Below are 46,829 nucleotides of genomic sequence, written 5' to 3'. Positions count from 1 at the left end.
TAAAGATGTAGGGTTTCGCCTTCCTTTTTATAAGAAGTAAGTTCAAAGTAGTCTACTATTATCTCGGGTAATAATAACTTAAGAAGGTCGATAAAAGAATCTTGCATTAGGGGGGAATTTTAAAATACAAATATCTAGATTTTAATATTTCCCCACAACAATATGTCTTGATCCTTAGCATCTAGCTTTTCTATTTTTACTTTTGAAAAAACAGAAAAGATAATTTTTTTTTATAATCTAATCGCATTTAAAATGGCAATACCTAATCCAAAAGACTTTATCTATATTGTTGCAAAAGATATTCAGGAAATATTATTCAGCTTAAGAAATTTGGAAGCCGATTATTCTGACATAGTTAAGGTTTTGGAGACACAACAACTTTATTATTTCCATGATATAAGTCACAACGATTTTTATTTTCACGTTGGTATTCCTGATAAAAAATCAAAAGGAGCGCCTACGCTGTTTCCTACATATTTTAAACCGGACAGGCTTGATTCTGAAAGTACATTTTCAGGAGAAGCAAATAAAAATCAAATCGTAGAATATTTCTACGAATGGATTAGTATTGTAGCAGATTATAATTCTATTAGTTTTAATGAAGAAGAAATTTTTTCAGATTTTGTAATTATTGATGATGATGCTGAAACAAAACCCTTTGATAACCATCAACAAATTATTCTATATACCTTTTTAGAGACTACAGTTAATCTTTTAGAAGAGAAACATCCGAATAATAATAATGTAGAAGAGATCATCCAGGAAGCAAATTCACTTAAAAATGAAATCCCATTATTGACAAAAAGAATCGCATTTAAACGATTTTCCAAAGTTCTAGCGAAACTTAGAAAATTCAATCCCATTACATACAGAGATGTTTATGATGTAGCCAAAAAAGAAGTAATAAAACATCTTTTATTAAAAGGAGTGGAAACTTTACCAAAATTAGTTAATTCGATTACTACTTTTCTTGGAAGCTAAATTACTTGACATTCTCATCAAAATCTTTATTCTTTTAGATATTGGCCTTTTGCCGAAATCGAAAATTAATCCCAATATTTTTCATTCCTTGTTCCCTCGGGATGAAAAACTAGAAACAAAAGAAACTACTAATATTCGATTAGAAAAATGCAATTATCAAAACAGAGAAAAACAGAAATCATAATCTTTATTATTTTGATAATAATGGGTCTTTCATTTTATGTCAACTATAAAAATCTACACGTCAAGTTCTACAATAAAACAGGAGAAGATATTGATTCCTTGATTATCGCTGGAACTTTAATTGGAAATCTGAAAAATGGCAATTCAACAGAATATATTGATTTTAGAGAATTTGCTTTTGATAGTGGAATCCCATATGAACAAATGACTGGAATTGTTAAAAATAAAAAAATGTATCAACTCGACTGGAGCGATTGCGGTACAGATAGATATGAAGAATCTAAAGGATCATATGTTTTTGACTTGAAAAAAGAAATTGATGATGAAGGCAATATCTATTTGTATTTAGTTGAGCACAATAAAAAAATCTTCTGGGAAGAATAGTCAATCAAAACCAATATAAAACCTCCAGTTAAAAACTGAAGGCTATTCAAATTATGTTCCTTTATTTAATTGAGCTTATATTTCTTATATGGTTTAAAAATTTTAGCTGTTTAACAACTCCAAAATCTTATCCACATTCACTTCACTATAATCATTAATATAAAAACTACAAGGTGGCAATTGTTCTTTTGTATGCGTACTCAAAACGCCAACCACTTTCATTCCTGCATTTAATCCAGCTGTAACGCCCGAAAAAGAATCTTCGAAAACAACACAATCCGATGGAGCAACGCCAACACGTCTGGCAGATTCTAAATACACTTCCGGATTGGGTTTATGAAATTTTACGTCTTCGCTGGACATCATAGAATCCATTTTTTCATCTAGTTTCAGAAAATTGGCGATCAAATCCAAGTTCGCACGGGGCGCCGATGTGGCAACGGCAGTTTTAAATCCACGAGATTTCAATTCGTTTAAAAAATTCAAATAATGCGGAATCGTATCAACTTTGTCTTTATAGATTTCACGAAACATTCCTTCTTTTTCATCTTCCAGTTTTAGAAGTTCCTCTCCGGTAATGGGACGCTTAAAGAAATGCGTCATGATATAACCGTTATGTTTTCCGTACATATGTTCTTCAAACTCTTGTTCTGAATGAGGAATTTCATATTTATCGAAAAATGCCTCAAAAGCCTTTGCATGATGTGGATTGGTGTGGCAGATTACACCGTCCATATCGAAAATTACACATTGCTGTTTCATTATATTTTTTTGTTTTTTAACGGTGGCAAGATAGGACAATAAAGCGTTATTCCGTAGAGATCCTAAGAGGTTTTTATGGAGATTTGCGAAGATTTTTTGAATTTTGAAAAGACGGAGTGTAATTTTTTTCCCCATAGATTAAAGTGATTAGAAGAATTTCGTTTCACTCAGATTTTAAAAATTTTTTAAGCAGATTTGGGTCTATCAATCATAAAAAATAAATCTGCACGATTTTTTTGGAAATCTTTTCGTTAAACAAGCTTCCTTTAGTCTAAAGTGTAAAATAAACAATTAATGTGCTTTTGTTAAAAAAGTATCAGTTAAATAAATAAATATCTTTTATATTCGTAAAAAAATATTTTATTTATTTATTTATTACTAATTACATTATTTGCAGTTTATGAATAATACATCTACAAAAGGCATTTGGAAAGTGATTTCGGCCTCTTCTATGGGAACTATGATTGAATGGTATGATTTCTACATTTTTGGAAGTTTAGCCGTTGTAATTTCGACAAAATTTTTCCCCAGCGACAATCCTACCGCAGCATTTTTATCGACATTAGCGACTTTTGCTGCAGGATTTGTAGTTCGCCCTTTCGGAGCTTTATTTTTCGGAAGACTAGGAGATATTATTGGTCGTAAATATACTTTTATGGCTACCTTATTATTAATGGGTGGTTCTACTTTTTTGATAGGCTGTATTCCGAGTTATGAAACTATCGGTTTTTTTGCACCTTTATTGGTTTTGATTTTACGTTTATTACAGGGTCTTGCATTAGGCGGAGAATATGGAGGAGCAGCAACATATGTTGCCGAACATGCTCCTGCAGGGCAGCGTGGTTACTGGACTTCCTGGATTCAGACAACGGCGACAGTAGGACTGTTTATTTCGTTAATGGTAATTTTAGCTACTAAAAACATTCTTTCGGCTGAAGATTTTGATGCCTGGGGATGGCGTGTACCATTTTGGGTTTCAATAATAATGGTTGGTGTTTCGTATTTGATTCGAAAAAATATGGATGAGTCTCCGGAATTTGCAAAAGCAAAAAAGGAGGGAACTACTAGTAAAAGTCCGTTAAAAGAAAGTTTTGGAAATCGTTACAATTTAAAATTTGTACTTCTTGCTTTATTTGGAGCAACGATGGGGCAGGGGGTTGTTTGGTATACCGGACAATTTTACGCCATGAGTTTCATGAAAACCGTAATGAACATAGATTCCTCTCAAGTTGATAGTTTATTGGGAATTGCGCTATTGATAGGGACTCCATTTTTTATTGTATTTGGATGGCTAAGCGATAAAATTGGCCGTAAATATATTATGATGGGCGGAATGCTACTTGCAATTTTGCTTTACAGACCCATTTACAAAGGAATGTATACCACCACTGACACCAGTCTTAAAACTGAAATTACAGAAAAGACAAAAACTACAGTTGAATTAAATACCGCCAAAGATGCTGTTTATACTACTCATAAAGAATTTACAGACGGTACAGTTTTAATTGAAAAAAAGACGCATTTTACCGCTAAAAAATACGATCAGGTTACTTCATTAGTCATTATTAATTCTAGTGACAAATGGAGTTTGATTTTCTTTGTATTCATTCAGGTATTGTTTGTTACGATGGTTTACGGGCCAATTGCAGCCTTTTTGGTTGAAATGTTTCCGGTTAAAATTCGATATACTTCAATGTCATTGCCTTATCATGTTGGAAACGGAATTTTTGGCGGTTTGCTTCCTGCTATTTCTACTTATTTTGTAACGCATGCCAAAAGCTCCGGAAAAACCGATTTTTATCTCGACGGACTTTGGTATCCAATTGTAATTGCTTCGGTTTGTTTTGTAATTGGAATGATTTATATTGATAATAAAAATAAAAATACTCATCTTTAATCAGAAAAAAATGAATCTAATTAAAAAAATATTAGGCGTAGTGTGGATTTTATTTGCAATTGCTGCAGCTTATTTCTGCATTTTTGAATTTGGGTTACCAAAATTTTTATCAGACCAACAAGAGGATTTAGTATTTGGAATTATCATTCTGTTTATCCTGACGCCATTAATTGTATTGGGTCTGGGAACTTTTGGGTATTTTTCTTTAACTGGGGAATATGATAAAGAGGATTAATAAAAAAACAATCTGTCATCCTCAATTCGATTATTAATTTTTGAAGCAGAAAGATTAAGTATTTTCAGCAAGCATCGTCCCGCTTTTCGTTACAATCTTTTATGCCGAACCCCGGCACAAAAGGATTTTCACTTCAATCGGGGCTAACAGGAAACATTTTGTTTTTTTATAAACATTCAAAAAAATATTTTTCCATGGTTTAGTAAGTGAGTTAATGTTATAAATAAAAGGGCTGTCTTGGTTTAAAGACAGCCCTTTCGCATTCTAACTAACCTACCAAAATATAAATAGTGTGATTATTCTTTAATAAGTTTCACTACTTGTATTTTCCCATTAGCTTCTAATGCTTTTACAATATATAAACCCGATTTTAAATCGCTTACACCAAATTGAAAATCAGGATTTTCATTCGTTGTAAAACTTTTTACTATTTGACCGGTAATGGCATAAACTTCAACTTTTGCAGCAGCAACATTTAATGTGAAATAGTTTGAAACCGGATTTGGATATAAACTCACTGAAGTTCCTTTTTCAAAATCTTCAATGGCCAAATTCGCTTGTTTGTTTCCGTAAATTCTGAATTCTCCAGCCGGAATACTCATCACAGCATTCACATCGGTAACATTTATGGTGGTGTTGTCCATCAAATTGTACCAGGTTCCCGGATATGAAAAGCCTGTTGCTAAGTTTTGTGTCGTTACATTAAAGTTGGCTAAAATCAATACATCTTTGAGTTGACTTGAATCTAAGCTGCTATTTGTAATTTTAATATTTGCATACAAAGAACTTGCATTTGCCATTGTTGCAGTTCCTGAAAAAACCGGTTCTTTGGTTTTTAATGTGATCATTTTTGCCCAGTCATAATAAATTTTATTTCTGCCTGAATTTGTCAGCCAGTTTCCTGCCCACTGTGGTTGTGGTTTTGTGTCTAATTTACAATCTCCAGAAATGGTTGCCGAGGCGTCATTTACGGTTCCGTTATTACAAGTAAAAATAGAAGAATCCCAGCCTAAATCGCCAAAATGCCAAATCATTTTTGGTCCCGGAATTAATAATGAAACTGCTCCAATAGCCGATATTCTGGACAAAGCCGTGCTTAATGATTTTACATTGTGAGATGCATTTGCCGAATTTCCGTACTGGATATTTTTATACATCAGACGTTCTTCGTCATGACTTTCTGCATAACCCATCAAACGGTTTGAAGTAAAACCGCGACTTGAACTCGTCATTCTCGAAATATTACCCGTATATCCCATAGACAACTCATTATAAGCAGCGTTCATATTACCCCACATCATAATTCCTTTGCTTGGAGATTCGGTGATTTTATAATTTGCCCATTGCTGTTCTTCCAAATCAGTGCCTAAATGTTCGAAGATTGTATAATGAGTAGGATCTAAATTCCAAGAATAATCAGCATATGCTTTTAATACATCTACGCGGTCCTGCTGATAAGCATTCGTACAGGTTTCATCTGAAGCCGTGCAATTTTGAGTAAATCCTTTGGTTAAATCCCAACGAAAACCGTCAATTTTATATTCTTCAACCCATTGTTTGATTACGCGTTTAACATAATTCTGAGTCCTTGCAGATTGATGATTAAAATCTTCGCCAACGCTATAACTATGCATTGCAACTGTATTGAAATATGGGTTTTCTGTAGTTGGAGATCCAAAACCGTCTCCGTCAGGATCGTTCATCCACATTCTTACCATTGGATTTCTTCCGAAAGCATGATTTAAGGCCACATCCAGAATAACTGCAATTCCGTTTTGATGACACAAATCGATCAGTTCTTTCAACTTATCCGAACTTCCGTAAAATTTATCCAAAGCCATATGGAAAGAAGTATTATATCCCCAACTTTCGTTGCCTTCAAACTCCATTACAGGCATTAATTCGATAGCATTTATTTTAAGATTTTTAAAATAATCGATTCTGTCAATTAAACTTTGGTAATTTCTGGAAGCATCAAAATCGCGAACCAAAACTTCATAAACAACTAATTTATCTTTTTCAGGTTTTGTAAAATTGTTAACCTGCCAATTGTAAGGAGTCTGACCCGTTTTTAAAACGGTTACTTCAAAATTTTGTCCTGTTGGATAAACCGGCATATTCGGATAAGAAGCCGACGGAATTCCAGCATCATCATAAGGTGACAAAACCAAAGTTGAATACGGATCTGCCGTTTTTACCAATGAAGGCGAATTTGCAAGTGGCGTAGCATCAACCACCCAATATTGATACGTATTATTCTCGCCAGCAATCAAGCCTGATATTTCTAACCAAAATTTTCCTGAAGCAGGATCTTTTTTCATGGCATAGGCCGAAGTTGGATTCCAGTTATTAAAACTTCCGGCAACGTAAACAAAATCTTTTAATGGCGCATCCAGAACCAAAGTCGCTTTTGAAACATCTGCCGAGTTATAATTAATTCCGTCAATCAAACCCTGTTGCATTGCTTCAGAAACCGTATTCGGATTTACAACAACTGAAAACTTTTTAACTATTGTTGTTTCAGCCTGAACTATCGTTAATTCATAACTTTGATTAACCGTTATATTGGTATGATTAAATGAATAACTGGCTGTACTTGTATTTGTATTAATTGTGTTACCATTTGATTTCAAAACATAACTGGCTGCACCATTTGTATTTGTGGCAGTTATATTAAAATTTGAACCTGAAGTTATAATTGTTGTGCTATTTTCGGACGGTGTAGTTAACGTTGCCTGAAAAGTGCCTACTTCGACTAAAATATCCTGTGATTTTTTATCTCCTGTTCCGTCTTTTGTTTTAATAAGAAACCCTATTCTTCCAATCCCGGTTGCATTATAATACGTTGTTGGTGTTATAGTTTTGGTATAGGTATCTGTTCCTGTATTATAGGTAAAAATACTTGCCGGGCTTGAAGCTGTCCAGAAACCGTTGTCCGGATTTCCTTTTGAAGTAGTGTCATTAGTATCAAACGCCCATGCCCATAAATACAATTCGTGAGTTGAGGCAATTCCCCAGGTTGCTTCATTAATACTGCTTCCGTTTATGGTAATGGTAATGGCGTTTGTTTCTTCAAAAGTTACGGGACTTACTGAGTAGGTGATATTTTGCTGCTGAGCAAAAACAGGTATTGACACAAAAACGAATAGTGATAGTATAATTTTTTTCATAATGTGGTTGGGTTAGTTAGTATGATAAAAAAAGGCTATCATTAAGATAGCCCTTTCAGTATGTCATTAAAAATTAATCTAATGTTATTTTTTTTGCAGCGTTATCAATTGTTAGAACTCTTGATCCAGTTGGTCCTGTATATCTAAAATTGTGATCACCATCTGCATTATCTACTAATTCTGAATCGATAGTATAACCCAATCCTGAATAATAAGTATAGTTATGACTTGAATCCCAGTTACCATCACTTGTAAAATTGTTTCCTAAAAACTCTCTAAAAGCTTCACCGCTCTTAAGAACAATAGTTACCTGATAAATATTTGTTTTTCCAATGATTAAAGGAAATTCAGTTTCTGCATCACCAGCCCATGTCCATCCTCCTGGAGTAGCAGCTCCAACTAACCAGTGAGAACTTGCTAACGGTATGTGATAAGGAGTAGCTTTAATCGTAAAAAAGTTAGAATATTGAGGAAGACCACTGGCTCCTACAACAGACTTAATACGAATATCAACATCATTTACTTCTTTTTCAACAAAACCACCATTCACCAGTGCAGAATTTAATTCTTGTACAGTTAATTCTTTTGAAACTGCAGTAGTACTAGATACAGTAATTGGGCTGGCAAAATTAGTTCCCGTTTTTGCAATTTGAATTGTATAGTTTACAATTGTTTGAATTCCGTTATAAGTTGCTTTTTCCCACGTTACTGTTGTAGCAACTTCTTTCTCTGTTTCTTTTGAAAGTACAATACTAAAACCAGCTTGTGGTGTTACTAATACAGGTGCTATTTCTGTCTCAATAACCGGTCTGTTTTCTACATCATCAGCATTACATGAAACCATCCATACTCCAATAAATGCGATTAAAATTTTATATATATTTTTCATTTTAATATTTTATAAGATATTAGTATAATGGATTCTGCTTTAATGTTGGATTTGCCTGAATATTTCTTGCAGGAATTGGCATTAAATCTCGGTATGACTCTGTAGCATTACCGTTTACAGAACCTCCTTTCCATTGCCAGATTTTTGATCCGCCTGTAAATTTTCCAAAACGAATCAAATCAGTTCTTCGGTGACATTCCCAAAACAATTCTCTTCCTCTTTCATCCAAAATAAAATCAAGTGTTAACTCAGGAAGTGTAATTGTTTGGGCATTTGCTCTGTTTCTGATTTGGTTTATATAACCTAAAGCTGTATTTAGATTTCCTGTACTAGCCCCTCTAAGAGTTGCTTCGGCATACATCAAATAAGCATCTGTTAATCTAAACATAGGGAAATCGATATCCGGAATATCGTTTCTTTGAGCTGCAGAACCATCTGCATTTTTATTAATGTATTTTGTTACAGCATATCCATCTGTAAAAGTCCCTACATTATTAATGTCTTTAGATTGACCATTCGTATAGAATGTACCTCTTTTGTCTCCAGTTGCAGTTTCGTCTGGGAAAAGGTTCACAAACTCTCTACGGGTTCTGATTCCCTGCCATCCACCATCCATACCTCTGGAAGCGGCATCCATACTGCCTCCAATAGAAGCATGCATAATAAAACTCATTCCTCCACCTGTTGCTCTAATCGCATTTCCGTCTCCAACGATTGGGAAAATAAATTCAGACTGAGCTCCATTTCTATTATTATCTGCAGAGAATAAATAACGGTAAGGAACATTTGCAAAAGTATATCCTGAATTAATAACTTCACTACATAATGTCGCTGCATCATTATTTCTTTCTACACCCGTATATACTTTAGAATTTAAATAAATCTGTGCTAATAAAAATTTAGCAGCCGTTTTATCAACTCTTCCATATTCATTTTGTTTTGAAGGCGCTAAGCTATTGTCTAAGTCTTTCAATTCAGATTCTATAAAAGCAAAAACTTCTGCTCTTGATTTTTGTACCGGATAAAAGAAGCCGACAGGGTCGTTCTCTGTAGTAATTGGCACATTTCCAAATAAATCCATTAAGTTATAGTATGAAAAAGCTCTTAAGAAACGGGCCTCAGCTCTAAACGTAGCAATTTCAGCTTTCAAATTTGCATCAACATCTCTTGCATCAAGTTTTTCATCAGTAGTTTGTCTTAAAAATTCATTGGCAACACTAATATGATAGAATGCTCTGGAGAATGTTCCTTCTAAAAATTCATTAGCAGGAGCCCAGGTTTGACTGTTTAATGTTGGCAAAGTACCATCTGCCCAGGCAATAATTGCTTCATCTGTAGAAAACTCCTGTGTAACAAAAAGTAACCTTAGGTAACTGCTAAAGTCACCTCCAAGTCCTGCAATATCAGGGTTTTTCCCTGGTTGTGAAGCATCACCATCACCATCATTTCCTCCTACATACAAACCAGCGTATAATTTAGCCAATACTTGTTTGTAAGATGCCGGGTCCTGAAAAAAAGTTTCAGATAAAAATTCATCATCGTCTTTTGGGGTCACGTTTAAATCGTCCGTACACGATGTAAGCGTCATACTTAATCCTAAAACGAATAGGAAAAAATAAGATATATATTTAAATGATATTTTCATTTTGTTTGTTTTTAAATTTTTGATTTCAGTCTCTTATTAGAAATTCGCATTTACTCCAAACAAGAATGTTCTTGCTCTTGGATATACATTATTATCAATTCCGTTGAATTTTTCAGGATCTAAACCGTCATATTTTGTAAGAATGAAAATATTTTGAACACCGGCTGTAAATCTTAAAGAAGCAGCTTTTATGATTGTTTTGTCAAAAGTGTATCCAAGTGTAACATTATCTAATTTGATAAAAGAAGCATCTTTTACAAAGTAATCAGATAAATAACGTGATGTTCCATTATCTTCAAAAGTAAATCCGGTATTATAGTAATCTGAACTTACGTTAGATAAATCTGTTTGTCTTCTTAATCCGGCATCAGAGTAGCCTAAATTAGAACTTACGTTATCAAAAATTTTGTTTCCTAGACTTGCTCTCCAGTTCATTGTAAAATCAAAATTTTTGTAGTTTAGAGTAGAAAACAAACCGAAAGTATAGTCTGGTGCCGTTTTGCCTGCTCTGTAACGGTCACCCGCATCAATTTTGCCATCTCCGTTTCTATCAGCATACGCTCCTGCAATTGGTTTCTTGTTCGCATCATATAATTGCTCATAAACAAAGAAAGAATTTGGTGCATATCCTACCGAATTGATCAGGATTTTATTTCCATTTCCACCAGCAATATTATCTCCGGCTAAGTAACCTTGAAAACCTGGAACTGTAATTCCTAATTCAGAAATATTTTGATCAATGTAAGTGGTATTAAAAGCTACATTCCAAGTCAGATTATCATTTTTAACAATGTCAGAAGCAATACTAAACTCAACCCCTTTTGTTCTGACACTACCAATATTAAAGAAGCCCTGATTTCTAAGGTTAGCACCATCAGGAACAGCAATATCTGCTAATAAATCTGTTGATTTTTTATCAAAATAATTAATAGATCCTGTAATTCTATTGTTGAAGAATCCGTAATCAACACCCACGTTCATCTCCGCCAATTCTTCCCATTTGATATTTTCATTATATCCTTCTGGTCTCGCAGTGGCATAAATTGTATTGCCAAAAACATACTGAGAATTTATTGTTCCTATAGTTACTCTTCGTAAATAATCGTATTGAGCAGAAATATCCTGCTGACCTGTTGTACCATACCCAACTCTTAATTTTAGTGTTGAAAAAGTAGCATTATCTTTTAAGAAATCTTCTTCAGATACATTCCATGCAAAGGCACCTCCTGCAAAATTCCCCCATCTGTTATCTTCAGAGAAACGCGAAGTTCCGTCTCTTCTATAATTTAAAGTCAATAAATATCTGCTGTCAAACCCTAAATTCAAACGTCCAAAGAAAGATTGTAAATTAACATCCGGATCTGTGGCTACATCCTCATTAGGATTTGGCTGTCTTGTTTCACCAGATGAATATTTTTCTTTTTGAAACAATTGGTAGTTATAACCTGCTGTTGCATCAATTTTAAGTTTTCCTAAATCTTTAGTATAATTAAAATAAGCATTTAAGTTTTTGTTTTGAAGCATATCTGTGTAGCTGGAATAATTTCCTAAATTCACATAATCAGGATCACTAAATGCTTTTGGCTGATATCCTAAAGCACTTTGAGTACTTACTTCTGTATATCCACTACTGTCAAATCTATCAATACCTGCTTCTACAACAGCTCTTAAATCTTCAAAGAAATGAAGTTTATAATCTACTCTAACATTCCCCCATTTTCTGGTTGAAGTTGCTCTTCTTTCATCTTGGTTTAATCTTGCAACAGGATTTCTTGCCGGCAATAGTGGCAAATTTCCGGTGGGTTCTAACCATTCGAAATAACCTCCGTAACGGGAGCCTGCTTCATAAACGGGCTGCGTTGGATCAAATCCGATAGCGCTTCCAATAACTGCACCTTCGTCCTGAAATTGGTTTTTACCAAAAGATAAGTTTCCGCTAATGTCAATTTTTAAATGGTTATCTAATAAAACAGGATTTAACGATAACGATGTCGTAGTTCTTTCAAAAGATGTGTTTCTTAGAATTCCTGGGTTATCAACATTTCCAACAGATAATCTTACAGGAAGCTTGTTAAATAATGAACCACTAACAGAGAGATTATTGTTTGTTGTCAAGGCTGTATGGAAAATTTCATCTTGCCAGTTTGTATTTGCATTACCTAATAATGCTTGTTGAGCTGCAGTACCTTTTGTGTTTACCAATTCACGAAACTGATCTGCACTCATTACATCAACTGTATTAGCTACTGTATTAATGCCAACCTGAGAGCTGAAATTAACTTTTACACCACCTTTTGTCCCTTTTTTAGTTGTAATAACAATAACACCATTTGCTGCTCTGGATCCGTAGATTGCAGCGGCAGAAGCATCTTTAAGAACCGTAAAAGATTCAATATCATTAGGGTCAATTGTAGACAAGATGCTTGTAGAGCCACTTGGAACCGCATTACTTAACGGAAGACCATCTAATACAATTAAAGGCTCATTAGAAGCATTTAACGAAGATCCTCCACGGATTCTGATATCTGCTTTTGCTCCCGGAGCTCCTCCTCCAGTTACATTAACACCCGAAATACGGCCGCTAATTAAAGATTCTGGCGTTACGTTAATTCCTTTATTGAATTCTTTTGAAGAGATTTGAGAAACAGATCCGGTAGCATCTTTTTTCTTAACGGTACCGTAACCTACCTGAACCACAACTTCTTTAAGCTGGTTCGTGTCTTCTTCTAATGAAACGTTTATTGTTTTTTGTCCGTTATAATCAACGGTTGCGGTTTTGTATCCAATAAAAGAAACATTAATTTTGTTTCCGTTTTTTACATTAGACAGTTCAAAATTACCGTCAAAACCGGTAGATGTTCCTCCCGGAGCACCTTGCACATTAATATTTACTCCCGGAATTGGTTGTCCTGTCGCTTTATCGACAACTGTACCTTTTAAAGTGCTCTGAGCAAGCATCGCAAACGGCAACAGCAGGAATAAAAATAACAACTTTTTCGAAATTGTTTTCATACTTTTTGTTTAAATTAGTTTGAGTTAGTGATTGTTAGTTAAGCTTTTAATTTTACTTCGAATTTCAAAATTAGGAATTAATTAACATGCTCAACACAAGACACTTTTAATTGGTTTACGAAAACGTGGTAGTGTTGACAACTTTATATTTTATGTCGGTTTTTTAAGGATAAATTATCATTTTATAAAATTAAACATACCTTTATTATTAATAACATTTTTTCTAAATTATCATCATGAAGCGAAAAGTAACCCTAAAACAGATTGCAAAAGAGCTGGATGTGTCTATTTCAACGGTCTCAAAATCATTGCGAAACAGCTCTGAAATTGGCGAAGAAACCAGATTAAAAGTGCAGGCATTCGCTAAATTTTACAACTACAAACCCAATAATATTGCACTTAGTCTAAAAAATCGAAAGACCAAAAGTATTGGTATTATCATTCCGGAAATTGTACATTATTTTTTCTCTACTGTAATTGACGGAATTGAACAGGTTGCCAATGAAAACGGTTATAGTGTTGTGATCTGTTTATCTGGGGACTCTTTTGACAAAGAAGTGCTGAATATGGAAATGTTAGCCAATGGAAGCATTGATGGGTTTATCATGTCCCTTTCTAAGGAAACCCAATTCAAAGGTGATTTTCATCATATTACCGAAGTTATCAATCAGGGAATGCCAGTAGTAATGTTTGACCGTGTAACCAATGATATTTTGTGTGATAAAGTAATTATTGACGATAAGGCTGCTGCTTATGAAGCTGTTCAGAGTTTAATTGATAATGGCCGAAAAAAAATCGCACTCGTAACAACAGTAGATTATGTAAGTGTTGGAAAACTACGAACAGACGGTTACGAAAAAGCCTTGTTAGATAACGGACTGCCTTTTAATGAAGATTTGATCATCAAAATTGAAGATGTAGATACGTGTGAAATTACAATTAGTGAATTACTGCATGACAGAGCTTTTGACGCCGTTTTTGCAGTAAATGAACTTTTTGCGGTAACTATTATCAAAACAGCAAACAAAATGGGACTTAAAGTTCCCGAAGATCTCGCAGTAATTGCTTTTACTGACGGTATTATCTCCAAATATTCTACACCAACCATTACAACAGTGAGTCAGAGCGGAAAAAAAATGGGCAATAAAGCAGCTAAAATGCTGATCGAAAGACTCGAAGCCGAACACGATGATGACGAAGAAGAAAACGAAAACTACACTACAGAAGTGATTGAAACACATCTCATAAAAAGAGAATCTACGGACTAATTTTCTTAAAATCAACCTATTCTGAAGCCGTAAATGATTTTTATGGCTTTTTTTTTAGCATATATCTAAAAATAAATATTACTTTTACGCCCGTCAAAGCTTTTACTTTTACTTCGAAAAAAACAGTAAGTTTTGATAAGCAAAGCGCTTATCGTCTAATTAATTTTTTAATTACGATAATGGAAAAGCGTAAATTAAGTTTCTGGGAAATTTGGAACATGAGTTTCGGTTTCTTGGGAATACAGATGGGATTTGCACTTCAGAATGCAAATGCCAGCAGAATTCTTCAAATTTTTGGTGCGGACATACATGAACTTTCATGGTTTTGGATTATTGCTCCCCTCATGGGATTAATAGTGCAGCCTGTTATTGGCCATTACAGTGATAAAACATGGGGACGATTCGGTAGAAGGAAACCCTTTTTTCTGGTTGGTGCAATCCTGGCTTCGGTAGGATTAATTTTAATGCCACAAGCCAATATTTTCATTTCAGTTTTACCCGCTTTATGGGTCGGAGCCGGAATGTTAATGATCATGGATGCCTCTTTCAACATTGCTATGGAACCATTTCGTGCTTTGGTTGGGGATAATTTAAGAACAGATCAGCGTACCGCAGGCTTCAGTATCCAGACTTCTTTAATTGGTTTTGGAGCTGTAATTGGTTCTGCCTTGCCTTACGTTTTAACAAATTGGTTTCATATTTCAAATAGTGCTGCTCCCGGAAGTGTCCCATTAAACCTGACTTTATCATTTATTATTGGAGCTGCAGTTTTAATTGGATCAATTCTGGTAACATTATTTACAACCAAAGAATATTCACCTGAAGAATTGACTAATTTTCAAGATCCTCAAAGTGAAGTCGATGTTCCATCTGAAGAAAAATCAAAACTTACCGATATTTTTACCGATTTTGCTAAAATGCCAACCACTATGCGTCAGTTGAGCTGGGTTCAATTTTTTTCATGGTTCGGATTATTTGGAATGTGGGTTTTTACAACCCCTGCCATCGCTCATCATATTTACGGGTTGCCTTTAAATGATACTTCAAGTCAGCAATATCAGGATGCGGGTGACTGGGTCGGAATTTTATTTGGTGTTTATAATTTAGTTTCTGCCATAATTGCATTATTCTTTCTGCCTTACATCGCAAAGAAAATCGGTAGAAAATCAACCCATTCCTTATCGTTGATTATCGGAGGAATTGGTTTAATTTCTATTTATTTTATGCCTGATGAAAATTGGGTCGTACTGCCAATGATTTTAATTGGAGTTGCCTGGGCCAGCATTTTAGCAATGCCATACGCCATTCTTGCAGGTTCAATTGCTCCTAAAAAAATGGGCGTTTATATGGGGATTTTCAACTTTTTTGTAGTTATCCCACAAATTGTAAACGCACTTATTGGAGGACCAATTGTAAAATACCTTTACAATGGCGATGCAATTTATGCCTTAATTACCAGCGGAGTCAGTTTTTTAATTGCTGCTGTTTTGGTCTACAAAGTAAAAGATGTAGACGACACTATTCAAAAATCATAAATAAGAATGTCCTTATAATGAAAAAAGCATTCATCTTCGACCTTGACGGAGTCATCGTTGATACAGCCAAATATCACTTTTTGGCCTGGCAGAAAATCGCACAGGCGCTAAACATAAATTTTACACACGAACACAACGAATTACTTAAAGGAGTAAGCCGCATACGTTCATTAGACATAATTCTTGAATTGGGAAATCTTCAGGCTTCGCAGGAAGACAAAGATAAATGGCTGATTCAAAAAAATGAAGATTACTTATCTTATTTAGTTGACATGGATGAAAGTGAGATTCTTCCCGGAGTTTTTAAAATTCTACAGCTATTAAAAGAAAAAAATCAGGGAATTGCGTTGGGTTCGGCGAGTAAAAATGCAAGACCAATTCTTGAAAAAACAGGAATTCTTTCGTATTTCGATGTTATTGTTGACGGAAATGATGTTACCAATGCCAAACCGGATCCAGAAGTTTTCTTAAAAGCGGCTCAATTAGTACATATTGATCCCAAAAATGCAATCGTATTTGAAGATTCTGTTGCCGGAATTCAGGCCGCAAACATAGCAGAAATGGTAAGTGTGGGAATTGGTGAGGAAACAATTTTACATGAAGCTGATTATATTTTTAAAGATTTTAACCAAATAAACACAGCGTTTATTGAGAAATTAATTGGTTAGTCCAGAATGTGGCAATGTGTCTATTTGATAATTAGAAAATGATATATTACCGCGTTTCAATAAATCAATTAGATAGTTTAAAAATATATAAAGTAACTAATTAAGAAAAGTAATAGTAAAAAAACAACGAGCAATTGACGGTAGGATCAAATTAGAAAGAGTCAAAAATAAGTAATTATCTCATTTTCTCATTGACATATTATCTAATTACCTAATTGCCACATTATCTAATTTAAGAAATGAATCAGGATTATATAAAACCAGACAACTGGTCGATCATAGAAGAAGGATTTGATGCAGAAAGCGTCAAATCTTCCGAAAGCCTTTTTAGCCTTGGAAATGGGGCTATGGGACAGCGTGCCAATTTTGAAGAAACCTACTCCGGAGAAACTTTTCAGGGGAGTTATATTGCCGGAATTTATTATCCGGACAAAACTAAAGTAGGGTGGTGGAAAAACGGCTATCCAAAATATTTTGCCAAAGTATTAAACGCTCCAAACTGGATAGGAATTGACATTGAAATCAACGAAGAAAATCTTGATTTAAATACTTGTGCCGAAGTCAGGAATTTTCGCAGAGAGTTAAATATGAAAGAAGGCTGGTATAACCGCTCTTTTGAGGTTACGCTGAAAAACGGAACTGAAATTGCCGTAAACGTACGCCGTTTTCTTTCTTTAGATTTGGATGAAATTGGAATCATCAAATATGATATTACTCCTTTAAACAAAGATGCAAAAATTGTTTACAAGCCGTATATTGACGCAGGTGTTACCAATGAAGATGCCAATTGGGATGAAAAATTCTGGAAACCATTAGAAGTAAAAAAATCAAGCAGTGAGGCTTTTCTAACGGCACAAACGTATAAAACGCATTTTAAAGTAACAACTTTTATGCACAATACGATTTTAGCCAACGGTGAAAACGTAAATATTTCGCCTTCTGCCATTGACTCGACTATTGACAAAGTACAATTTACATACGGAACCATTATCGCAAAAGGGCAAACCTCATCGATTCAGAAAATTGGAGGTTATACTGTTTCTTTAAACCATGAAAACACTTTAGCTGCTGCCGAAAAAGTAATCAAATCTGCCTTGGCGTTAGGATATGACACTTTGCTTCAAAATCAGATTGAAGCCTGGAGTAAGATCTGGGAAATGTCAGATATTACGATTGACGGCGATGTAAAAGCACAACAAGGAATTCGTTTCAATATTTTCCAGTTAAACCAAACCTACTCCGGAAAAGACTCACGTTTGAACATTGGTCCAAAAGGTTTTACAGGCGAAAAATACGGAGGATCAACTTATTGGGATACCGAGGCATATTGTATTCCGTTTTACATGGCGACCAAAGATCAACAGGTAGCCCGTAATTTATTAACGTATCGTTACAACCAATTGGATAAAGCAATTGAAAATGCGAAAGACAATTTAGGTTTCAAAAATGGTGCGGCATTGTATCCAATGGTAACCATGAATGGAGAAGAATGCCACAACGAATGGGAAATCACGCACGAAGAAATTCACAGAAACGGAGCGATTGCTTTTGCTATTTTCAACTACTATCGCTACACAGGCGATTACTCTTATATTCCTGAAAAAGGTTTGGAAGTTTTAATTGGGATTGCGCGTTTCTGGCACCAGAGAGCTTCTTTTTCTAAAGACAAAAATCAATATGTGATTTTGGGCGTTACAGGTCCAAACGAATACGAGAATAATATAAACAATAATTTCTATACCAATTATATCGCAAAATGGTGTATTGATTATGCGGCAGAACAAATTGAAAAAATTAAAGTAGAATATGATTCCGATTTCTGCAGAATTATTGAAAAAACAGATCTATCTGATGCAGAAATAAAAGAATGGAAAAAAGTTGCAGATAATATGTATTTCCCAACCTCTAAGGAGTTAGGGATCTATTTGCAGCAAGACGGTTTTTTAGACAAAGATTTAGTTCAGGTTAAAGATTTAGACAAATCACAAAGGCCAATTAATCAAAAATGGTCGTGGGATCGCGTTTTGCGTTCACCTTATATTAAACAAGCCGATGTATTGCAGGGCTTTTATTTCTTTGAAGATCATTTTTCAAAAGAAGAATTACAGCGCAATTTCGAATTTTATGAGTCGTTTACCGTTCATGAAAGCTCGCTTTCGCCTTGTGTACACTCGATTCAGGCTGCCAAATTAGATAAGATGGATATGGCCTATACATTTTATTTAAGAACTTCTCGTTTAGATTTAGATGATTACAATAAAGAAGTCGAAGAAGGCTGTCACATCACTTCGATGGCGGGAACCTGGATGAGTATCGTAGAAGGTTTTGGCGGAATGCGGGTTAAAAATGATCAGCTTCATTTTTCTCCAAAAATTCCAAAAGAATGGGACGGATATTCATTTAAAATCAATTTCAGAAATCAAATTTTAAAGGTTTCTGTTAATCATAATGAAACTACTTTTACGGTAGACAGCGATCAGGATTTATCGATTATAGTAAATGGGAAACCTATTATGGCCACAAAATTGGCAACAGCATAAAATTATTAAACACAAATACAGATTTGACAATCTTGTAATTTCTCCCAAAAGGCCGAAATAACAAAAATGTGATTTTTGACATCTGTGTTCCACTTTTAAAAACTAGTACAATGAAAAAATTATTTTTTGCAAGCTTGATTCTTTTTGCTTTTAGCACCTTAGCACAAGCACAACAATTAAAATCACCTGAAGGTAAATTCGTAATGGAATTTGCGCTTCAAAATGACGGAACGCCAACGTACAGCTTAAAATATAAAAACAAAGACGTTATCAAAACCAGCAAACTAGGTTTGGAACTTAAAAATGATAAAAAGTCTTTATTGAATGATTTTACTGTTGCTGATACAAAGACTTCTACTTTTGATGAAACATGGAAACCGGTTTGGGGAGAAGTATCTCAAATTCGCAATCATTATAACGAACTGGCGGTGACTTTGAACCAAAAAAGTACCGACAGACAAATTGTAATCCGTTTTCGTCTTTTTGACGACGGTTTAGGATTTCGCTATGAATTTCCACAACAAAAAAACCTGGTTTACTTCGTTATTAAAGAAGAAAGAACACAGTTTGCAATGGCTGGAGATCACACTGCTTTTTGGATTCCGGGAGATTATGACACACAAGAATATGATTACACACAATCAAAATTATCCGAAATCAGAGGTTTGTCTGAGAAAGCATACACAGAAAATGTTTCTCAAAAATCTTTTTCAGATACAGGAGTTCAAACTTCGTTAATGATGAAATCGGCTGATGGGATTTATATCAATTTACACGAAGCAGCTTTGATTAATTATTCGTGTATGCATTTAAATTTAGACGATAAAAATATGATTTTCGAATCTTGGTTAACGCCAGATGCAAACGGAGATAAAGGATATATTCAAGCGCCGAGCCATTCGCCTTGGAGAACGATTATCGCTAGTGATGATGCTACAGAAATTTTAGCTTCAAAAATGACATACAATCTTAATGATCCATGCAAAATTGAAGATACTTCCTGGATTAAACCTGTAAAATACGTGGGTGTTTGGTGGGAAATGATTACGGGTAAAAGCTCTTGGGCCTATACGGATGAATTACCTGCGGTACAATTAGGAGTTACCGATTACACGAAAACAAAACCGAATGGAAAACACGGTGCAAATACAGCTCACGTAAAAGAATATATTGACTTTGCTGCTAAAAATGGTTTTGATGCTGTTTTAGTAGAAGGATGGAACGAAGGCTGGGAAGATTGGTTTGGACATTCTAAAGATTATGTTTTTGATTTTGTAACACCATACCCGGATTTTGATGTAAAAGGAATTCGTGATTATGCTAAATCAAAAGGCGTAAAAATGATTATGCACCATGAAACTTCAGCTTCTACGCGTAATTATGAGCGTCATATGGACAAAGCATATCAGTTTATGAAAGACAATGGTTACGATGCTGTAAAAAGCGGTTATGTTGGTGATATTTTGCCTCGAGGTGAAAATCATTACGACCAATGGATTGTAAACCATTACCAATATGCCATTGAAAAAGCAGCTGATTATAAAATTATGGTGAATGCGCACGAAGCGGTTCGTCCAACCGGAATTGCCAGAACATACCCTAACTTAATTGGAAACGAAGCAGCAAGAGGAACAGAATACCAGGCTTTTGGAGGTTCTAAACCCAATCACGTTACCGTTTTACCCTTTACACGTTTAATTGGCGGGCCAATGGATTACACACCTGGAATCTTTGAAATGAATATCAGTAAATTAAATCCGGAAAATAATTCACACGTCAACAGTACGATTGCCAATCAATTGGCTTTATATGTTACGATGTACAGCCCGTTGCAAATGGCAGCTGATTTAATTGAGCATTACAGCCAGTTTCCAGATGCTTTTCAGTTTATAAAAGATGTTGCGGTAGATTGGGAAAACAGTATTTATTTAGAAGCAGAACCTGGAAGTTACATCACGGTTGCCCGTAAAGCAAAAGGAACTAACAATTGGTTTATTGGAAATGTAAATGGAGAAACACCCCGCACTTCAAATATTAAATTGGATTTCTTAGAAAAAGGAAAAAAATACACAGCAACAATTTATGCCGATGCAAAAGATGCTCATTATAAAACAAATCCGCAGGCCTACACGATTCGTAAAATGACGGTTACTAGTAAATCGAAAATAGCACAATTGTCGGCTCCAGGTGGCGGATATGCGATTAGCATTATGGAGAATAAGTAATTTTCAATTTGATAAACTTAATCTTCCGGACATACTTTGTAAAAGGAAATCTGATACCTGGAAAGATAGATTTTATTTAGAAGAGATGACAATCTAATAAAAGAAACAAATTTCTTCAACATAATAAGTTATGCGTTTTTAAACAAGTGAAACGCCTGGCTTAAAGTTTTAAAATTCTATGTTTCTATGGGGTCAGAATTATACACCCAGCAAATTAATTTGATGGTTTACAATTTTTTTGATAAAATGAATTCTTCTTGTCACATCGACCGGAGTCGAAATGCTTCAAACTTCTCGACTCTGCTCGAACTGACAGAAAACAAAAAACAATATTATGAGAAACTTTTCGTACTTTACAATACTCTTGTTTAACTTATTTGGTATGGTTTCCGTTAATGCGCAAATTCAGAAAGTAGAACCGCCATTTTGGTATGCCGGAATGCACAATCCGGAACTGCAGATTATGTTTTACGGCAAAAATATCGCACAATATGAAGCTTCAGTTTCGAATAATGTGGTGATTAAAAATGTAGAAAAAACAGAAAATCCAAATTACCTTTTTGTTACGATTGACACAAAAAATGTTTCGGCATCTGAGCTCCTTTTCTCTTTTAAAGTAAAAAACAAAGTTGTTTTTACACAGAAATATGCGCTAAAAGAAAGAAGAGCCAACTCGGCAGACAGAAAAAGCTACGATGCATCGGATATGATTTACCTGATTATGCCAGATCGTTTTGCAAATGGAAATACGAAAAACGACAGCGATGCCATTTTAACAGAAAAAGGAAATCGCGCTGAACCTGGCGGTCGTCACGGAGGTGATATTGAAGGAATTATTAAAAATTTAGATTACATTTCATCTTTAGGTGCAACCACAATTTGGAGCACCCCTTTATGCGAAGATAATGACAAACAACATTCGTATCATGGTTACGGACAATCAGATGTTTACAAAATAGATGCCCGCTACGGAACGAACGAAGATTATGTTCGTTTGTCTGCAGAAATGCATAAAAAAAACATGAAATTGGTTATGGATTATGTAACCAATCACTGGGGAATTAAACATTGGATGATTCAGGATTTGCCAACAAAATCATGGATTAATCAATTTGAAAATTATACGCAAACACATCATCGTCGTGAAGTAATCACCGATATTCACGCTTCAAAATCAGATCAGGAAGTCTGCGTAGACGGATGGTTTGTACCTTCTATGCCGGATTTAAATCTACGAAATCCGTTAGTAGCAAAATACCTGACTCAAAACGCAATCTGGTGGATCGAATTTGCTAATCTTGATGGATTCAGAGTTGATACTTATAATTACTCTGACAAAACGGCAATGGCCAATTGGGCAAAAGCAATTACCAATGAATATCCAAACTTTAATATTGTGGGAGAAATCTGGATGCACAATCAGGCTAATTTAGCGTTTTGGCAAAAAGACAGTAAAATTGGCGCGATTGAAAACTACAATTCGAATTTGCCAAGTGTAATGGACTTTACTTTACACAATCAAATTGGCTCTGCATTTAATGACGACGAAGCGAATTGGGATAATGGAATGATTAAATTCTATAACAATTTTGCTTTAGACTATTTGTATCCAAACCCCAATAATATTTTGGTTTTTGCCGAAAATCATGATACAGATCGAATCAACGATAAGTACAAATACGATTTCAAAAAATACAAATTAGTAATGACTTTAATCGCTACTGTTCGCGGTATTCCACAATTGTACTACGGTTCAGAAATTGGAATGGGAGGCGACAAAGGTAAAAATGGTGATGCCGGTATTCGGCAGGATTTTCCTGGTGGATGGAAAGGTGATACCAATAATGCTTTTACCGCTGTAGGAAGAACTGAAGAACAAGCTAAATTTTTTGATTTTACGTCCAGATTATTCAACTGGAGAAAATCGAACGAAGCGGTTCATTTCGGAAAAATGACACATTATATTCCGGAAAACAACACCTATGTTTATTTCAGGTATACTGATGCTAAAACGGTAATGGTTGTTTTCAATAACAATGCTAAAGAACAGATTGTGAAAACAAATCGTTTTAAAGAAAACATTAAAAACTTCAAATCAGGGAGAGATGTTTTGACTGGAAAAACAGTTGATCTTTCTTCTGAAATTTCTTTAGAACCAAAATCAGCAATGGTTTTAGAATTGGAATAGGAACGATCTGAATTTTTAAATAAAGGCGCAAAGTAGAGAAACAATAGTTTTCTTTCTTTGCGCCTTTGTACCTTTGTGCCTCTGAACCGTATTCAAAATGAATAAATTATTAAAAATAGCACATCGAGGAGCCAAAGGATACGAACCTGAAAACACTTTGAAAGCCTTTCAAAAGGCCTTAGACATACATGCTGACGGAATAGAACTTGATGTTCACTTAAGTTCTGACGGACAAATTATTGTCATTCACGACGAATCCATCGATAAAATGACAAACGGAAAAGGTTTTGTAAATACCTTATCTTTGACCGAATTAAAGTCTGTTTTGATTGATGAAAAGTATGAAATTCCAACTTTAAGAGAAGTTTTTGATTTAATAGATAAAAGATGTTTCGTCAATGTCGAATTGAAAATTTTTGACGCTTATGCTAAAGTTTCGGCTTTAATTGAGGAGTATGTTTCGGAAAAAAATTGGAATTACAACCATTTTATTGTTTCAAGTTTTGATTGGAATGCGTTGCAGGAAGTGCATCATTTAAATCCAAATATTCCGATAGGAGTTTTGACAGAAACAGATCTTGACTTAGCTTTGGCTTTCGCTGAATTTATAAAAGCAAAGGCAATTCATCCTTATTATCATTTGCTCAATTTGGAAAATACTAAAGAAATGCAGGAAAAAGGATTTCTGGTTTTACCCTGGACAGTGAATATTGATGAAGACATTCAAAAGACAAAAAGTTATAACGTAAACGGAATCATTACTGATTTTCCAGATAAAATATGAGTCAAAATTTTGATATAATTATTGTGGGCGGAGGGGCTGCTGGTTTTTTTACAGCGATTAATATTGCAGAGAAAAATCCAAAACTGAAAATCGCTATTTTAGAAAGAGGAAAAGAAGTGCTTTCTAAAGTTCGCGTTTCCGGTGGAGGGAGATGCAACGTTACGCACGCTTGTTTTGAACCCAATGAATTAGTGAAGTTTTATCCTCGTGGCGAAAAAGAACTTCGCGGTCCATTTCATCAATTTTGTTCCGGCGACACGATTGAATGGTTCGAAAAACATGGAGTCGAATTAAAAATTGAAGACGACGGGAGAATGTTTCCGGTTTCGAATTCGTCTCAAACCATCATTGATTGTTTCTTAGAAGCAACCGGAAAATTAGGTATTAAAGTGTTGACAGGTCAAAGTGTACAATCCATTTATAAAGCCGAAAATCACTGGAAAATTGATACTCAAAGCGATAAGTTTATTTCTGAAAAATTAGTTCTCGCAACAGGAAGCAATCCTAAAATTTGGGAAATGCTGCAAAGTCAGGGACATACGATTGTAAGTCCGGTTCCTTCTCTATTTACGTTCAATATTAAAGATTCGAGAATTAAAGTACTACCGGGTGTTGCTGCAAAAGTTACCGTAAACGTAAAAGACACCAAACTCGAATCAACCGGACCTTTATTAATCACACATTGGGGAATGAGCGGACCAGCTATTTTGAAATTATCAGCTTGGGGCGCCCGAATTTTACATGATAAAAATTACCAGTTTACCATTTTTGTTAATTGGCTGAACGATATTGATACCGAAGAGGCAGAGAAAATCTTAAAAGACTTAAAACAAGAACATGCTAAAAAAGCAGTTTCAAAAAAATCACCTTTCGATTTTGCAAATCGTCTGTGGGAAAGTTTGGTTCTGGCTTCTTCAATTGAAATAGAAACCAAATGGGCAGATTTATCTAAGGTTCAGCTACAAAATTTAGCTTCACAATTGACTAAAGCAACATTTCAGGTAAATGGGAAAAGCACTTTTAAAGAAGAATTTGTTACAGCAGGCGGAATAGATTTGAAAGAAATCAATTTTAAAACCATGGAAAGCAAATTACATCAAAACCTGTATTTCGCGGGAGAAATAGTAAATATTGATGCCATTACAGGAGGTTTTAACTTTCAGAATGCCTGGACAAGCGGTTTTATTGTAGCGAATGCTTTGTAATAATTTAAAAAATAAACTTTAAAAAAGGGATACTGCTGTAGTTTGTACAGTCGTATCCCTTTTTTTTAACTATATTTCAGTTACCAGATTTTAACCCTTTTTTCAGGAGCTAAGTATAAAGAATCTGTAGGTTTTACATCAAACGCTTTATAAAACTCAGGAATATTCCTAACAACACCATTAACTCTGAATTTTGGTGGCGAATGTGGATCACTTGCTATTTGGGTTCTCAAAGAAGCTTCCCTAACTTTATTTAACCAGCTTTGAGCCCATCCAATAAATAAGCGTTGCTCTCCTGTAAAACCATCTAATACCGGCGAAGGTTTCCCGTTAAGACTTGTTTTATAGGCTTTTATAGCAATGGATAAACCACCTAAATCACCAATATTTTCACCTTGAGTAAATTCTCCGTTAACATTTAGGTCTGGAAAAACTTTGAAATCATTGTATTGTGCGACTAAAGCTTTTGTACGTACTTTGAAAGCGCTTAAATCTTTTGGTGTCCACCAGTTTCGCATCATACCATCTCCATCAAAAGTACTCCCCTGATCATCAAAGCCATGTCCTATTTCATGTCCTATTACAGCCCCAATTCCGCCATAATTAACAGCATCTTCAACAGTTGCATCAAAGAAAGGCGCTTGTAGGATGGCTGCTGGAAAAACAATTTCATTTTGAGTAGGATTGTAGTAGGCATTTACCGTCTGCGGCGTCATTCCCCATTCTGTTCTGTCAACAGGTTTTCCTAATTTATCAATTTGCCTTTTGTATTCAAATTCTGTTGCTCTTTCTATATTACCGTACAAATCTCCTTTAATAACTTTTAATGTAGAATAATCTCTCCATTTGTCAGGATATCCAACTTTTATCGTAAACTTTGAAACTTTTTCTAAAGCTTGTTTTTTAGTCTCGGGACTCATCCAGTCTAGTTTTTTAATACTCTCTTCATAGGCTTTAAGCAGGTTTTTAACCAAATTAGTTACATGCTCCTTAGATTCTGGCGAAAAATGTTTTTCAACATACACCTTGCCTACTATTTCGCCAAGGTTGTCATTAACCATTTGAACTCCTCTTCTCCATAAGGGTTTTTGTTTTTCAATGCCATACATAACTTTACCATAGAATTCAAAATTTTCGTCCTGTATAGCAGTATTAAGTGCTTGAGTGGCACCGTGAATAGCACTCCATTTTAAATAGGCTTTCCAGGTATCTAACGGTGTTGTTTTTATAATACTATTCAGTGATTTTGTGTAGTCAACCTGTGTAATGGTGATGTTTTTTTGATTTTTAATTCCAGCACTTTCCAACAGAGCATTCCAGTCAAAATCGGGCATAAGCTTGTTCAAATCTTTTATAGCATACTTGTTATACAGTTTTCCGTAATCACGCGTTAACTCTTTTTTCATATGATTTGAAGCCATTAAGGTTTCTAAAGCCATAATTTGTGAAGCAAGTTTAGTCGAATTTTCAACACCACCTAGTTCAAGCATTTTGGCAATATGAATTACATATTTCGAACGAATTTCTTTTGATTTGGCATCTTCAAGAAAATAATATTCTCTGTCAGGCAAACCAAGTCCGCCCTGCCAGGTGTAAAGCATATATTGAGTAGGATCTTTAAAGTCTTCAACAACTCCCATTTGAAACGGAATGTTATTCCCTGATTTATTAGCTTCACCAAAATATGTAGCCAGATCAGAATAATTGGCAATTGCATCTATTTTTTTGAATTCTGGAAGCAAGGGTGTGATACCTTTTTGATCTCTGGTTTTCACGTTCATAAAAGCCTCGTAAAAGTCACCTATCTTTTGTTCATCAGAACCATTGGCAAAACTTCCTTTTGAAGAATTTTCGATAATTGCTTTTACATCTTCCTGTGCTTTGTCATTTATGATCTGACCAACACCAATACCAGCTTTATCTGCTGGAATTTTATTGATTTTTGCCCAATTTCCATTAACATAGGCATCAAAGTTATCTCCTGGTTTAACTAGTGTATCCATGTTTTTTAAGATAACACCAGAAGTTAGGCTCTCTTTTTTATCGCATGATACGATCATTAATAAGAAAGCCGGCAAAAAGGAACATTTAAATAGAACTGATTTGATTTTCATATTTTTTATAGTTTTTACCGCATAAATTTAACAAAAAAAGGACAATCATTTAAAAAAATGTACAAACGAATAATCCTTCTTTAAGAACTATTAAGCAATTTTTAAAAAAAGTATGTTTTGTTTAAAGTAATCATAAAATATTTTTTCTGAAGATAAAATTGACCGTAATTGCATTCGGGTTTATTAAGTCAAGCTGTCACTACAGTTTTGAAAAACTTTGAGTTAAATAAAATAGCTTTCATGGAAAGTCGGAGAGGTTATTTGATATTGAATAATTTTTAAAAAAGATAAAATGAAATACAAAGGGATTATTTTTGATTTAGACGGAACATTGGTAAATTCATTAGAAGACATTTCAGATGCGATGAATACCGTACTTCAAACCCTTAAGTACCCTACACATGCCTATGGCGATTATCAATATTTTATTGGCAGTGGTTTGCGGAATCTAGTTAGTAAAGCATTGCCTGAATCAAATAATGGTGAAAACGAAATTGAAAATTGTTTTCAAAAAATGTTGGCTTTTTATGGTGAAAATTGTACGTTGAAAACAAAGCCTTATGAAGGCATTACAGAATTATTAGACAATTTGACTTCACAAAAAATCAAATTAGCGGTTTTTTCAAACAAAGCAGATGAACTTACTAAAAAAATAGTCTCCGAAATATTTCCAGATTATTTTGACACTGCAGTTGGTCTGAGCACAGAAGCGTTAAAAAAACCAAATCCGTTCGAAGCTTTAGAAATAAGCAAAAACTGGAGTTTAAAACCAGAAGAAATTATTTTCATTGGAGACTCCGATATTGATATGCAAACGGCAATAAACGCGAATATGTTTCCGGTTGGAGTTTCGTGGGGTTATAGAACCGATGAAGAGTTAAAAGAAAGCGGTGCAAAATTAGTAATACATAATCCTATAGATTTGTTACAACTTTTATAAAATCTTAAATGCGGTTTTATAATTTAAGTTGCAAAGACAAACCAATAAATCAAATTAACAAGAATTTACAGGTTCCGTAAGTTTTCATTAAGGCTATTCTAATAATTTTACTCTCAGCAAACTATCGTTTATGAGAGTAAAATTACTTACCACAATATCTTTTTTTACCTGTCAACTTTCCATTTCCCAAACAGAAAAACTGCTTCATGGAAAAGTTCTTTCTCAAAATTACGTACTTAAAGGTGTTGAAGTCATAAATAAAACTGCCAAAACCAGTACGAGAACAAATGATCTAGGAGAATTTTCTATTTTAGCAAAAGAGCAGGACAGTTTATTGTTTTTTTCAAAGGATTACTTATTTACCAGATTGAAGCTAACTTTGAAAGATCTAGAAAAAAGCAATCTCATTATTGAGATGACTCCAAAAGCTGAAGAATTGGAAAATGTTGTAGTTTCCAGATCTGTTTTTAATAAAACGGAACTTAAAAAAATCGCCAATAATAGAGAAGAAATAGATAAAATCAAAATTCGCAAGCAGTTTGATGATGTTACTACAAAGGTTACTGTTTATGATGGTAAAATTAAAAATGGTATAAATTTTAGCTATCCAATTTTTGATAAACCTAAGAAAAAAATTGAGAAGGATGATAGGTTTAAAAAACTTGTGATTGATTTTTGTCCTCCAGATTTTTTCCTCAAAAATTTAAAAATAAACCACGAAGAAAAAGAAATTTTCATAAATTTTTGTGATGTTGATCCAAAATCCAAAATCCTTTTAGAACATCCAAATGTTTTGGCCTTGATGGATTTTTTGTATGTTAAAAATGAAGAATTTAAGAAGTTGAAATAGCCTTGTTAAGCCTTTTCCATTTTAAGAAAATCACAATTAGAATAATCAATAATAAAATAGAAAAAATACAGACACAGATTAAGGCTAAAATTAAGTTCTGATTTTTTTTTGACAATCGGCAATTTAAAATATTGCTTTTACGTGTTAGTTCAACTACTACTACATCAATGTGCCTGCCCTGTTTAAAACAATAATCAGAAATTTGTTTTAAACACAAGATAAGTTAAGCAACTCACCCTCAAAGCCATATTGTTTTGAAAGTAGATATATTTTTGAAGCATCTTTATAATTATACTCACTCATTACTGTTGTTACGTTTCCTAATTCAAAAAGTAAAACAGCTATAATTTTATCTTTTGGAATTATAAAAGAAATACGTTCATTTAATTGAAAATATAAAGCATCTCTTAATTTTTGTAATTCTTTATTTGACAATTTTGTTTTTGGAACTATCTCAGATCCAAAATTAGTATTAATAAAGAATGCTCCTGACGGATTTTGTGATTTTAGGATCTTTACCTCTAATATCTTCAGATGAAGCCATTCTGATCCTTCATGAGATTCAGGATTAATTTTAATCGACTTTTTAATCCACTCATATGCTTTTTCATTTTCTCCCATTAACTCATAAAGAGTACCCAGATTCGATGCTGTTGAATATCTGTTTGGTTTAATTTTTTCTATCTCCAAGTATAATTTTAATGCTTCATCATACTTTTCCTGAATAATTAAAACATAACCTTTGTCAGATAAATAATCTATATCCTTAGTCTTTTTGTATCCATTTTCAAGATCCAAGATTAAAGATGGAAAATCTTTAATCTTAAATTGATGTCCGTAAGGGATATATTGATGCGTACGGTCACGGTAAATTTCAAAATTATTTTTTAATGTTTTTAGTTCCCAATTCAAACAAGCAAAAGTCTTGCTAAAAGAAATTAAAACTATGACAACTACAAAAGCCTTGAATTTATTCATAAACCAGACATAAGGATTAAACAGGAAACCCACAACAAAAGAAACTTGAAACTATTGGTTCAGCCACCAAATACTAGCATTCAAAATAGCTGCAAACCCTACCCAAGCCAAATACGGAATCAGTAAATAACCTGCCGTTTTATTAATTTTAATGAATTTTAAATACGTCTCATAAATCATCAGCCATAAAAGAGCAATTTCGATTAAGGCCAGCATCGGATTTTTTAATCCGAAGAACAGATACGACCAGATAGCATTTAGCACCAATTGAATCAAAAAGAAACCTAATGCTTTTTTAACTTCGGCATTTTGTTGCTTTATATTATCCCAAACCAATCCCGCAGCAATTCCCATTAAAATAAAAAGTAATGTCCAAACCGGCATAAAAACCCAATTGGGCGGATTAAAAGCTGGTTTTGCAATTGTAGGATACCAGGTTTCGACACCCGTTTTTGTAATGGTTGAAGAAGAATAACCAACAGCCAGACAAACAATTATGGCAATTGCGATTCGGATTATTTTATTCATTTCATTTAAATTTTATCCAAAAGTAGCTAAAAGATTTTAAACCATATAAATCGTAATAACTTCATTTTAGTTTTACTTCTGCTTGCAATTTTTATATAACTTACGGGGTAGAAAAAATTTATATATGGTTTAATCTCAAAAAACAATTATATTTGAGATCTTTAAAATTCCCCAATCATGAATCCGAAAATCTACATCACTTCAATAGCCCTTACTTCTTTACTTTTTGTTTCCTGCAAAAAAGAATTAGAACCTCAAAATAACACAGCAACCTCTGAATTGATTCGATTAGGACTGGCAAAAGATACGTCTAAAACTGCTGCTCCGGCTGTGCAAACACAAAGCATGAATCCAAATACGGTTTTGGGGGAGTCAAAAGGATTGAATCCCGCACACGGACAACCGGGACATCGATGCGATATAGCCGTTGGCGCACCGTTGAATTCGGCACCAACGCAAGGACAAACAACTACACAGCCTGCACAAACGGTTCAGGTAAATCCGGGTCAGCAAAATGTAGTAACGACAGCCACTACAACCGCAGCTCCGGTAAAAGTAGCCAAAGGAATGAATCCGTCGCATGGACAGCCTGGACACCGATGTGATATTCCGGTGGGATCGCCTTTAAATTCGCCGGTTGCAAAACCAGCTGCTGCAGCTCCGGCACAAAGTGGAACTGTCGAAAAATCATTTACTGTTACACCACCTGCAAATAATCCTGCTGTTCCTGCTTTATTAAGTACCGAAAGTGCCAATACAAAAGCCGTAACCACTGCCGAAGGAACCAATCCTGTACACGGACAGCCTGGGCATCGCTGCGATATTGCCGTGGGAGCACCATTGCCGAAATCTTAAAAAATAAGCCGCAGGTCAAAAGTCTAAAGTAAAAAACCACATAAGTGATATAAGTTCCTATGATGTAGCGCTGCTTAACGCAAGCTTCAATGAACTTATATCACTTATATGGTTTAAAAAAGATTCCTATTTTGTTTAAAATCTTTTACCGTATTAATATTCTTTTATTTTCTCAAAAGTAGTAGTCAGTGATTTTTTGATTTTTGCCAAGGCGCCCTGAAAAGCTTTTTCAAGCGTATCGGCGTGTTCTGTAACTGTTATGGGCTGTAATTTTACCGGACGCACTTCGATTACGCATTTTTTATCCTTCAGGCTGAATTTTTCGCCATTTTCATCTCCAAAATGTACTTCGATGCGGGTAATTTTTTCTTCAAAACGGTTTAAGCCTTTTTCTAATTCTCCAGAGAAATAAGCTTCTAATCTTTCGTGTCCTTCTATGTTTTTGTCGGTATTGATTTGAATTTTCATAAAGGTTTGTATTTAATGATTATGCTCAAAGCTATTTGATTTAAGATGAAAACACAAGTGAGTTAAGGAAAGATTATGAAAATTTTGATGATTTTTGTCATTTCGACAAAGGAGAAATCACACTAGAAATTCCGCAACAATAATTGGACTAAATATTTTGCCTTTCGCTAATTGCATTTTCGATTTCAAGAATGCAGGAATCTAAATTCTTTTTGATGTCGTTGCTCCAGAAACGAAGAATTTTCCAGTTTTTTGATATCTTCGCGGTCCTAGATTCGAAAAAAAAATTGCCCGTGTAGTATGGTGACGGTATTGGAAACGAACGTAACGCTTTTTACACGCGTAGGACACCTTAGCTGTACGGGTTTATATTTTTATTTGTCTTTCTTTTATTGCATTTTGAATTTCAAGAATACATAAATCTAAATTTTTCTGTATCTCTTTAGTCCAGAAACGAAGAATTTTCCAATTTTCAGACTCTAAATATGTATTAACTTCTATGTCTCTCTGAATGTTTCTTTCAATTTTTTTGATCCAATATTCAGAATTTGTTCCTGGTTTTTTTCTGGTTTCCCAATCTTTTCCATGAAAAAACTCTGAATCTACAAAAATGGCAATTTTAAGTTGTTTGAAAGTAAGATCTGGCTTGCCAAAGACTGTTTTATTGTTTTTTCGATATCTATAACCAAGATTCCATAATGCTTTTGCTAAAGTAAGTTCGGCTTTTGTTGCAGTGCTTTTTATTGCACGCATATTTTTGGAGCGTTGTTCAGGAGTAAAACAATCCATGGTATAAATTCTTTGACTTTCTATGTAAAGTTATAAATTTTATATAAAAGGTGTAATGTCTTCTTCATCAAGAGGAATTGGTTCATCTTTCATGAACATTTCAAAAGATCCTATAGGAGCAAAGTCAATATTGATTGTTGTATAATCGCCTTTTTTTCGCCATAAACGAACAGAATCAGTTCCTTTCTTTTGAAGCCATTCACGCGTTACTGGTTCTCGCTCTTTTAACCCTAAAACATCTACTAATAACCATTGGCCTAAAGCGGATTGCCCATATCTTTTTCCATTTTCATCATATTCTGTGTTACTTCCAGACTGAAAGTTTTTCATACCGTCACCCGTTAACAAAGAAGGGATTTTTTTGCCGTTGGGTAATTGTAAGTAGAAACGAATTTCAGGTTTATCAGCTTTCTTTCCCGTAAAATTTTTTCTAACGTTCTCAAACTCGAATATATTTTCCGTGAAAAAATCAGGGTTTTTATTATGAAATTCTCTTGGAACTGGAATGTAAACTTCATTAAGTGGTCTAGGAGTATCACTTCCCGTATTTTTTGGTTTTCCATTCCATGCATTTAATCCTGATTTTTCTTCGACTTCTTTAGATTGATATGAATATAAAGGTAAATAAACTTCAACTATCTCTGAATCTGAAGCTTTTGTAGTTTCAATAAGGCCAAAATATGCCTTTAATAAAAAGTCAAAAGGGTCTTCAATAATTTTTACATCAAATTGATTTAGAGTTAATGTACTGTATTTTTTAGAATCAAATTTTTGAAGTATTTGAGAATCTCCAAAAGTATATCTGTAATCCTTATTTCCATCTGACCAAGATAATGCTGATGAGGTTTCATTCAGAATTGTTAGATTATTTAAATCAATTAAAGGGTATGCACATTCGTTTATAGTAAAAATACCTTTATCTCGAGTTACATAATGATAAATGTTTTGATTTTCTAATAAACCTAGGCGTTCATAATCGCTTTTCATTCTGTCATTCTTGATTTCTGAAATTTTGTAAGCTAAAGAGTGTAAATCATTACGATACTTATTGATTTCATTTTGGTATCTTTTGAGTTGCATTACTTTCTGAAAAGAAGGTTTACTACCCATCCAAGTTTTTAAGCCAATTCCAATTCTTTTATTACCAAATACAGACAAAACATCATGTGGAGTATTTCCAATATCTACATTTTGACCATTAAAAATTTTGGCAAAGACTGTTTCTTGAAATTTAGAATCAAGATAGGGTATTTGGTCCCCTTGTTTTTGACGAAATAAATTAGATAATGCTCCATAAACTTGTAAAAATTTTACATATTCATCTCTTTGTTCTTTAGAAAATTGTTCCCAAATACTCATGGTAATAAGACGTTTAAAATTTCTGTACTAATTCTTTCAATTAATGGTGTAGTTACTGAATTTCCCGCTTGCATATACAATTTACTATTAGCTATATTTGGTAAAATATATTTATCCATTGGATATCCTTGGAAAGCGAAACACTCTTTCGGCGTTAATTTTCTAATACCGTAATCGTCTAGAATTAGTGGTACATTGTGACCTCCTGTACCCATATTTGCAGTTAAGGTTGGGCAAACTTGACTTTTGTTTTCTCTAACATAAACTCTTCTCCATTGATAAATAGTATCTTTTGAAGTCATTGTTTTTTCTAATTCTGGGTAATATTGGTGATCTTTTTTATAGTATAAATTATCTGCCTGTTTTCCTTTTTCTAGAATATCATGAATTGTTTTTGTTAAAGGTATAGGTTCTGGAAATTTAAAATCCGCATGATGCGGAACTTGTTCTGGATCAAAAGCTACAATAAAAATTCTTTCTCTATTTTGTGGAACGTTTGCATGAGTAGAAGAATTTAATATTTTGGTATAAGTTCTATAGCCAAGTTTCTCTTCTAATATTTCTAAAATAACTTTAAAAGTTTTTCCTTTATCATGTGAAACTAAATTTTTGACATTTTCAAGAAAAACTACTTTGGGTCTTTTAGTTTCAATTATTTTTTCTAAATCAAAAAACAATGTACCTCTTGTATCTTGGAACCCTTTTCTATTACCTGCAATAGAAAAAGCTTGGCAAGGAAAACCAGCACACAAAACTTGAAAATCGTCTGGAATATAATTCTTAGTACTTTTTTTGGTTATATCGCCAAATGGGAATTCGCCAAAATTGGTACGATATGTTTTTTGTGAATCAATATTCCATTCACTTGTATAAACACATTTTCCTCCTACATTTTGTAATGCAATTCTAAAACCGCCCACTCCCGCAAATAAATCAATAAACTTGAATGTATAATTTTTGGGAGTTGGATATGGGACATTTTCAACTTCGTATAACAATTGTTGTATAGCAGAATCAGAAACCATATTTGATTTCTCTTCTTCATTTTTGTATTCAACAATTTCATTTAAATATTTTATTGCTTCTTTTTCGTAATGTTTTTTTACCCCATTATGATAATTGTGCAAATAATGAGTTACAACAGCTTTTTTGTTGTCTTCTTCTTCTACAGTGCTAATTTTAAATTTTTTCCCGTCGAATTCTTCGATTGAAATTTGCTCTTTCATTTTCATTTCTTAAAATTGTTATCATTAAAAAAGGCCCCAAAATCACTATCAAGAGCTGTGATTATTTTTTCTATAATTTCTATTGAAACATTTCGTTGACCTTTTTCAATATCTGAAATGTAGTTTCTGTCAACGTTAGAAATATTGGCTAAATACTCGATTGAGTATCCTTTTTGTTCTCGAAGTTCTTTGACTTTGAATCCGAATTTTTCTTTGATATTCATAGTGTATAAAAATAGTTTCGTGCGTACAATTGGCCCGCGTACAATTGGCCTCGTGATTTAATAGTTATCAACTTTATATTAACTACTGTTTTTGAATTAATTCCATAAAAAAACGCCAATCATTTCCTGACTGGCGTTTAAAATATTCTAAAATGTCCTGATGAAACCAACTGCCCTAGCCCTGATCGAAGCGGCATCCTTTTGTGGCGGGGTTCGCCATAAAAGATACAGCGGAGAGCAGGAAATAGCTCCTTAAAATTGAAATTCCAAAATATAAACTCCAAATTCCAATCTCTTGTATAAAACTATCGGTGCAAATCTTTGTCGAGTTTCTTGCGGGGATTGCTTCGCCAGTTCACTATCGTTCGTGTCCTCGTTCCTCGGAATGACAAACTGGACTGTTTTTTTTGTCCTCGAAATTGACAAACTGGGCTTTTTCTGAATGACAAGATTATGTGAAATTATTATTTCTCCTTCTTCCCCCATTTAATTTTCATTTTTCCGTCGTCATCTACGGCAAGTAAGTGCAGGACGATGCCGCGTTGGCGAACAGAATCACGTTCGGCTTTGCTGGCTAGTTTGGAGTCGTCTTTGGAGTTTCGGAGGGGGACGGTGAGGGCTAAATTGGTACCGCGACCAAAGGAATAAATACCGCTGGCATCGAGGTTGAGAACGCTGGAACTAATGGTGAGATTATGGACGTCGATTTGCTCGCCACGGAGTTTGAAATTGCCGGATAAATCGCTGAACGTGATGTTTTCGACATCGCGAAACGGAAACGCAAATTTACCAACTTTCATAATAGGTTCGAAGTTTAGCAAGGCGCCCTGCGTGACATTGAAAGTGAGGTTTCCGTGCATAGAGTTGGTAATAAGCACTCCCTGACTGTTTATTAAACCAGTAACATTGGCGTTGCTGGTAAGTTTGCCGCGGATGTTACGGGGAGAAAATGAGGTAACTCCGAAGTTGTTGAACGATTTTAAAAAACTCGCAATATCAACCTGATTGACCTGCGCATTGGAAGTGAAAGTATAGTTTTTACCATTTGGCGAAACGATTGAACTAAAATTGATGCTTCCGCCAGAAGTCTGCAGCGAACCGTTTTTGATGACGAGCCGGGAATCAATCATCTGAATCTGGGCTTTGGTGTTGGTTGCGGTGAGTTTGTTGTACGTTATTTTATCGGCCTTGATGCTGATGTCGACAATGCATTTTTCGATCGCGTTTCGCAGCTGATGTGACATGGTAGGTTTTTTGGCTATCGCTTTCTTTTTTTTAGAATTCGTCAAAACACCCAAAAATTGTCTGATATCGATACTGGGGCAATAAATATCCCAGTTTACAACCATTTTTTCGGGAGCGTCGTAGTATAAATTCAGGAAATTATCGATTCTGCCTTCGACGTAAATGGTGCTGTTTTTATTTTTGTACGCAATTTTTTTAATGAGCAATGCTTCTTGTGTAAATGCTAACTTCACATTAATTTTTTCGGCGTGAACGTTTTTCGGAATATAATGAAAAGAAACATCCTGAATGTCTACATCGCCTATAAAACGCGGTTTGGTGATGTACAAATCGACGATGTCAAATTGAAATTTTAGGTTGGCATTGGCATGTCCTCCAGTAAAATTAATCCATTTTTCGGTGTTTTCTTCGTTGAGGTTTTCGATATCAAAGTCAGAATTTATGATTCCGGTTGCCAGCGGTTTTTCGAGATTGTTGATCGATAATTGCGGAACTGTAATGGGAATATTTTTGAATTTTCCGGAAAGGCGTGTTAAAACCACAGCAGAATTGGGGTCGTTGAAGCCTTGGTTTGGATTGAAATTATTGGTAAAAATGCCTTTAAAACTGCAATCGGTAATGACACCGTCGGGCATGCTGAGTTCGTTGTTGTGAACTTCGGCCTGAACGACAATTTTTGGATCACCTTCGGCATTAAAATCGCCTTTGATGTCGCAATTGACATCGATTTCTTTTTTTAGATTGAACCGGTTGAGTTTAGAACTGATATTTGCCGATAAAACATTAGAAGCATTTCGCCATAAAATAGTCGTGCTAATATTGATTCCGAATAACGCATTGCCTTTGGCGAGATTGAAAAAGGCTACAATGTCGAAAGTATCTTCTCCAATGTTAAGGCCTTCGGTTTTGATGTCAATTGTCTCTTTTTCGGCGGTATAGGAAACAGCAAAAGTGCCTTCAAGCCATTTTTGTCTGGCAAAACTTCCGTGAACGGTATTAAAAGCCAGACTTTTGATATTAGTTTTCAGGAAAACACGGGTTTGCCAGTCTTTACCATCATAATCTACCTTTGATTTTAAATGGGCCACATCAAAATCAAATAATTTGTGTCCTAAGCGATTGTCTAAAACAAAATGAACGTTGTTGAGGTCGACCTGATCTATTGTTGTTTGTGTTTCAGATTGCGTTTCGGGTGATTTTTTCTTTTTGGGCTTAAAAATATTGGCGTTCGAATAGCCGTTTTCGGCCTTATACACATAAATCTGAGCGTCGTTGATCAGGATTTTATGGACATTGATTTCCTTTTGCAGTAAACTCCAAACGTTTAAACGCACTTCGATTTCGTTGGCTTTTAGTAAAGTATGTTTGTGGGTATTCCATTGGTTGTCTTTTAATTCGACATCTTTTAGGGCGAGAGTGAAATTCGGGAAACCGGTTAAAAACTTATATTGAAAATCACGAACATGGAATTTTCCGTTGATATTTTCATTGATTTTGGTGTTGATTTTGGCGATGATTTCTGTTTTATTGCGATTGAAGTAAAATGATAAACCAGCCGAAGCCATTATGATAAGTGTTATACCTCCTAAAATAAAAAAAACAAAACGTTTTGCGTATTTTTTAAAACGGGATGATTGCACAACGTTTTTTATACTATGTAAAGGTGGTTTCATAAGAAAGAATTTTCTCAATTAAAGATACTGTAAAAATTAATGTAATGTTAATATTTTGATTTACAATTTATTAATATGTAACTTAACAATAGGTTTATTGCTAATATAATTATTGGCAATACATTTATAATCAAAACTAATTTGCGAATGATGTTTGATTGATTTAAAATTTCTAAATTTGTACTGAAGTTAAAAACTTATTAAAAATTGTTTTCCCTAAACGAAATAAAGGGATAATCTTAAAATAAATAATTATGGCATTAGCAATAACAGATGCTACTTTTGATGAAGTAGTTTTGAAATCAGATAAACCGGTAATGGTAGATTTTTGGGCAGCATGGTGCGGTCCTTGTAGAATGGTTGGTCCAATCATTGACGAATTGAGCAGCGAATACGAAGGTAAAGTAGTTGTTGGAAAAGTTGATGTTGATGCAAATCAGGAATTCGCTGCAAAATATGGTGTACGTAACATCCCAACTGTTTTGGTTTTCCATAATGGAGAAGTTGTAGGAAAACAAGTAGGAGTTGCTCCGAAACAAACTTATGCAGATAGTTTAGACGCTTTGTTGTAATCGTAAGATTATGATTTATATAAAAAAGGTTTGGCGAAAGTCAGGCCTTTTTTATTGGAATAAAGTTTAGTTTAAATATATTTTTTATTAGAATATAAGAGTAAAAGTAGTTCCAAAATTCGGTATTGAATTTACTTCGATTTTACAATCAATAGCGGTTGCCAAATCCCGAACCAAATGCAATCCCAAACCAGACTTGATTCCTATTACTTCTGAATCATCGTAAAGGGCTTTAAATTGCTCTTTTGTTCCACCAGGGCCATTGTCTGTAATAGAAAGATAGGTTTGATTGCTTTCCTGCCAGGCTTTCCATGTTATTTTTCCGTTTGAAGTTTTGTCCAGCACTTTTATGGCGTTTCCGGTAAGGTTTCGGATAATGGTTTTTAGGTAATTTGCATCCGTATTTAAAATGATATTTTCGTGGGATTTAAATAAAATTTCTATGTTTTCAACGCTCGCAAAATGTTTTTGAATTTCTTCGAATAAAATAGCAACTGGAAATGGATGGGACTGTGGCTTAAAATTCTCCATCTGGCTTTTGCTCCACAATAAGATATCTTCCATTGATGATAATAAATTTTCAGCTCCGGTAATTACTTTTGTCTGCATGCGCTGAGCGGTGGCTTCATCAATCAGTTCAGGATTTTCTTTCTGCAGATGTAAAAAGTGAATTAAATTCGAAATAGGACTTCGTAAATCATGGTTCAGAATACTAAAAAAACGCGCTTTTATTTTGTTGGCTTCATCCAGTTCCTGATTTAAGACCCGTAGTTTTTGATTGGTTTTTTTACGGTTTTGATTCTGCTTAAATAACAACAAAACAATGATTCCAATAAGCACCAATCCTGAAATAAGAAAGATTCTCTGTTTTTTTGCCTCTTCAATCTGAATGGTTTTGATGGTGTTTTGCGCTGAAAGATTTTTTATAGCTTGTCCTTTGGTTTTGTTTTGATAACGGGCTTCGGCATTGGCGATACTTTGCTTGGCCGATTCCTGCAGCATTTCATCGTTGGTTTTGCTGTAAATTTTGTTGTATTTGTAGGCTTTTTGCCAAAGTCCTAATGCTGCATAACTCTCGGAGAGCTTTTTATTGATGATGACATAAAATTCCTTGTCATATTTTAAGGCATTTTTTGATGCCAGGATCAAAGTTTCAATGGCCTTTTTGTAATCGCCTTGCTCATATAAAACACGTCCCATTACAGTATTGGCTTCCATCAAAATTTCTTCATCTGTTGACTTTTGACCAAGCAAAACGGCTTTTTTTGCATAATTGTAAGCTATATTTATTTTGCCTTCTTTTATATACTGTTCTGACATGCTTCGATTTGCAAAGCTCAGATTAAGAAATAAAGAGTCTTTTTTTGATGGTAATTTATAAACCAAATTGTAATATTTGCGCACCTGATCGGGCTTATTGAGCAAAACATAACATTGTATATAATAATTGTATAAAAAAGCGGTTACGTACGGAGAGTTTTTTATATATGGTTTTGCATAATCAAGGTACTCAATGACTTTATTGAATTGTTTCATTTTAAGATAGGCACCGGCAATCTGACTGTAGGAAACACCTATGTTTTCATCATTTCTATCGTTTTTTTCAAGAAGTTTTTTATATCTGATGGCTTTTAACTGGTAACTGATAAAATTTTCAAATTGCGAATTGTTTTGATAGTATTCGGCCAGACTTCCGTTTAAAACGGCTTTTGTATAATTGCTTTTGGTAGTATCGAGTATAGTTTTAATGTAAACCGCCAAAGCTTTACTTTTGGCAGTATCCTGAAGTGAGTAATAAATGTAATTTAACCGCATTAATGCAGAAGTTTCATTAATCAGGTTGTTTGCTTTTTGGGCATATTTTCTGGATTCTTCGTAATTGATTAATGCTTTTTCGTATTGATTGTTGCTGAATTCATAAGCAGTTCCTTTATAAAGATAAAACCTGCTTAAGTAAACCGGATGTTTTTTAGAAAGTGCAATTCCTTTTTGTGAAACGATTAAAAGTTTGGAATAATCTTCTAAATCTATTAGTTCATTGGCATAGGCGAGCCAGACTTTTAGTTTTTCATTTGTAGTTTTATATTGTGTCAAATTCGGTTCTTGTTGTGCAAAAACGGATAAACATATAAAACAAGGAAATAAAAAAACTGATTTCCTCATGAGATTAGGTTTAGATTTTCTTTATAACTTCTTCCAACAGGAATAGCAATATCATTGTTTAATATAATTTCGGTAGAGTTTATTTTTTGAATGAACTGCTTCTGCACGGCAAAACTTCTGTGAATTCGGATAAAAGACTTAAAGTGATCTTCTTTCAAAAGATTTCCAATACTTGATAAAACACAATGCCTTTTTTTATCGGTAATGACCAGCGTATAATCTTTCAGGGCTTCGAGATATAAAATTTCGTGCAGTTTTACCTTTGTTTGTTCGTGACCTTCTTTAATATAAATGGTATCGCCGCCAATACTTGCTTCAAAGAGGGAGGCCTTGAGTTTGATTTCCATAAACTCTTCAATGCGGCTCATAGTTTGCGCAAACCGATCCAGTTTTAAGGGTTTTACAATAAAGTCCAGCGTTTCAATCTGAAAACTTTCGACTGCATGTTCAGGATGTGCAGTTATAAAAATACAAACCGGAATTTCAAGCGCTTTTTTTCTGAAATCAATTCCGCTAAGTCCCGGCATGTCAATATCAAGAAACAAAATATCGATTTTTTCTTTTTCAATAAAAGTAAGTGCTTCTTCAGCCGATTCAAATACGCCTAAAATATTCAGAATCGGAAATTTTTTTGCAAACGACAACACGGTTAATCGGTCTATTTCATCATCATCAATAATAATGCAACTGTATTTTTTCATCATTTAATTTGAATTTACGTCGTCTGTCTATTTAAAATGCTGTTGGTCTATTAGTGGTTTTTCGGCCTGTTTTATTCCCGCAAATTTGTCCTGTAATACTTCATCAGCTAAAAAAGAATAGTTCTTTCAACGCTTTTGACTGTTACAAAAATAATGCTATTCAATTAAAAAAGAACTATTTAAAAAATTTTAAAATCAAATTATTATGAAAACTGTAAAGACCATTTTTTCACTTTTAACCATTGCAATTTTTACCATTTCATGCAGCAGCGACGATGATAAACCAAAATTTGCTACAGAAAATCCCTTAGCTGTTTATTATACTCAAACCGGCTTTACTGTGAGCACTAACTTTATAAATTCAGGCGATTACGAGTTTGGTTTAGTTTTTAAACCAATAGTTAAAGGAAAAATAAAAGCAATCACTTTAAAATTGCCAGCTACAAATCCTTCCGTTCGCGTTACAATCTGGGATTATACAACAAAATCTGTATTGCGTTCTGAAACGTTAAATATTGCTACAGCAGATGTTCAGATATCAAAAGAAATTAATGAACTGGCTTTGGAGAAAGACAAAAAATACATGATTACCATGAACTCCAATGATTGGTACAAAAAGAATAAGGCTGATAATAGCAATGTTACATATCCGATCACGGCAGGAAACATTAGATTTGAAGAATACAGATGGCTTTCGGGAACAGCACAAACTTTCCCGACAAATATTTCGGCAAACTATAATGCAGGTGATGTAAGTTTTGATTTTCAGCAGACTGAATAAGGTGTTTTTTATAATTTGAATTAGTAAAAAAAGGTTTGGCTAAAGTCAGACCTTTTTTATTTATAGAGGTTAACCACAAAAATCAATCCTTTTTTTTATTTTTAGCGAATCTTATTTATCCCTTTAAAAATGAAAACTTTCTATTGCTTTCTCAGCTTTTTTGCGATTATTACAATTGGTTTTTCCCAATCAAAACAAAAAGAAGGTCTTATTTTAGAGCTTGGCGTTTCTGAGCAGCTGGCTATTTTTCGAAAACATCAAATCTCAAATATTTCTTACGGATTATCTTTTGAAATTCCGAATCAAAAAGAGCAGCAAATTAATTCAAATTTAAATTTAGAACTGACCGTCAAAGATTTAAGTCAGCCTTTGTATTTAGATTTTAAAGAAAAGACCGGGAATATAAAATCAATTTCTGCAAACGGAAAAAATATTGGGGTTGTTCACGAAAAAGGGCATATTGTTATTCCTGCAGAAAGTTTGCTTTTAGGAAAAAATACGATCACAATTTCTTTTATTGCGGGCAATTTATCGCTAAATCGTAACGATGATTTTTTATACACTTTATTGGTCCCGGATCGCGCCAGTACTTTATTTCCGGGTTTCGATCAGCCGGATATTAAAGCGACTTATAAACTGAGTTTGACCGTTCCTAAAGCCTGGACGGTTTTGGCTGGGGCAGATGTTACAGCGAAAGTTGAAAAAGGCGATTTTACAGCATATACATTTGGAGAATCAGACAAAATGAGTACCTATTTGTTTTCTTTCGTTGCCGGAAAATTTAAAACTCTATCGAAGAAACCCGGCAATTTAGAAATGACAATGTTGTATCGTGAAAACAATCCGGAGAAGATTGAGGTTAGTACCGATACAATTTTTAAGCTCCATGAACAATCTTTAGAATTTTTAGAAAAATATACGAATTACAAATTTCCGTTTCAGAAACTGGATTTTGCTTCGATTCCGGTTTTTCAATATGGCGGAATGGAGCATGTTGGCGCAATTCAGTACAGAGAATCTTCATTGTTTTTAGACAACAGTGCAACTGATAGCGAGAAATTAGATCGTGCTAAACTAATTGCACACGAAACCTCGCACATGTGGTTTGGAGATTTGGTAACGATGAAATGGTTTGATGATGTCTGGATGAAAGAAGTGTTTGCGAATTTTATGGCAGACAAAATCATGAATCCGATTTTTCCGAAAGTCAATCATAATTTACAGTTTTTTAGTGCGCATTATGGCAACGCTTATGCGGAAGACCGATCTCTAGGAACACATCCAATCAAACAGAATCTGGCGAATTTAAAAGATGCGGGTTCGCTTTACGGAAATATCATTTATAACAAAGCGCCCATCATGATGCGCCAGCTGGAAGCTTCTATGGGAAAGGAAGCGTTTCAGAAAGGAATTGAAAAATATATTCAAAAATACGCCAACGACAACGCCGACTGGAATAACTTAGTCGAAATTCTGGACACTGAAACTCCGATCGATATGCAAAAATGGAGCAAGGTCTGGGTGAATCAATCGGGGAGAGCGATTTTTTCGGATAAAATAACATACGATGCTCAAAACCGAATCAGAAAATTTGAAATTCAACAGAAAGCAGAGGATAAATCGAAAAATATCTGGCCTCAGGTTTTTCAGATTGGGTTTGTGTATGCGGATGATGTGAAGGTTTTAAATGTTACGATAAAAGATAAAAATCTTCTTTTGAAAGAAGCAGTCGGACTTGAAAAACCGCTTGCTGTTCTATACAATTATAATGGTTTTGGATACGGTGTTTTTCCGCTTGACGGGAGTGATTTAAATTATATTTCTATATTGAAAGATGAGGTTGCAAGGGCATCTTCCTATAGTAATGTTTATGAGAATATGTTGATAGGAAATATTCTGCCGGAAAAAGCTTTTGATTGTTTTTTTAGAGGAATTCAAACAGAAGAAAATGAATTGGTTTTAAGGATAGCTTCGGGGAATTTAAGTGCTGTTTATTGGCGGTTTTTAACCCAAAAACAGCAGTATAAAGTTCAGGATCAGCTTGAAGATAGGCTGTACGAACGTTTACAAACTAATTTAGCGGCCAATATCAAAAAGACTTTATTCAATTTATTCAGTGTAATTTCTTATTCAGATTCGGCGAAAGCTAGATTATACCAGATTTGGAATAAGGAAATTGTGATTCCGAATTTGAAATTAAACGAAGACGATTACACGAATATGGCAATGAATCTGGCTATATTTAAACACGAAAAAGCAGATGAGATTTTAGAGAAAGCTAAAAAAGCCATTACAAATCCGGACAAATTGAAACGATTTGAGTTTTTATTGCCTTCATTATCAAAAGATGAATCGGTTCGAAATGCTTTTATGGAATCTTTAAAAGACGATAAAAACAGGGAGAAAGAATCGTGGGTTTCCGTTGGTTTGGCGAATATTCATCACCCTTTGCGTCAGGAAAGTGCCCAGAAATATATTCGATTTTCATTAGATTTGGTTGATGAAATTCAGCGAACCGGAGATATTTTCTTTCCGAAAGACTGGCTGAATAATACGATTGGAAAATATGCCTCAAGATATGCTTTTGATGAAGTGCAGCAATTCTTAAAAGAAAACCCTAATTTTAGTCCGATATTAAAACGAAAATTATTTCAGGCGACAGACGGTTTGTACCGCGCTCAAAATATTAAAAAAGAAACCGAATGAAAATTGAATCGGAAATAGAGAAAGTCTCCAGTTTTCAGCATCTCGAAATGCTGGCAAATCAGGTTGTAGAAGGTTTTATATCCGGAATGCACAAAAGTCCGTTTCATGGATTTTCGGCTGAATTTGCTGAGCATAAAGTCTACAACGTTGGCGAAAGCACCAAACACATCGACTGGAAATTATTTGCCAAAACCGATCGTTTGTACACGAAGCGTTTTGAGGAAGAAACTAATTTACGCTGCCATCTGATTGTTGATAATTCGTCGTCGATGCATTATCCGGAACTCAAATCGAATCAGCCTTTTTATGAAAAGAAGATTGGTTTTGCGGTTTTGGCCTCGGCAGTTTTAATGAATATTTTAAAGAAACAGCGTGATGCGGTTGGTTTAAGTGTTTTCTCAGACAGTTATGAATATTATGCACCCGAAAAAGGAAGTGATCGTCATCATAGAATGCTGCTCAATAAATTAGAACAATTGTTAGAAGAGCCAAAAGTCAAAAAAAGTACCGATACGATTACGTATCTGCATCAGATTGCGGAGAAAATGCACCGTCGATCGATGATTATTCTGTTTACGGATATGTTTCAGTCAGAAGATGATGAAAAGCTTTTTAACGCCTTACAGCATTTAAAACACAACAAACACAAAGTGGTTTTATTTCATGTTGTAGATGATAAAACCGAGCTGAAATTCGATTTTGATAATACACCCAGAAAGTTTATCGACTTAGAATCAGGCGAAGAGGTGTCGATTTTTGCAGATAATATAAAAACAGAATATGAAAAAAGGGCAGAAGCGTACTTTAAAAAACTGGCTTTGACGTGCGCAAAGAACCAAATTAAGTACGTTCCGGTCAATGTGGGTGATAATTTTGAAAAAATACTGACGACATATTTGGTTGAAAAACAAAACTTTGGCTAAGCATTTGAAATTTTATTAAACTTTTTTTATCAAAACACTTGCAGAAACGAAATTCTGTACTATCTTTGCAACCGCAATAACGCAGAGGTTTGGTAGTTCAGTTGGTTAGAATACATGCCTGTCACGCATGGGGTCGCGGGTTCGAGTCCCGTCCAGACCGCAA

34 protein-coding genes, 1 tRNA gene and 1 pseudogene are annotated in these 46,829 nt (G+C 34.4%); 20 read left to right on the top strand and 16 right to left on the bottom strand.

The features are described 5' to 3' along the window. The first annotated feature begins 252 nt into the window (after positions 1-252). Both ACEN2I_RS17615 and ACEN2I_RS17610 read left to right on the top strand, forming a co-directional pair. Positions 253-981, top strand: coding sequence for a hypothetical protein (locus ACEN2I_RS17615; protein WP_441767415.1), 729 nt, complete (start codon positions 253-255; stop codon positions 979-981). Between the two features lie 147 nt (positions 982-1,128). Further along, entirely contained in the window at positions 1,129-1,548 is a 420-nt protein-coding gene (locus tag ACEN2I_RS17610; protein ID WP_441767414.1) for a hypothetical protein, read from the top strand. A gap of 234 nt (positions 1,549-1,782) precedes the next feature. Here ACEN2I_RS17610 and ACEN2I_RS17605 read toward each other — a convergent pair. After that, a pseudogene (locus tag ACEN2I_RS17605) lies at positions 1,783-2,310 on the bottom strand (HAD family hydrolase); the annotation flags it as partial. Between the two features lie 400 nt (positions 2,311-2,710). On the opposite strand from ACEN2I_RS17605, the gene ACEN2I_RS17600 reads away from it, so the two are divergent. Together ACEN2I_RS17600 and ACEN2I_RS17595 are read left to right on the top strand one after the other, a co-directional pair. Then, complete coding sequence (locus tag ACEN2I_RS17600; protein ID WP_441767413.1) at positions 2,711-4,207, top strand: MFS transporter; 1,497 nt, start codon at positions 2,711-2,713, stop codon at positions 4,205-4,207. 10 nt (positions 4,208-4,217) lie between these two features. Further along, a complete protein-coding gene (locus ACEN2I_RS17595) occupies positions 4,218-4,442 on the top strand; it encodes a DUF6814 family protein (RefSeq protein WP_441767412.1) in 225 nt (74 codons plus the stop codon). Between the two features lie 296 nt (positions 4,443-4,738). Here ACEN2I_RS17595 and ACEN2I_RS17590 read toward each other — a convergent pair whose 3' ends face one another. The 4 genes from ACEN2I_RS17590 to ACEN2I_RS17575 all read right to left on the bottom strand — a co-directional run bounded on the left by ACEN2I_RS17590 (position 4,739) and on the right by ACEN2I_RS17575 (position 13,158). After that, on the bottom strand, positions 4,739-7,612 hold the full coding sequence (locus tag ACEN2I_RS17590) for an alpha-amylase family glycosyl hydrolase (RefSeq protein ID WP_441767411.1): 2,874 nt from the start codon (positions 7,610-7,612) through the stop codon (positions 4,739-4,741). A 73-nt stretch (positions 7,613-7,685) separates the two neighbouring features. Next, positions 7,686-8,501, bottom strand: a complete 816-nt coding sequence (locus tag ACEN2I_RS17585; RefSeq protein WP_441767410.1) for a SusE domain-containing protein — start codon at positions 8,499-8,501, stop codon at positions 7,686-7,688. Between the two features lie 19 nt (positions 8,502-8,520). Continuing rightward, positions 8,521-10,146 (bottom strand): RagB/SusD family nutrient uptake outer membrane protein, encoded by a 1,626-nt coding sequence (locus tag ACEN2I_RS17580; RefSeq protein ID WP_441767409.1) that lies wholly within the window; start codon positions 10,144-10,146, stop codon positions 8,521-8,523. Positions 10,147-10,182: 36 nt separating this feature from the next. Then, positions 10,183-13,158, bottom strand: coding sequence for a SusC/RagA family TonB-linked outer membrane protein (locus ACEN2I_RS17575; protein WP_441767408.1), 2,976 nt, complete (start codon positions 13,156-13,158; stop codon positions 10,183-10,185). Between the two features lie 236 nt (positions 13,159-13,394). Here ACEN2I_RS17575 and ACEN2I_RS17570 point away from each other — a divergent pair, with 236 nt between their 5' ends. The 8 genes from ACEN2I_RS17570 (at position 13,395) to ACEN2I_RS17535 (ending at position 25,571) form a co-directional block, all read left to right on the top strand. Continuing rightward, positions 13,395-14,426, top strand: coding sequence for a LacI family DNA-binding transcriptional regulator (locus tag ACEN2I_RS17570; RefSeq protein WP_441767407.1), 1,032 nt, complete (start codon positions 13,395-13,397; stop codon positions 14,424-14,426). A 179-nt stretch (positions 14,427-14,605) separates the two neighbouring features. After that, complete coding sequence (locus tag ACEN2I_RS17565; protein ID WP_441767406.1) at positions 14,606-15,961, top strand: MFS transporter; 1,356 nt, start codon at positions 14,606-14,608, stop codon at positions 15,959-15,961. Between the two features lie 14 nt (positions 15,962-15,975). Next, positions 15,976-16,629 (top strand): beta-phosphoglucomutase, encoded by a 654-nt coding sequence (gene pgmB, locus ACEN2I_RS17560; protein ID WP_441767416.1) that lies wholly within the window; start codon positions 15,976-15,978, stop codon positions 16,627-16,629. A gap of 239 nt (positions 16,630-16,868) precedes the next feature. Further along, a complete protein-coding gene (locus ACEN2I_RS17555; protein WP_441767405.1) occupies positions 16,869-19,169 on the top strand; it encodes a glycoside hydrolase family 65 protein in 2,301 nt (766 codons plus the stop codon). Positions 19,170-19,279: 110 nt separating this feature from the next. Further along, positions 19,280-21,394 (top strand): glycoside hydrolase family 97 protein, encoded by a 2,115-nt coding sequence (locus tag ACEN2I_RS17550; protein WP_441767404.1) that lies wholly within the window; start codon positions 19,280-19,282, stop codon positions 21,392-21,394. Between the two features lie 334 nt (positions 21,395-21,728). Then, on the top strand, positions 21,729-23,582 hold the full coding sequence (locus tag ACEN2I_RS17545) for a glycoside hydrolase family 13 protein (protein ID WP_441767403.1): 1,854 nt from the start codon (positions 21,729-21,731) through the stop codon (positions 23,580-23,582). A 97-nt stretch (positions 23,583-23,679) separates the two neighbouring features. After that, the gene (locus ACEN2I_RS17540) at positions 23,680-24,366 is read left to right on the top strand and encodes a glycerophosphodiester phosphodiesterase (RefSeq protein WP_441767402.1); all 687 of its coding nucleotides are present in this window, start codon (positions 23,680-23,682) and stop codon (positions 24,364-24,366) included. Then, positions 24,363-25,571 carry an NAD(P)/FAD-dependent oxidoreductase gene (locus ACEN2I_RS17535; protein ID WP_441767401.1) on the top strand — a complete coding sequence of 403 codons (1,209 nt, stop codon included), beginning with the start codon at positions 24,363-24,365 and terminating at the stop codon, positions 25,569-25,571. The genes ACEN2I_RS17540 and ACEN2I_RS17535 overlap by 4 nt, the downstream gene beginning before the upstream one ends. A gap of 80 nt (positions 25,572-25,651) precedes the next feature. On the opposite strand, the gene ACEN2I_RS17530 is transcribed toward ACEN2I_RS17535, so the two are convergent. After that, entirely contained in the window at positions 25,652-27,574 is a 1,923-nt protein-coding gene (locus ACEN2I_RS17530) for a M13 family metallopeptidase (RefSeq protein ID WP_441767400.1), read from the bottom strand. A gap of 403 nt (positions 27,575-27,977) precedes the next feature. Here ACEN2I_RS17530 and ACEN2I_RS17525 point away from each other — a divergent pair, with 403 nt between their 5' ends. After that, positions 27,978-28,625 (top strand): HAD family hydrolase, encoded by a 648-nt coding sequence (locus tag ACEN2I_RS17525; RefSeq protein WP_441767399.1) that lies wholly within the window; start codon positions 27,978-27,980, stop codon positions 28,623-28,625. A 130-nt stretch (positions 28,626-28,755) separates the two neighbouring features. After that, positions 28,756-29,475: a hypothetical protein gene (locus ACEN2I_RS17520; RefSeq protein ID WP_441767398.1), complete on the top strand. Its 720-nt coding sequence runs from the start codon at positions 28,756-28,758 to the stop codon at positions 29,473-29,475. 207 nt (positions 29,476-29,682) lie between these two features. On the opposite strand, the gene ACEN2I_RS17515 is transcribed toward ACEN2I_RS17520, so the two are convergent. Beyond that, a complete protein-coding gene (locus ACEN2I_RS17515; protein WP_441767397.1) occupies positions 29,683-30,453 on the bottom strand; it encodes a tetratricopeptide repeat protein in 771 nt (256 codons plus the stop codon). A gap of 51 nt (positions 30,454-30,504) precedes the next feature. After that, positions 30,505-30,981 carry a TspO/MBR family protein gene (locus ACEN2I_RS17510; RefSeq protein WP_441767396.1) on the bottom strand — a complete coding sequence of 159 codons (477 nt, stop codon included), beginning with the start codon at positions 30,979-30,981 and terminating at the stop codon, positions 30,505-30,507. 177 nt (positions 30,982-31,158) lie between these two features. On the opposite strand from ACEN2I_RS17510, the gene ACEN2I_RS17505 reads away from it, so the two are divergent. Next, complete coding sequence (locus tag ACEN2I_RS17505) at positions 31,159-31,836, top strand: hypothetical protein (RefSeq protein WP_441767395.1); 678 nt, start codon at positions 31,159-31,161, stop codon at positions 31,834-31,836. A gap of 153 nt (positions 31,837-31,989) precedes the next feature. Here ACEN2I_RS17505 and ACEN2I_RS17500 read toward each other — a convergent pair whose 3' ends face one another. The 6 genes from ACEN2I_RS17500 to ACEN2I_RS17475 all read right to left on the bottom strand — a co-directional run bounded on the left by ACEN2I_RS17500 (position 31,990) and on the right by ACEN2I_RS17475 (position 38,820). Beyond that, positions 31,990-32,304, bottom strand: a complete 315-nt coding sequence (locus ACEN2I_RS17500; protein ID WP_441767394.1) for an HPF/RaiA family ribosome-associated protein — start codon at positions 32,302-32,304, stop codon at positions 31,990-31,992. Positions 32,305-32,670: 366 nt separating this feature from the next. Further along, the gene (locus ACEN2I_RS17495; protein WP_441767393.1) at positions 32,671-33,093 is read right to left on the bottom strand and encodes a very short patch repair endonuclease; all 423 of its coding nucleotides are present in this window, start codon (positions 33,091-33,093) and stop codon (positions 32,671-32,673) included. 39 nt (positions 33,094-33,132) lie between these two features. Then, complete coding sequence (locus tag ACEN2I_RS17490) at positions 33,133-34,452, bottom strand: NgoFVII family restriction endonuclease (RefSeq protein ID WP_441767392.1); 1,320 nt, start codon at positions 34,450-34,452, stop codon at positions 33,133-33,135. After that, positions 34,449-35,678 (bottom strand): DNA cytosine methyltransferase, encoded by a 1,230-nt coding sequence (locus tag ACEN2I_RS17485; RefSeq protein ID WP_441767391.1) that lies wholly within the window; start codon positions 35,676-35,678, stop codon positions 34,449-34,451. The genes ACEN2I_RS17490 and ACEN2I_RS17485 overlap by 4 nt, the downstream gene beginning before the upstream one ends. A 2-nt stretch (positions 35,679-35,680) precedes the next feature. After that, the gene (locus tag ACEN2I_RS17480; RefSeq protein WP_127340684.1) at positions 35,681-35,902 is read right to left on the bottom strand and encodes a helix-turn-helix domain-containing protein; all 222 of its coding nucleotides are present in this window, start codon (positions 35,900-35,902) and stop codon (positions 35,681-35,683) included. 464 nt (positions 35,903-36,366) lie between these two features. Then, positions 36,367-38,820 (bottom strand): AsmA family protein, encoded by a 2,454-nt coding sequence (locus tag ACEN2I_RS17475; protein WP_441767390.1) that lies wholly within the window; start codon positions 38,818-38,820, stop codon positions 36,367-36,369. Between the two features lie 254 nt (positions 38,821-39,074). Between ACEN2I_RS17475 and trxA the strand changes: the two genes are divergently transcribed. After that, a complete protein-coding gene (gene trxA / locus ACEN2I_RS17470) occupies positions 39,075-39,392 on the top strand; it encodes a thioredoxin (protein WP_007805142.1) in 318 nt (105 codons plus the stop codon). Positions 39,393-39,479: 87 nt separating this feature from the next. Here trxA and ACEN2I_RS17465 read toward each other — a convergent pair whose 3' ends face one another. Together ACEN2I_RS17465 and ACEN2I_RS17460 are read right to left on the bottom strand one after the other, a co-directional pair. After that, a complete protein-coding gene (locus ACEN2I_RS17465) occupies positions 39,480-41,555 on the bottom strand; it encodes an ATP-binding protein (RefSeq protein WP_441767389.1) in 2,076 nt (691 codons plus the stop codon). After that, positions 41,552-42,259 (bottom strand): LytR/AlgR family response regulator transcription factor, encoded by a 708-nt coding sequence (locus ACEN2I_RS17460; protein ID WP_441767388.1) that lies wholly within the window; start codon positions 42,257-42,259, stop codon positions 41,552-41,554. Before ACEN2I_RS17460 ends, ACEN2I_RS17465 begins: the two co-directional genes overlap by 4 nt. A gap of 202 nt (positions 42,260-42,461) precedes the next feature. Here ACEN2I_RS17460 and ACEN2I_RS17455 point away from each other — a divergent pair, with 202 nt between their 5' ends. The 4 genes from ACEN2I_RS17455 to ACEN2I_RS17440 all read left to right on the top strand — a co-directional run bounded on the left by ACEN2I_RS17455 (position 42,462) and on the right by ACEN2I_RS17440 (position 46,826). After that, positions 42,462-43,037 carry a hypothetical protein gene (locus ACEN2I_RS17455; RefSeq protein ID WP_441767387.1) on the top strand — a complete coding sequence of 192 codons (576 nt, stop codon included), beginning with the start codon at positions 42,462-42,464 and terminating at the stop codon, positions 43,035-43,037. 129 nt (positions 43,038-43,166) lie between these two features. Then, positions 43,167-45,743 carry a M1 family aminopeptidase gene (locus ACEN2I_RS17450; protein WP_441767386.1) on the top strand — a complete coding sequence of 859 codons (2,577 nt, stop codon included), beginning with the start codon at positions 43,167-43,169 and terminating at the stop codon, positions 45,741-45,743. Beyond that, complete coding sequence (locus ACEN2I_RS17445) at positions 45,740-46,666, top strand: DUF58 domain-containing protein (protein ID WP_441767385.1); 927 nt, start codon at positions 45,740-45,742, stop codon at positions 46,664-46,666. The genes ACEN2I_RS17450 and ACEN2I_RS17445 overlap by 4 nt, the downstream gene beginning before the upstream one ends. 86 nt (positions 46,667-46,752) lie before the next feature. Continuing rightward, positions 46,753-46,826, top strand: a tRNA-Asp gene (locus ACEN2I_RS17440). Positions 46,827-46,829: the final 3 nt, after the last annotated feature.

It is taken from the genome of Flavobacterium sp. W22_SRS_FK3 (genome assembly GCF_052113665.1).
Taxonomy (GTDB): Bacteria; Bacteroidota; Bacteroidia; order Flavobacteriales; family Flavobacteriaceae; genus Flavobacterium.
This window is presented reverse-complemented; position numbering and strand designations above follow the sequence as displayed.

What these genes read in the sequence shown, in the direction of transcription:
- ACEN2I_RS17480 (WP_127340684.1), bottom strand. Translation starts at nt 35,902, where the DNA reads ATGAATATCAAAGAAAAATTCGGATTCAAAGTCAAAGAACTTCGAGAA.
- ACEN2I_RS17565 (WP_441767406.1), top strand. Translation starts at nt 14,606, where the DNA reads ATGGAAAAGCGTAAATTAAGTTTCTGGGAAATTTGGAACATGAGTTTC.
- ACEN2I_RS17535 (WP_441767401.1), top strand. Translation starts at nt 24,363, where the DNA reads ATGAGTCAAAATTTTGATATAATTATTGTGGGCGGAGGGGCTGCTGGT.
- ACEN2I_RS17600 (WP_441767413.1), top strand. Translation starts at nt 2,711, where the DNA reads ATGAATAATACATCTACAAAAGGCATTTGGAAAGTGATTTCGGCCTCT.
- ACEN2I_RS17485 (WP_441767391.1), bottom strand. Translation starts at nt 35,678, where the DNA reads ATGAAAGAGCAAATTTCAATCGAAGAATTCGACGGGAAAAAATTTAAA.
- ACEN2I_RS17495 (WP_441767393.1), bottom strand. Translation starts at nt 33,093, where the DNA reads ATGGATTGTTTTACTCCTGAACAACGCTCCAAAAATATGCGTGCAATA.
- ACEN2I_RS17515 (WP_441767397.1), bottom strand. Translation starts at nt 30,453, where the DNA reads ATGAATAAATTCAAGGCTTTTGTAGTTGTCATAGTTTTAATTTCTTTT.
- ACEN2I_RS17610 (WP_441767414.1), top strand. Translation starts at nt 1,129, where the DNA reads ATGCAATTATCAAAACAGAGAAAAACAGAAATCATAATCTTTATTATT.
- ACEN2I_RS17580 (WP_441767409.1), bottom strand. Translation starts at nt 10,146, where the DNA reads ATGAAAATATCATTTAAATATATATCTTATTTTTTCCTATTCGTTTTA.
- ACEN2I_RS17490 (WP_441767392.1), bottom strand. Translation starts at nt 34,452, where the DNA reads ATGAGTATTTGGGAACAATTTTCTAAAGAACAAAGAGATGAATATGTA.
- ACEN2I_RS17530 (WP_441767400.1), bottom strand. Translation starts at nt 27,574, where the DNA reads ATGGATACACTAGTTAAACCAGGAGATAACTTTGATGCCTATGTTAAT.
- ACEN2I_RS17590 (WP_441767411.1), bottom strand. Translation starts at nt 7,612, where the DNA reads ATGAAAAAAATTATACTATCACTATTCGTTTTTGTGTCAATACCTGTT.
- ACEN2I_RS17460 (WP_441767388.1), bottom strand. Translation starts at nt 42,259, where the DNA reads ATGATGAAAAAATACAGTTGCATTATTATTGATGATGATGAAATAGAC.
- ACEN2I_RS17595 (WP_441767412.1), top strand. Translation starts at nt 4,218, where the DNA reads ATGAATCTAATTAAAAAAATATTAGGCGTAGTGTGGATTTTATTTGCA.
- ACEN2I_RS17475 (WP_441767390.1), bottom strand. Translation starts at nt 38,820, where the DNA reads ATGAAACCACCTTTACATAGTATAAAAAACGTTGTGCAATCATCCCGT.
- trxA (WP_007805142.1), top strand. Translation starts at nt 39,075, where the DNA reads ATGGCATTAGCAATAACAGATGCTACTTTTGATGAAGTAGTTTTGAAA.
- ACEN2I_RS17450 (WP_441767386.1), top strand. Translation starts at nt 43,167, where the DNA reads ATGAAAACTTTCTATTGCTTTCTCAGCTTTTTTGCGATTATTACAATT.
- ACEN2I_RS17545 (WP_441767403.1), top strand. Translation starts at nt 21,729, where the DNA reads ATGAGAAACTTTTCGTACTTTACAATACTCTTGTTTAACTTATTTGGT.
- ACEN2I_RS17570 (WP_441767407.1), top strand. Translation starts at nt 13,395, where the DNA reads ATGAAGCGAAAAGTAACCCTAAAACAGATTGCAAAAGAGCTGGATGTG.
- ACEN2I_RS17575 (WP_441767408.1), bottom strand. Translation starts at nt 13,158, where the DNA reads ATGAAAACAATTTCGAAAAAGTTGTTATTTTTATTCCTGCTGTTGCCG.
- ACEN2I_RS17555 (WP_441767405.1), top strand. Translation starts at nt 16,869, where the DNA reads ATGAATCAGGATTATATAAAACCAGACAACTGGTCGATCATAGAAGAA.
- ACEN2I_RS17500 (WP_441767394.1), bottom strand. Translation starts at nt 32,304, where the DNA reads ATGAAAATTCAAATCAATACCGACAAAAACATAGAAGGACACGAAAGA.
- ACEN2I_RS17455 (WP_441767387.1), top strand. Translation starts at nt 42,462, where the DNA reads ATGAAAACTGTAAAGACCATTTTTTCACTTTTAACCATTGCAATTTTT.
- ACEN2I_RS17505 (WP_441767395.1), top strand. Translation starts at nt 31,159, where the DNA reads ATGAATCCGAAAATCTACATCACTTCAATAGCCCTTACTTCTTTACTT.
- ACEN2I_RS17540 (WP_441767402.1), top strand. Translation starts at nt 23,680, where the DNA reads ATGAATAAATTATTAAAAATAGCACATCGAGGAGCCAAAGGATACGAA.
- ACEN2I_RS17510 (WP_441767396.1), bottom strand. Translation starts at nt 30,981, where the DNA reads ATGAATAAAATAATCCGAATCGCAATTGCCATAATTGTTTGTCTGGCT.
- ACEN2I_RS17465 (WP_441767389.1), bottom strand. Translation starts at nt 41,555, where the DNA reads ATGAGGAAATCAGTTTTTTTATTTCCTTGTTTTATATGTTTATCCGTT.
- ACEN2I_RS17585 (WP_441767410.1), bottom strand. Translation starts at nt 8,501, where the DNA reads ATGAAAAATATATATAAAATTTTAATCGCATTTATTGGAGTATGGATG.
- ACEN2I_RS17445 (WP_441767385.1), top strand. Translation starts at nt 45,740, where the DNA reads ATGAAAATTGAATCGGAAATAGAGAAAGTCTCCAGTTTTCAGCATCTC.
- ACEN2I_RS17525 (WP_441767399.1), top strand. Translation starts at nt 27,978, where the DNA reads ATGAAATACAAAGGGATTATTTTTGATTTAGACGGAACATTGGTAAAT.
- ACEN2I_RS17615 (WP_441767415.1), top strand. Translation starts at nt 253, where the DNA reads ATGGCAATACCTAATCCAAAAGACTTTATCTATATTGTTGCAAAAGAT.
- ACEN2I_RS17520 (WP_441767398.1), top strand. Translation starts at nt 28,756, where the DNA reads ATGAGAGTAAAATTACTTACCACAATATCTTTTTTTACCTGTCAACTT.
- ACEN2I_RS17550 (WP_441767404.1), top strand. Translation starts at nt 19,280, where the DNA reads ATGAAAAAATTATTTTTTGCAAGCTTGATTCTTTTTGCTTTTAGCACC.